Raw genomic sequence first — 55494 nt, 5'->3', positions numbered from 1 at the left:
CAGAAGGTCGGCAGCATGTCGGGCGGCGAGCGGGCGCGGCTGGCGCTGGCGCTCATCACCCGCGACGCGCCGCACCTCCTCATCCTCGACGAACCGACCAACCACCTCGACGTCGACAGCCGCGAAGCGCTGGTGCAGGCGCTCAACGACTATTCGGGCGCTGTGGTGATCGTGTCCCACGACCGGCACATGATCGAACTGGTCGCCGACCGGCTGGTGTTGGTGGACAATGGCACGGCCCAGCCATTCGATGGCAGCCTCGACGATTATACCGACATCATCCTGCGCAAATCCGACGGCAATGGCGCGGACGGGGCAGGGGGCGGCGACGCGCCCAAGGTCGACCGCAAGGCGGAAAAGCGCGAAGCGGCCCAGTGGCGCGAAAAGCAGAAGGCGGCGAAGAACGCGGTCAGCAAGGCGGAAAGGGAAATGGCGGCGCTTGCCGCCGAACGCAGCCGCATCGACCAGGCGCTGTTCGATCCCAAGGCGGCGACCGGCGCGGAAGCGAAGATGACCACCAGCGAACTGATGGTAAAGCGCGCTGCGGTCGAAAAGAAGCTGGAAGCGGCCGAGGAGGTCTGGATGGAAGCGAGCGCAGCGTTGGAGGCGCTTTGACCGCTCAGCGCCCGATCAGGATGAACGGCGCCCAGATATAGGGCTGGGCCGCATCCGGTCGCCCGGATTGCATCAGCTTGAGCATCGCTTTCTGCAACGCCACCGCGCGCGGCAGCCCGCGATCCGCGCCCTTCACCGTCTCCAGCGTGACGAAGGCGCTGGCATCGTCCCGCACCGGCCAGTGCGACACCAGCAGCGCACCCGCACCGGCATAGCGGAACGCCTGCGCCAATCCCGAATAGGCGGGCGCCTGCGCCGTCTCACCCGCTGCCGTGTTGCAGGCGGACAGGATCACCCAGTCCGCGCCGATCCGCATCGTCGCCACTTCCGACGCTGTCAGCAGCCCGTCATCGCCTTCACCGGGGGAAAGCAACAGCGCCGGCTCAGTCAGCCCCTCCATCTCGCCGCTGACCAGCCCGTGCGTCGCGAACAGCATGACGCCATAGGATGTCAGGTCGATTCGTCGCAGCGCACCCTCGCTCGCATCCGCGCCTGTCAGCAGGGTCGCGCGCGCCGGGCCGAACCGGGCGGCCACCGCCTGCAATTCCGCCGATGATCCGGGCAGGGCGGGCAGCGCCGACAGCGTCGCAGCGTTTCCGCTGCGAAAAGGTCCGCCGGCCCTGGTCGCCGGCATCAACGCTGCGTCGGCGAAAGCGGGGGCGCCAATGCCCAGGAAGCGTTGATCCTTCATCGCTGTTTGTCGCGTCGGCGCAGGGGCGGTGAGGAAGCCTGGCTGCACGGTCAGCGCGAAGCGCCGGATCAGCCAAGGCGTGTCGCGCCGCGCCGTCGTTACCGGCTTTTGCGGCAGCATCGCGAATGGCACGGAGGCGAAGGCTCCGGTCGGCACGATCCGCAAGGATCGCGTTTTGGCAAGGATGCTTTTGATCCCTGGCGTCAGTATCTGCTCATGCAGTTGATAGGCCGCCTGTCCGTCAAATCCCTCCGGTGACAGCGTGTCGCGCAGCCGGCCAACCAGCGCGATCAGATCGGCCCGGCTCATGCCAGCCCGCTCGATCCGAAGGGCGGTGTCGCTGATCGCCAGCATGTAGACGCCGCTGAAGGCCGGCATGATCGCCAGATAGGCCTCATTCCTGCCCAGATCGCGGCGCAGCGCGGGCAGGTCGGGATGCTCAACACCGCGCGCCTCCGCCCAGCGGGGAAAATCGCGGGCGATCGCGCTCTGCTCTGCCGCCACGTCAGCGGCGGCGGCCGCGTGGCGATCGCGGGCTTCGGCAACGCCGCTATCGACCGCCAGCGCTTTCAACACATCGCGATCCGCCCGCTCAAGCACTCTGCCGAAATCCTGCAATGTCCGCACCCGGCCGGCCAACGCTGGATCCTCGACCAGTCTTTGCGCGACCAGCCGATTGGCATGGGCGATGCGCGACGCTGCCATGATCGCCATGGCATTGAGCGCCAGCTCGCCATCCTGGATCTCTGCTGCCGTTCCCAACGCGATGTCGAGCGCCAGCCGCTGTTCCTCATTGAGTTCGCCGTCATTGTTGACCGCTGCATCGGCGCGCACCACCGCAACGAGCCGGTGCGCGCTTTCACTGATGTCTCCGCCTCCCGGATTGGTGCGCGCCAGCACCATCGCCGCCAGCGCCAGCGGCAGCGCGGGGGCATTGTCGAGTTGCGCGCTTTCCCTGGCATAGGCGGCGGCGGCGCTGTGCGCCTCATCCATCCGCTTCGCCTCGATCAGTGCGGCGATCAGGTAGGGATAGGCGCGCTGGCCGATATCCCTGTCCTTGTCGGACCCGGCCTGCACCCGGCTGATGGCTTTGCTCAGGCGATCGATCGCGTCGTCGCGGTGACCTTCGGCCAGACTTGCCGCGCCGGCCCAGGCCAGCGCGCGCGCCGACTGTGGGCTGTTCTCGCCTTCCAACGCTCGGAAGCCGCGCTCTGCCTCCATGAACAGCGGCTCGGCGTCGGCATAGCGCTCCATCGCCAACAGCACGGAACCCAGATTTTGCAGGGCGAAATGGAAATACAGGCTGTCGGTTCCCACCGTCTCACGCTTGATGGCGATGGCGCGCTGCAGATAATCCAGGCTCTCGGCGCGCCGTCCGGTGCGCGACAGCAGCAGGCCGAGCGCCTCCAGCGCCCGGGCGTAATTGGGATGCTTGCGGTCGACATGGTCGGTTGCGACATCCACCGCCAGCCGCGCATAATGTTCGGCCTCTTCGACCCGGTCGGCGCGCTGGAGCATCTGGGCATAGGTATAGTAAGCGCCGATCGCATCCGCGCTATTCGGCCCCACCGCCGCGATCCGCGCGTCCATGCACGCTTTCTGCGCCACCACCGCTTCGGCGTTCCGGCCTAGCCGCATCAATGCCTGCGCATGGATGAAGGCGATGTTGGACCGCAGCATATGCACGTCCCGATCGATCCCGTCAGGGGGCAGGCTGGCGACATAGCCGTCCATCGTGCGGCTCGCCTGCGCCAGGGTTTCAGCGCCGCCCGATACATCGCCCAGCGCCATTTGCGCATAGCCCTTGACTGACCGCCCCTGCATCCAGGCGATCGGATAGGCATCCGCAAATGGCGCGAGCAGGACCAGCGCCTCGTCCGATCGACGCAACGCGTCGGTATTTCTGCCGTCCAGCTGGTCCATGGACGCCAGCGTGACGAGCGCGACGCCCGCCAATGGATGCGGGTGTCCATTGGTTCGGATCTTGAGCGCTGCGTCATGCAGCCGCATCCACGCGTCGCGGGTCTGCTGCGACATGGACAGCGCATAATCGTCGCTGTCATAGAGGGCCGATGCGGCCGCCTCCAACCGGTAGAGCCCGGCATGGCGGGGATCGGTCGGCGAAAATGCCGGCATTTTCGCCAGTGACGGCGATGCTGCAAGCAGCAAAACCGGCAATAGCCCAAGCCGCGTTAATCGCTTCACCATCGCCCCCGCTCAGTGATCTGCCCCGCCCGTCCTTTGCGGTGTCGCCATCCCCGCCGTCAAGAGCCGAGCGCAGGCCGCCAGTCCCAGCGCAGCGGATCGCCGTCCATCACCTCGACCCCCTTGGCGATCAATTCGTCCCTGATCGTGTCGGACAGGGCGAAATCCTTGTTCGCGCGCGCAGCTGCGCGGCGTTCCAATTCTGTCTCGACCTGATCAGCCGTCAGCTGCGCGTCCTTGGGACGCATCCTCAAGTCGGCACGCGTCAGGCTCAACAGATTGAAGCCCAGTGCCTGGTCGAACGCGGCGATGAGGCAGAGCTTTTCATCCGCCGGCACCTTTTTCACCGCAATCGCCTCTTCCAGCAACGGCAGCGCGCGAGGCGTCATCAGGTCATCGCTGATCGCGGCGTCGAACTGTTCGAGCAGCGGCGCCAGCTTGGGGTGCAGGTTGGCGCGCAGATAGTCGAGCCGGGGCGACTGCCAGGTCACGCCTTCCGCGCGCGCCTTCAATCCCTCCACGCCCATCACCAGCCGCTTCAGCCGCGTGAGCGCGGCCGCCAGATTGTCGGCGCTGAATTCCAGTTCGCTGCGATAATGCGCGCCCAGGCACAGCAGGCGATAGGCGAGGGGGTGCACGCCCGCGTCGATCAGGCTGAACAGCGTGGTGAAGCCGCCTTTGGACTTGGACATCTTCCCCTGTCTATCGACCAGGAAATTATTGTGCATCCACCAGCGCGCGCCGGTAAAACCCGCGTCGACAGCGCCAACGTCCGGGTCGCAACAGGCGTGGAAGGCCTGATTTTGCGCAATTTCATTGGGGTGATGGATTTCGCGATGGTCGATGCCGCCGGTATGAATGTCGAAGGGCTGGCCCAGACGCGCCTGGGACATGACCGAACATTCCAGATGCCAGCCGGGCGCGCCCTTGCCCCATGGGCTGTCCCATTCCATCTGACGCTGTTCGCCCGGCGGTGATTTGCGCCAGATCGCGAAATCGCTGGGGTTGCGCTTGCCCGCGACAGGGTCGATCCGCGCGTGCGCTGCATCGTCGCGGCCACCGGCCAGCGCGCCATAGTCAGGCACGCTGCGGCTGTCGAAATAGAGGCCGCTGTCCAGCTCATAGCAATGATCCGGCGCGATTTTTTCCGCAAATTCGATCATCTGCGGAACATAGTCGGTCGCGACCGTCCATTCGCTGGGCGCGATGATGTTGAGATCCGCGATATTCTGCTTGAATGCCTGCGTATAATGGGCGGCGATATCCCATATGCTCTTGGCGCTCGCCCGCGCGGCCGCCTCCATCTTGTCGTCGCCAGCGTCAGCGTCGCTGGTCAGATGGCCGACATCGGTGATGTTGATGATGTGCGTGACTGACAGCCCCTTCCACAGGAGCGTGCGGCGCAACGTGTCGGTGAAGACATAGGCGCGTAAATTTCCGATATGGGCATAATTATAGACGGTGGGGCCGCAGCTATAGACGCGCGCGTGCCCGTCCTCGATCGGGGCGAACGGCGCGACCGCCCGCGTCAGGCTGTTGAACAGGCGCAAGGGCGCGGCGATAGGCTGGTCTTGGGACATGCGGCCAGCCATGTCGCGAGACGCGATCGGGGTCAATCCTCAGGCGTAGGCTGCGCATTTGTAATATAATGTTGCGAGACGCGCGACATCTTGCGGCGGCGCATGTCCTGCCCGATATTGATGATGCGGGCCGGGCCCCTCTGGCGACGTGGATGTTTACCCCCTTGCATCCCGTCGCGATGTCGGACCGCATCGGGTGTGCCCGGTGCAGGTTTTGTGGCGTTTGCCCCCTCACGTGCCACAGAAGACCGCGCCGGGCTCACTCGAACCAGATGGATTGGATGGAGTGAGTTTGACACATGAATAATCCCGTTCGCATGCCGGGCTATGGCGCCAGCCGGTCGGTCGACACCGATGCCGGCCTGCGCGCGCATATGCTCGGCGTTTTCCGCAATATGGGCCTTGGCCTGGTCATCACCGGCCTCGTCGCGGCGCTGGTCGGCAACACGCCGGCGCTTGCCGCCGCCATTTACGGCACGCCGCTCAAATGGGTGGCGATCTTTGCGCCCTTGGCGTTCGTGTTCTTTTTCAGCTTCCGCATCGAAAAGATGACGACGGCAGGCGCGCGTACCGCCTTCTACGCCTTCGCGGCGGTGATGGGCGTGTCATTGGGCAGCGTGTTCCTGGTCTTCACCGGCGGCAGCATCGCGCAGGCCTTTTTCTCGGCCGCGGTCATGTTCCTCGCCATGGCGCTGTGGGGCTATACGACCCAGCGCGACCTGACGAAAATGGGCAGCTTCCTGATCATGGGCCTGATCGGCATCATCGTCGCCAGCCTTATCAACCTTTTCATCGGTTCCTCGGCGATGGCGATGGTCATCTCGATCATCGGCGTGGTGGTCTTCACCGGCCTCACCGCCTGGGATGTGCAGCGCATCAAGTCCGAATATTTCTATTATGCCGGTCATGAAGTCGCGCAGAAGATGCAGGTGATGGGCGCGCTGTCGCTCTACCTGAACTTCGTCAACCTGTTCCAGATGCTGCTCAGCCTGACCGGTGAGCGCGAATGACGCGGGACGCAGCGCAGCTGTCCGCCATGCTTTGCCCGGTCTGTCATGTCGGCCTCGCCATGACGGATCGGCAGGGCGTCGAGATCGACTATTGCCCGCAATGCCGGGGCGTGTGGCTTGACCGGGGCGAACTGGACAAGATCATCGAGCGGTCGGCAGGCGGCATGACGCCGGCTCCGCCTGCCGCTCAACCCAGCTACCGCCCCGATCGCGCGCATTATGATCATGGTCCAAGCTTCCAGAAGAAGCGAAAGAAAAGCTTTCTGGAAGAATTGTTCGATTGACCGGACGCAAGGGAGATTTCAGCCCGTCGGGGTGACGCGTCGTAAAACCCCCGCCATCCATCCCAGCGAAGGCGGGCATCTCACTTGCCGTCCCTCAGTGCGCCGCGCCCCAGCTTGGTCCGGTGCCGATTTCCACACCCAGCGGCACGCTCAGCGTCACGATCGGTTCGGCCGCCGTTTCCATCACGCGGCGGACCACCGCGCTGGCCGCGTCCACATCGCCCTCCGGCACTTCGAAAACCAGTTCGTCATGCACCTGAAGCAGCATCCGGACGCCAGATAGCCCAGCCGCCTCCAGCGCCGGTCCCATACGCACCATCGCCCGCTTGATGATGTCGGCGCTGGTGCCCTGGATCGGCGCGTTGATCGCCGCGCGTTCGGCGCCCTGGCGCTCATGCTGGATCGACGCCTTGATGCGTGGAAACCAGGTTTTGCGCCCGAACAGCGTCTCGGTATAGCCCCGCTCCCGCGCCTTTTCGATCGTCTCGTTGATGTAGATGCTGATGCCGGGGAAACGCTCATAATAGCGGCTGATCATGTCCTGCGCCTCATCCGCGCTGATTTCCAGCCGGCCGGCAAGGCCCCAGCGCGAAATGCCATAGAGGATGGCGAAGTTGATCGTCTTCGCCCGCCCGCGCGTCTCACGATTGACCTCCCCGAACAGTTGCTCGGCGGTGGCGGCGTGAATATCCTCGCCGGCCGCGAACGCCTCCTTGAGCGCCGGCACATCGGCCATGTGGGCCGCCAGCCGCAATTCGATCTGGCTATAGTCGGCCGCCAGGATGACATGGCCCGGCTCCGCGACGAAGGCGTGGCGGATCTGCCGGCCGACTTCGGTGCGGATCGGAATATTCTGCAAATTGGGATCGGTGGATGACAGCCGTCCAGTCTGCGCCCCGGTCAGCGAATAGCTGGTATGGACGCGGCCGCTATCCTTGTTGATCTGCGCCTGCAAGGCATCGGTATAGGTGGATTTCAGCTTGGAGAGCTGCCGCCATTCCAGCACCTTGGCGGCGATCGGCGCGCCCTGCGCCTTTAACTGCTCCAATATGGTGACGTCGGTCGAATAAGCGCCCGACTTGCCTTTCTTGCCCCCCTTATACCCCATTTTGTCGAACAGGATCGCGCCCAGTTGCTGGGTGGAGCCGATGGCGAAGGGCTGGCCGGCGATCTCGTGAATTTCGGTTTCCAGCGCGGCGATGCCGGCAGTGAATTCAGCCGAAAGACGGGACAGGGCTTCGCGGTCGACCTTGATCCCCTGATGCTCCATCTTCGCGATCACCCCGACCAGCGGCCGGTCGACCAGTTCATAGACGCGGTTCGTCCCCTCATTCGCGATGCGCGCCTTGAACCGCTTCCACAGGCGCAGGGTCACGTCGGCGTCCTCCGCCGCATATTCGGTCGCGCGGGGGAGGGGCACTTCGGCAAAGCTGATCTGGTTCTTCCCGGTGCCCACCACGTCCTTGAAGCTGATGCATTCATGGCCCAGATGCTGGCGCGCGGCTTCGTCCATGCCATGGCCCGACAGCGACTTGCCCGCTTCCAGGTCGAAACTCATGACGATGGTGTCGTCATAGGGCACCACCTCGATCCCGTGGCGGCGCAGGACCGTCATGTCATATTTGAGGTTCTGGCCCACCTTAAGCACGGCGTCATCTTCCAGCAGCGGCTTGAGCTTTGCGAGGACCAATGCCTTGTCGAGCTGCGCGGGTCGCTCGGCGAACATGTCCGTGCCGCCATGGCCGACCGGGATGTAACAGGCCGCGTTTGGTGCGACTGCCAGGCTGATGCCGACAAGACCGCAGGATACGCAATCGAGCATGTCGGTTTCTGTGTCGACCGCCACCACGCCTTCCGCCTGCGCCGCCGCGATCCACCGGTCGAGCGCGTCCTGCGTCACCACCGTTTCATACAGGCTGCGGTCGATGGCGGGTTCGTCGGCAAAGGCGGGAGGCGGCGGCGCGGCCTCGTCCGTCGCTGCGGCCGCCGCTGCCGCCACTGCAACCGCCGCCGCCGGCGCGCCCAGCCGATTGAGCAAGGTCTTGAAGCCATGATGCTCCAAAAACGTCTGGAGCGGTTCGGGCGGAATGCCCTTGAGCGTCAATTCCTCCAGCGGCTCTGGCAGGTCCATCGCATCATGCAGCGCCACCAGCCTGCGCGACAGTCGCGCCATATCGGCATGGGCGATCAGGTTTTCCTGCATCTTGGACTTCTTCATGGAGGGCGCGGCGTCCAGCGCCGCCTCCAGCCCGCCATATTCGGTGATGAGCTTCGCCGCCGTCTTGGGGCCGATGCCGGGAATGCCGGGCACATTATCCACGCTATCGCCCATCAGCGCCAGCACGTCGCCCAATTGTTCTGGCTGCACGCCAAACTTGCCCATGACATAGTCGGCCCCGCGCCGCTCATTCTTCATCGTGTCGTACATGTCGACGCCGGGCTGGATCAGCTGCATCAGGTCCTTGTCGGAACTGACGATCGTGACATGCCAACCGGCCGCCACGGCCGCCCTGGTATAGCTGGCGATGATGTCGTCGGCCTCATACCCGTCTTCCTCGATACAGGGCAGGGAAAAGGCGCGGGTGGCGTCGCGGATCATCGGAAATTGGGGAACCAGGTCTTCCGGCGCGGGCGGGCGGTTCGCCTTATACTGGTCGTACATGTCGTTGCGGAAGGTGTGCGATCCCTTGTCCAGGATCACGGCCAGATGCGTCGGCCCCTCCGCCTTGCCCAGTTCCTCGGCCAGCTTCCACAACATCGTCGTATAGCCATAGACCGCGCCCACCGGCTGGCCATGCCGGTTGGTCAGCGGCGGAAGCTGGTGATAGGCACGGAAAATATAGCCCGAGCCGTCGACGAGGTAGAGGTGATTCTGGGTCATGGACAGCGGGATAGCCTGTATCCGCGCGACCCTCCAGCCCGCTACCGCGTCTCGTGATTGGCCGCGACCGCCTTCGACACCGCCTGCATCAGCGCCCAGCGTTCGGGGATCGGCACGGTGGTCGATCCGATCATCACCGCAACGGCATAGCTGGTCCCGTCGGGCGCGGTCATGATGCCGACGTCATTATAGCCGGTCGATCGCGGCGCCAGATCTTGGCCCGTGCCGGTCTTGTGCAGATAATGCCATCCGGCGGGCACGCCGCCCTTCACCCGTTGCGGCCCCGTCTTCGCCTCGCTCATGACATTGAGCAGCAGCCTGGTCGATGCAGGTGACAGCATGTCGCCTTGCTTGAGTTTCGCCAGCGCCGCGACGATCGCACTGGGCGCGGCGCCATCGGGCGGACTGGCAAGATAATTGTCGAGCGCCTTCACCCGCACCGACATGGGCAGCCTGGCGCGCGCCGCGTAGAAATTGCGACCCAGCGAATAATCCTGTCTCCAATCGAGGCCGGCCGTCGCCGATTGCAGCAGCCGCTCGCCCGGACCAAAGCGAATATCCTTGATCATCCGCCGCGCCAGGAACCCACGCACCGCGTCCGGCCCGCCCGCCGCGCGCAGCAGCGCATCGTTGCAGGTATTGTCGCTCTGCGTCATCGCCCGGCGCATCAGATCGGAATAGCTGGTGGTCCAGCCGCCCTGCTTGGCGACCAGCGCTGCGCTGGGCTGGTGGAACAGTGTCAAATCGTTGCGGGTCAGCGTGGTCGTGTCGGTCAGGCGCAGCTTGCCCCGGTCGACCGCGTCGAGGAAGGTCATGCTGACCCACAGTTTCGACACGCTCTGCTGCGGGAACAGGGAATTGCCGTTCCAGGCGACGGTCCAGTCGGCCCCTATGCGCCGCACGGCGATGCCGACCTTGCCCTTGAAGCTTTGGCCAAGGCTGCGGATGACGCTGACCAGCGCGGTGGGTGGCGCCTCATTCTGGTCGATATCGCGATAGGGCAGGGGCGGATTGGCGACTTGCCGGATCGGCCAGCTATTGGTGGTGGGCTGCGGCTTTTGCGGGCTGGCGGCGGCGGCCATGGCGCGCGGGCGCTCGGGCGCGCTGACGCAGGCGGACAAGGCCGCGATCAACAAGACAAGGCGCGCCGCTGCCCCCCGCTTTTCTTTGAACGACATGATTTTCCCCGAACTTATGCGCCCATAGGCCTTGGCTGGGGCTCAGCCTTCAAGATGGATGCGACGAATGAGTCCACAAATGCGATAGAGGGAGCAGCGCGGCGGCAACCTCTTGATTCCGGACCGCCAATGCTCAGTTGCGGTTCAGCGGCGACCGGGCAATAGCCGCGTCATGACCATGATCATGAACAGGCGGGCTCTGCTGTCGGGCAGCGCCGCGGCGTCACTGGGGCTTTGGGGCGGGACGGTGCGCGCCGCGCCCTATGCGTCGCGCCGGATCGCCGTGACGGTGCGAGGCGAAGGACGGGATGTGGTGCTGATCCCGGGTCTCGCCAGCGGCCCTGGCATATGGAACGGCTTGTTGAGCGCGCTGCCGGGCTATCGGTTCCACCTCATTCATGTGCGCGGCTTCGCCGGACTTCCCGCGCAGGCCAATCAAAGCGGCCCGCTCATCCAGCCGCTGGCGGATGAGATTGCGCGCTACATCACCGCTGCGGGCCTCAACCGCCCCCCGGTCATCGGCCATTCCATGGGCGGCACATTGGCATTGAAACTGGGACTGAGCGGCCGGGTGGGCCGTGTGATGGTGGTGGACATGCTGCCGGCCGGCGCGGCGATGGTCGGCGGGACCGCAAGCGGGCTGGGCTTTCTTGCCGACCAACTCAGCAGCTACCTCACCGGCACGGCGGCCGGCCGGCGCTATCTGGCCCAGATTGTCGCACAGACGCCCGGTGCAAAGACCAGCGACCCCGACGTGATCGCCAACGCCTTGCGCGATCTCGCCAATGTCGATCTCGGCCCACAATTGTCGCGCCTGACAGTGCCGCTTCATGTCGTCTTCGCTGTCGGGTCCGATGCGCAGCAGGCCGCTGCCATCACCCGCCGCTTCCGCGAGGCCTATGCCGGCGCCAAGGGGGCGGTGCTCATGCCCATCGGGCCCAGCGGTCATATGGTAATGGCCGACCAGCCGGCGCGGTTCCTGGCCCTGTGCAGGATGTTTCTGGCGGGCTGACCCGGAAAGCGCCAGCGCGCTGCGGTCCGAGACTTCCGACCAGGGATGCAGGCCCAATGGAAAAGCGGCCCGGCATCCTCCAAGGAGCCGGACCGCCTTATCTGCCCTCGCGGCATTGGCTACCCGTGTTTGGGCCTGACTTGGAAAGCGTCAGTCGTTCTTCAGATCGCGACCGGCATCCTGCAGCGCGTCGCCGACATCGTCCTTGGCTTCGCCGGTCTCGCGCTTGGCGTCGGCAGCCGCCTCGTCAGCGGCGGCGCCGACGTGGTCCGCACCATGATCAATCGCCTGACCGGCGTCGTCCAGCCCGTTGTCGATGGCATCGCCCGCATCATCGGCGGCGCGGCTGATGTCGTTCCCCATGGAATCGCCCGTCCGCTCCAGATTGTCCTGCGTCTTTTCCGAGCAGGCAGACAGGCCCGCAGCGGCGATCAGGGTCATACCGGCGATAATTGCAGTGCGCATGATGGTTCCTCTCTTCCATTGCGTAGACAGCCACAAGCGCAGCAGCGCCGATAAAGTTGCGTGACCGTCATCATCTGCCACGCAGGCCAAAGACCATCGATCGATCGTCTTCGGGTATCAGGCCTTCCAACACCCGCCAGAATCCGGTGACGGACCCCTGGCCGGCCTGCGCATAGGCCGCCGCCATTTTTTCGCGCAATGCACGAAACAGCTCGGCTTCGAGCGCCGCGCCCTGAGGGCTTAGGCGTAGCAGCTTTTGCCGCCTGTCGCTCGCGCCGACGCGGGTTTCGATATAGCCGCGATCGATCAGGTCGTTCAGCACCCGGCCAAGCGACTGCTTGGTGATGGCAAGCAAACGCAGCAAATCCTTGACCGTCAGGTCGGGCTGGCGCGAGATGAAATAGAGTGCGCGATGATGCGCCCGCCCCAAGCCTTGCGCCGCCAGCCCTTCGTCAATGGATCGCGTCAGTGCGCCATAGCCGAAATACAGCATTTCGATGCCGCGCCGTATCTCATCCTCGCGCAGGAAGAGCGGCGAGGCTGGGCTGATTTGGGAAGCGGAGGAAGGCGGAGCCATGAAAGCGATGTTCCGGATAAAAAAGGTTGGCGCCATATTGGCGTCGCGAAACTGTGATGACTAGGCTTTCCTTTCGCGCAGCACCCGCTATATGGCGGTCCGCGCTGGTGATGCCGGCGCGCTGCTGGGGCGTAGCCAAGCGGTAAGGCAGCGGTTTTTGGTACCGCCATGCGCAGGTTCGAATCCTGCCGCCCCAGCCACACATTCCGAAATGCAAAAGTTTGAGAGCCGCGATCCGGCTATGGCGTGAGAACGCGGCAGTTCGGCGCGGTTTGCGGGCAGCGACAAAAATCGTGGGACACAGAGACGGTGATTCTGTCGTCAAGGCCAAGAAAAAGGCCCCGCGTCTCACGAGGCCCTTTTGAGTGTCCCACGATTTTGATGGCGGCGCTAGAATCCCAGCGCAGCCTTCTGCTCGTTCCAGTGTAGCGGCAGGTTGACCTGCTTGAGCAGGCGGCGCGGCGTTAGCGACGATGGCTGCCGCCCATCGAGAATGGCTGCAACGATGTCGGGCGACAGAAAAGCGAGCCGGGCAAGACGCTCATCTTCACGATCGATCGATGTGTTTGGTTCAGCGTGTTGGCCTGCTGCCGGTTTGGTGGACACCGAGATAAGGTGTTTTCACCTATCGGAGAGCAGGAATTCAGAGAAGGAAGTTCAGCCGCGAGTTCAAGCTTGAGGCGGTAAGATTGGTCCGTGAGCGGGGTATTGCTGTTGCGCAGGCCGCCCGCGATCTGGATGTCCACGAGAATGTGCTGCGTAAATGGGTTCGGGAGTTATCCGCCGATCCGGTGCAGGCCTTTCCCGGCAATGGTCAGATGAAGCCGGAGCAGTTGGAGATAGAGCGGCTACGCCGCGAAGTGGCCAAGCTGAAGGCGGAAAGAGACATATTAAAGAAAGCCGCCGCCTACTTCGCGAGGGACTCGATATGAAGTTCAGCTTTATCGCGAAGCACCGAGGGATCTGGCCGGTGGCATGGATATGCGGGGCGCTCGGTGTTTCGCGAAGTGGCTTTCATGCCTGGCTGACACGCGCCCCGTCGCAGCGGTCGCGGGATGATGAGAAGATTAGCGCCAGGATCAGGGCCAGCCATATCAGCAGCTATCGCACCTATGGTGCGCGTCGGGTCTGGCACGACATCCTTGCCGAAGGCTACCAATGCGGTCTGCACAAGATCGAGAGGCTGATGCGCGAACAGGGCCTGAGGGCACGTCCGCGTCGTCGCGGTCTTCCCAAAGATCAGGGCGAGCGATCCGTCATTGCCGGCAATGTGCTGGATCGTCAGTTCACGGCCGACAGGCCCAACCAGAAATGGGTGGCTGACTTCACCTATATCTAGACCGCAGAAGGATGGCTCTACGTGGCTGCTGTCATCGACCTGTTCTCGCGGCACGTGGTGGGCTGGTCGATGAGTGACAGCATGACGGCGCAACTCGTCACCGATGCCCTGTTGCATCACTCCGATCAGGGCAGTCAATATACCAGCGAGCAGTTCCAGCGGCTCATGGCAGATAATGGCGTCACCTGTTCGATGAGCAGGTCCGGAAACTGCTGCGATAATGCCGCCATGGAAAGCTTCTTCTCATCCCTCAAGACCGAGCGGATCGGAAAGAAGGTCTACCGATCGAGAGCCCAGGCGAAGGCCGATGTGTTCGACTATATCGAATGCTTCTACAATCCGACCCGGAGGCACTCGACCCTTGGCTATCTCAGCCCATAGATTTCGAAAGGGAAGCTGGTGTAGCTTGATTGAGCCTATCGCGGTGTCCACCAAACCCGCAGGGCCGTGTCCCGTTAAGTGGTGTAACAGCGTCACCGTTGGGGCGTGAAGCGGAGGGAGCGTAGCGACCGGAGCTTCATGCCCCAACGGTGGCATGGCTTCTGTCTAGGCGGCCATCGCCAATCTTCGGTAGAGTTCGGGTTGCGAAACCAATGAACCTATCGGAGACGACGATGACCACAGACAGAATGGCCCTTATTGAGCTGGTTGAAAAGGGCGCTGATGCGGATCTCGTTCGCGAGATGTTGGCATTTGCCGCTGAGCGAATGATGGAAGCTGAAGTGCAGGTGCTGACTGGCGCCGCGCATGGCGCTCGCGACCCTGCCGGGCGACAGGTCCAGCGCAACGGCTATCGAGAGCGTTCCTGGGAGACCAGGGCCGGCCACATCGAACTGGAGATCCCGCGGCTACGCAAGGGATCGTATTTCCCATCCTTCCTTGAACCCCGTCGGACTGCCGAGAAGGCGCTGACGGCGGTGATCCAGGAAGCCTATGTCCAGGGCATTTCGACGCGATCGGTCGATAATCTCGTGAAGGCCATGGGCGCTACGGGCATCTCCAAGAGCGCCGTCAGCCGACTGATCCAAGAGATTGACGAACGGGTTAACGCTTTCCTCAACAGGCCAATCGAGGGCGAATTCCCTTATCTGTGGCTCGATGCGACCTACATCAAATCGCGCCAGGGTGGCCGGATTGTGTCGACCGCGACGATAATAGCTGTCGGTGTCAGCAACGATGGCCGCCGCGAGATACTGGGCGTCGACACCGGGCCAACCGAGGCCGAAACCTTCTGGAAGGGCTTCTTGCGCTCTCTTGCCGATCGCGGGCTCCGGGGCGTCAAGCTTGTCATTGCAGACGATCACAAGGGCCTACGCGCCGCTGCCAGCAAGGTTTTCCACGCAACCCAGCAACGCTGTCGGATTCATTGGATGCGCAATGCGCTCGCCCATGTTTCCACTAAGCAGCGTGCTGCCGTCACCGCCATGATCAAGACAATTTTCGCGCAGGAAACTGCTCAGGAGGCTCATAAGCAATGGCAAACAGTCGCCGATGCCCTGCGTGATCGCGCTCCCAAACTTGCTGAGATGATGGATGGCTCCCGCGAAGACGTCCTCGCTTACACAGCCTTCCCGAAAGAACATTGGCCGCAGATTTCCAGCACAAATCCCCTGGAACGTCTCAACGGAGAGATTAAACGAAGGTCCGACGTTGTCGGCATCTTTCCCAATGACGCGGCCATTGTACGCCTCGTCGGAGCCCTCATGCTCGAACAGCAGGACGAATGGGCCGTGGCTCGCCGATATATGACACTTGAAAGTCTCGCCACCGTCAGCGACAATCCCCTCATCAGTTTGCCCGGCGTGGCAGCCTGATCCAGTCCGATCCTCTACCGAGGATACCCGCTGTTACACCATCCCCCGGGACACGATCACCCGCAGCAGGCCAAACCGTTTCGATTACGCATATCATCTAACTTAACAAATGACTGGGTTGGGGACGAGCGAACGGCCGCGAATGGCCGGAATTTGGTTTCTCTAGCATCAGCGGCCAGCTGAAGGATGGTCCGCTTTCCATGCGGGAGTGCCCAATATCCAACAGGTAGAAAGGGGGCCAGTCTTTGTCATTCTCCAATCGACGTCCGATGCAGTTCGTTAGTCTGTGTCAGCCGAAAGCCGACGTTCCGCGCGGGATTCACTAATGACGGCTTTGTCCCACGACGCGGCATTGGCCCCGGGGTGAAATCGACCCTTCTCAGACGATCAGCGTCGATTTTTCCGCTCTCGGGTGCAGACGATCCGCAAACGAAAAACCGGATCACCACTGATTGGACAAGGCGTTGAACGTCGAATATTCTCATTGAGATCGCAACCCCTGCAAGGCGAGCGCCGACCCGCCCAAAGGTCCGGCATTCGCACCCAGACCCGCGAAGCGTATGCGCTTCTGCAACTCGGCCGGTGCGCATTCACGGAGATAACCGTTAAGACGCTGCGCTATTGTCGCATGGATGGTCGGCAGCAGCATCGGTCGTCCCAACGCGACGCCTCCGCCAAGAAGGATGCGCTCGGCAGATGTAACCAGAAGGAGCGTCGTCAGAAATTCGGCGAGATCATGCGCGACATGCGCCCATAGGGGATCGGTCGCAGGGAGTTGATCGACCGGCCCGGCTGCCCGGCTGATAAGGGCCGGGCCGCTGATCAAGCCTTCGAGACAATCGCCATGGAAAGGGCAGATCCCTTGAAAACTGTCGCCCGGTGCTCGACGAAGTCGCACATGGCCCGCTTCGGGATGCAGTGCGCCATGATGGACCCGCCCGTCCACGACCAGACCCAATCCAACGCCCGTTCCGATGGTCAGATAGGCATGGGTGCGGCAGCCCATCGAAGCGCCCCAAAACCCCTCCGCCAGGGCTGCGCCGCCGACATCGGTGTCGAAGCCGATCGGTAGATCGAAACTGTCCCTGATGCGCCGCAACAGGTTGAAGTTGGACCAGCCGGGCTTTGGCGTGTTGAGGATATATCCGAAATCCTCCCGGTCGGCATTGAGCCCGACGGGCCCAAAACTTGCGATGCCGATTGCCGCAAACGGTGTTTCTTTCCTCCATCGTTGGAGCGTTTCGATCAGGAAGCCCAACACCGCCTCGGGTCGGTCGCCCGTGGCGATGCGCTCCTGCTGGAGAATGCGCGCATCCTGCGTCAGAGAAGCGATGGATTTGGTGCCGCCCAGTTCGAGCGACGCGACGACGGGATGGTCGGTCATGCGACGATGCTGCTGCTGTCGCCGTCGAGCGCCAGTCGCAGGACCGGTGCAGGCGTCCCGGCAAACGCGGATCGCGCCTCGACCATATCTCTCGGCGCCTTGGCCAGGCCGACGAGGTCCGCGAAACTCCAGACGCTCAAATCGTCAAGCACGAGCCAGCTATAGGCCTGGAACGGGGCTTCGCCCGGATTGCCGAGTACCAGACCTGTTCCATTGAGCGGCCGCCATGGTCCCAGCAGAGTGTCACTCACGGCCCCGTATAGCCCGTTCGGTCCTCTGGGACCGTCGGATGCAAAGACCTTCGCCTGCGTCGACCAGAAAAGGTAGAAGCGCTCGCCGTGCCGGACCATATGCGGTCGCTCCAGTTCGTTGTTCAGTCCATTGGCATCGACCAGCGGGGGGAGGAACGTGCAGACCCCTCCCTCCCGCCGGGCGACCCCGACCAGCCCGTTCCAGTCAGAAGCAGAGCCTGGCTTGGACGCGCTGAACAGGATATATTCGTCCCCGGTCGTCGGATCGGTGACAGGGAACGGATCGCGGAACGCTTTGATAGTGCCGACGGCCCCGCCCCCTGTCATGTCCGACTTATAGAAGCGATCATCGGGCAGGAACAGGTCCTCGGGCGCCGTCCAGCCTCGCACACTTGCGCCCGTTTTGGACAGACTGAGAGTGCCGCGCGTGAGCAGCATCCGCTGGAGGAAGGTCGGCTCTGCCTCTCCGCGGACCCCAGCCGATGTGTAGTAGAGCGAAAGCGTCTTGCCATCTTCTTCCAGCACGGCTGTACCCGCCCATTCCCTGCTTCCCGGATTGAGATCATCGGGAAGAAGGTGGCCGAAATCCAGCCAGCCCTCCGATCCTTTCTGCATCAGCCGGAGGCGGGCCACGGCGTGTCGCGCCTCCGGGTCCGGCATGACCGGCGCAGACAGGGCAATGACCAGCGGACCATCTGGAAATTCGACCGTCCGCCCCAACCGGTCGATGATGGGCCAATGATCCCACAGGTCGATCCCGGCAAGGATCGGCACGGGATCGCCGATCACAGGCGCCCGGTTCTCATCGCCGATCGCGGCGACATGGTCGGCGGTCCAATGGAAACCATGACTGTCCACCTTGTTCGAGACCCCCTTGTCTGATGTCACCGCGAGCGTCATGGTTCAGAAGGTCAACCGAACGGCGGCGGAGATCGTGCGGCCGTTGATCGAACGGGCACGTACGATGCCATTGGCAGGGATCACCCCTTCTTCCGCTTCGGTGAACCCCTTTGCATTGAAGAGGTTGTTGGCATTCAGTGACAACTGCACACGCTCGATCGGCCGGTATTGCAGGAACGTGTTGACCGTCGTGTAGCCCGGCAGCTTCAACTGATCGCTATCCTGCGCATAGCTGGATGTCGTTCCGATGAAGTTCGCCCCCACTGTGACCGGCCCGATATCGATCTGGGGCGTCGCCTGGAATACGAACTCGGCCTGCCGGCGTGGGACGTTGCCGACCACTGCGGGCGTCAACGCGTCGCTCACGATATTGGACTTGGTCCAAGTGCCACCTGCCGTAAGGCTGAAAATGCCCGATCGATAGGTGCCTTCCAGTTCCAGGCCATAGGCGCGATATTTGCGGTCCACGAACCGCTGGGTGGTAGCTTCGAAATTCTGCTCTTCGGTGCGCGCCCAGAAGGCGGTCGCGTAGAGGGCAAGGCCGCCGGCGCGATATTTGACGCCGCCTTCGGCCTGCTTGACCATATCGACCGCCGCATTGGAATCGACCAGATGCCCGTCGACGGTGCTGACGGCCGGGCCGAACAGCAGGCGATCGGCATTGGCCCGGCCACCCTGGCTGTAGCGGGCGAATATCGCGAGATCCTGCGCGAGACGATAGTTCGCACCCAGCGAATAGGACCAGTAGTTGAAGCTGTAATCCACAGGTGCCGGGCTGGTGAGCGGCACGACCGATACGCGCGTTTCGGCGTTGGAGATCACGCCGTCGCCGTTCATGTCCCGAGACACCGTGCCGACCCGGCCGCCGCCCAGATCCGCGCCGGCGATCGACCCATTAGCATCACCAAAGTCGTATCGGATGCTGCCGTCCAGCGTCAGCTTTTCGGAGGTCCAGGTCAGCGAAGCGAAGGGCGCATTCGTGTTGTAATCGATATTGTAGGTGCGCCGGCAACAGCCGCCGAAATAGCTTGCGCCATAACCATAGATGCCGTCTTGCGTGACGAACTGGCCGGTTGCGGAACGCACGTTGACGAGCGCTGCCTTGCCTCCGCCCACCACGTCGGATAGGAGCGAGGTCCAGAGCCATTCGGTGTCGATTGTCTGGCGCGACTTGTAGAAGCCGGCCGTAAAGCTGAACTTTCCACTGCCTGCCTCGAAATCCCGCGTCAGTCGGATGTCGTTCGTGATGTTGTTCAGGCTGTTGAGCTTGGTATCAAACACCACGATCTGCGCGAGGAGGCCGTTGCCGTTGAGCGCTGCAGGATTGGCGATAGCCTGGCCGGCATTGGGACCGTTGGCGTAGCTAAGCGTCGCGCCCGCGCCACCCATGGCGGCGGCGATGGTCGTCGCGGAATCCACGTTGGCGGGGAAGTTCGAGATAAAGCGCCCGGAAACGTCCGAATAGCGGAAGCGCTCGGTCACTTCCCAGCCGTCCGCGATCTCGAACCGGCTCTCCAGTCCGAAGGACTTGACGACAGGATGCTGGCCATCGCGGATGTCGTTCACGACGGGGTTATTGCTGCCATCCAGCGTCACGTTGCGCGTGATGTAACGCGAATGCAGCGTATCCTGGTTGATGCTGAAGCCGGGGATATTGCGATATTTGGGATCACTGTTGCTGCCCGTCACGCGCACGGGATTGGGCAGGTATCCGATCGCGCGATCGTTCAGATATTTGCCGTAGAAGCGGATGTAGCCGCCCGCAAAATCCTTGGTGACGTTGAATTTGAGCTGCCCGCCCTTGTTGCCGTCATAGCCGGCCTGGCGCGGGCCGGTGCCCTGTCGGTAAAAGCCGCCGATATGGAAGCGCAGGTCGTCCGACAGCTTGCCGCCATAATCAACGTCGAGTCGGTAGTCGCTATAGTCGAGACCGGTCGATGCCTGGATCGCGCCGCCTTCGGTCTCGCCGGTTTTGGAGATGAGGTTGATGACGCCACCGGGGGAGTTGGACGCGAATGTGGATGCCGATCCACCGCGTATCGCTTCCACCCGCTGCACGTTGAAGTCGGCGCGCAGGAAGATGTCGGCGTTGCCGAAGGTGATGTCGCCATATTCAAGCACGGGCAGGCCGTCTTCCTGCAACTGGAGGAATTTGGCGCCGCCCGAAGCGACAGGGAGGCCGCGCACCGCAATGTTGGCATTGCCTTCGCCACCCGAGGATTCGGACCGGATGCCGGGAATGTTGCGGAACACCTCCGCGACGGAGCGGGGTGCGGATTGCTGGATCGCCTCGGCGCTCAAAGAGCTGACAGACACGGAACTGTCCAACCTGTTCTGCCCACGCGCCACGGCGGTCACGATTATCTCCGTTGTGTCGGCCAAGGACGACGGATCTTCCCCAGCGACCGTTTGCGCCAGTGCAGAAACAGGTGCGAACAGCGCCGTCGTCGCCAACAAAATTGCAGATGCTTTCATATCATCACTCCCCAAAAGGTCGGTTAGCCGACTCGATGTTCGTTGCATAAGGCGTGCGCAAACGTTTGCCAAGAAAGATTTACCAAACGTTTGCACAATTCGCTGTGAACAAGACGAAGAGACCGGAGCATGTCGCGAATCCGGCGATTTTTTTGAGAGAGGTGAAAAGCCGTGCTGTATCGTGCAAAGCCGCATTTAAGTGCTCTTCGGATCGCCGAGATGAACCTGGGTTTCTTCGGCTTGCAATTCTCCTTCGGGTTGCAGCAGGCCAATATGAGCCCGATCTACAGCTTCCTGGGCGCCGACGAAGCATCGATGCCGCTTCTCTGGTTGGCGGGGCCCGTCACCGGTCTGCTCGTACAGCCGCTCGTCGGTGCTTTGAGCGACCGAACGAGCAGCCGTTTAGGACGGCGCACGCCCTATTTTCTGATCGGCGCGGCCCTGTGCAGCATCTGCCTGTTCGCCATGCCCTACAGTCCCGCGCTATGGATCGCCGCATCGCTACTCTGGATTCTCGACGCGGCCAACAATGTCGCCATGGAGCCTTACCGTGCCTATGTCAGCGACCGTCTTGATCCACGGCAACATGGCGCCGGCTTTCTCACCCAATCGGCTTTCACCGGCCTGGCGCAGACCCTGGCCTATCTCGCTCCAACCCTGCTAGTCCAGGCTGGGGTCAGCGCCGACCTCATAGACGCTAACGGCATTCCGGAAATTACCCGTATCGCATTTCTGATCGGCGCCGTCCTGTCCATCTCCACAATCCTCTATTCGGTTCTGCGCGTCCCGGAATTGCCTCTGGAATCAGAAGATCGGCAGCGCATGACGATGGAAAGGCTTACCGTCAGGGCCGCGGTCGACGACTTTGTCGCGGCGCTGCGGGACATGCCGCGGCCCATGCGGCAACTGGCGGTCGCGATGCTGTTCCAGTGGTTCGGGATGTTCGCTTATTGGCAATATATCGCCTTCGCCCTCGGCCGGTCCCTTTTTGCCACGGCGGACGCGGGAAGCGCGTCGTTCCGGCAGGCCGTCCTGCTCACCGGGCAGGCGGGCGCGCTCTATAATTTCGTCGCTTTTCTCGCCGCCTTCGCGATGATGCCGATCGTCCGGGGCATCGGTGCCAAGCCGGTTCATGCCGGAGCCATGCTGCTGGCCGGTCTCGCCATGCTCTCGCTCTCCATGGTCACTGGCAAGGCGGGCCTCGTTCCTGCGATGATTGGTATAGGTATCGGCTGGGCGAGCCTGATGGGCAATCCCTATGTCATGTTGGCGGGCACCGTTCCGCCCGAGAGGACCGGCGTCTATATGGGTATATTCAATATGTTCATCGTGGTCCCGATGATGATTGAAACGCTGGTGATGCCGATCATCTACCGGCCGCTGCTGGCCGGCGATCCTCGCAATGTCCTTGTCCTGTCGGGCGCGATGATGCTGATGGCGGCAATCGGGACCCTGCGCGTGCGGGAAGGCGAAACCGGGGCGCGACCGGCAGGCGCGACCTGACCTAGGCCGTACCGCGCAGGATCAGCTCGGGCGTCATCGCAACCGACGTAACCGTTTCCCCAGCCAGGCGGCGAATGAGGAGGTCGACCAGCAATCTTGCGCCCTTGTGCATATCCTGGCGGATGGTGGTGAGTGGCGGAACCGTGTGCGCCGAAATGCTGATGTCGTCATAGCCAATAATCGAGACATCCTGCGGGACGCGCAGACCCTGATCCGCGACAGCGCGCATCGCGCTCATGGCAATCACGTCGGACGCGGCGAAGATACCGTCCGGCGACGGGTGACTTTCCAGATAGCGCGCCATGTCCGCGTAAGCATCCTGGTCCGTCAGGTGCAGTGGCAACAGGATTTCCTCGACCTCCGCCGCCTGACCGATCGCCTGGTGGAAGCCAGCATAGCGATCGGCGAATTCAGGAACGGCGGGATCGCCCAGAAACGCCAGTCTGCGCCGGCCCATGGCGATCAAATGCTGTGCCGCAATGTCTCCGCCCGTCAGATTGTCGGTGCCGACGGTAGTCTGGACCAAGCCTGGACGATGCGCACCCCACACGACCAAGGGCGCAAACTGTTTCGCCACCCCCTCTATGACATCGGTCTGGTCCGATTGACCGATCAGGATGATGCCATCCACACGGCCGGAGCGGACCATATTTTCCAGCCAGCTTTCGTCGCCCGGCACGACCCTGGACAGAAGCAGATCATAGCGTTGTTCGGCCAACGCATCGGCAAGCGGACCGAGCAACCCCATGAAGAAGGGGTCTGACAGGCTTTGCTGCACTTCGTGACCCAAGGGGAAAACCACGCCCACCGCGCCAGTCCGGCGCCTGCGGAAGAAACTCGCGGTCTGGTTCAGCCTGAACCCATGTTCTTCTGCAAGAGCCCTGATGCGTGCTTTCGTCTTTGCCGAAACACGCGGATTGTCGTCAAGCGCGCGCGAGACTGTAGAGACGTGGACACCGGCTATCTTCGCCAGTTCCACCAGGCCTATGGTCTTCATCGGAATAGAAAATCCTCCAGCACCGGCTGACTCCCCCGCAGCCCAGCTTGGGATGTCGTTACCATGTTTCGGTGCTCGATCCTAATGTCGCAGCTCTCGCCCGCTCCCCAAGGACGCGACGACATTATCGACGAACACGCTCGTTGCAATGACGCTACCGAATGTCTGGTTCCCTGAACGATTCAATCGAAACCGGAGCGTCGCGAATGTCCCAACTTTTGCCATTATCAGACGTCTCGACCAGCTCACAATGAACCTCGCCAGACATGCGCACGGTCAGACCGTAGTTCAGGGAGGTTTGGATCTAAAGGGGGAAGACGACCCGGATGTGGAAATGTCAGCGGAGCCTGGAATGAGGGCAGGGGACAACCCGCCCAAGAACGACAAAGCGCTGTTCATCTTATCGACATTCCATTTGCCTGCCGCCCATAGTCGAACATTGTACACCTGCCTTCCGTGAAAGCCGGGAGGCGGGGCGTGAGAACCTCTTTTTACAGAAGTCGGTCACGGCATAATGCTGGGGCCGGGTGGCATGCGCGCATGTCCAGCCGGCAACGGTCAAGGCACATGCGCCTGTCTGTAAGCAGGTTCTCAACATCCGGCTGCTAGCCGTCGCCCCGAGAGGACATAGGCGCGACGAGGAAGCTATCGGCAGTCGGATCGCGCCCAAACAGGGAGGCGTGATCATGACGCTGATATTGATAGATTCCAACGATACCCAAGTGTTGTAGCGTGTGCCACAAGGTGCTGCGCGACGTCATCGCCGACCATCCCGACATATTGCCGGTCCATAAGCTAGACCCGAGCTACGGCCGGCTGATCACGGTCACCAGGGAACTTTCCATCCCTGGAGTTGGGTTCGTCGATGTGCTGCTGATGGATGAGCATGGTCGGCTGGTGGTGGTCGAGTGCAAACTCTGGCGTAACCCGCAGGCGCGTCGCGAGGTGGTGGGACAAATCCTCGACTATGCCTGTGAACTCAGCCGCTTTGCCTATGAGGATCTGCAGCGGCAGGTGTCGATCGCTACCTTAATCTCGGGGTAGCTTCCCCGCGATACCTTCAAATTCGACCGCCGTAAAACCGGTCAAGGTCGGCATTTCCCAGTCGCAGAAGCGTTTGTCAGAGATGGCGTGAAGCACCAAACCCCTGACGCCCAGAAGCTCCAAATGTGACAGGGCCGTGTTCGGAACAACGGCAAGCACGGCTTCCACTATCCGATCCGCCACCGGCTCAATGCTCGGAAAGGTGATCACCAAGTCTCCATCGCACTCCAATTCACCCAGCGCCATCGCTACCGTTTTACTGAGAAGTTTGTCCTGCATGCTGCCTCGCCCGTTCAAGATTCACTGATCGAGGAAGCGGGCCATGCGGCAACCGGGCACGTTCTCGCGGCATCAATTTGTCCACGCCGCCTAGGCAAAAGTTCTACAGTCTTAGGGGCCACCACCTTGCTTTTGGGTGGCATTGGATCGACTGGACGTCGATATTCCTAGCTTTCGTGATCTGAAATCGGCTGCTTTTGCAATCTGTCCGTTGCCGCTACGACATCGGCATGACCAACGCGCATCCTCTGATCGATCTCGATCGCCTTCGTCACATCATCGGCAGCCTGAGTGAAGGCGTCCTGCTGGTCAACGCCCATCAATCCCTGTTGTGGGCAAATGATGCCGCGTTGCGGATGCACGGTGTCGAGGATCTGACGGGGCTGGGGAAGGATGTCGATGACTACCGGCGTCGCTTCCAGCTGCGGTATCGCAACAATCACCGGCTCGGGGAGGGTGATTATCCGCTTGATCGGGTGATTGCCGGTGAATCCTTCAGCCAGGTCATCGTAGAGGTCATCCCCCAGGGCGAGGACGATCCTCGCTGGATTCATCAGATACGCAGCCTCATTCTGACTGATATGAATGGCGATCCGGATCTGCTTGTACTCGTGATTCAGGACGTCTCGCTGCGGTTCGAAGCTGAGCAGCGTTTCGAGCAGACCTTCAACGTCAATCCCGCCCCCGCGGTCATCATGCGCTTGGCCGACCAACGCTATGTAAAGGTCAACCAAGGCTTTCTGGACCTGACCGGCTATCAGAAGGACGAGGTTCTCGGCCGGGCGCTGTATGATATAGACATTCTAAAGGATGCAGCCGCTCTGGATGTCGCGAAGGAGCGCCTGCGCGAAGGGCGAATGGTGCCGCAGATGCAGGCGGACCTGGACTTGCCCGATGGCGGGCGCAAGCTGGTCATCGTTGCGGGGCAACCCGTCGAACTGGATGATGAACCCTGCATGCTGTTCTCCTTCGCCGACCTCGAACCTCGGCGGCAGGCGGAAAATGAACTGCGGCATAGCGAGGAACGTTTTGTCACAACCTTTCGGCTTGCGCCCGTAGCTATGGCGATCACGACCTGGGACGAACGCCTGCTGTGCGATACCAATGACGCCTTTCATCAGCTGACCGGCTGGTCTCCCGACGAGGCGATGGGGAAAGCGATGCCGGCGCTTCGCTTGTGGGAAGAGCCAAAATTTCTTGATGCCGCGTTGGAAGACTTAGCTGAACGCACGGCCTTTCGCGGCCGAGACGCCCGGCTGCGGGCCAAGGATGGCGGGATAACGGACTGCCTGGTGTCCGCGGCATCCATTTCGCTGCGTAAGGATACCTGTATTCTGTGGGTGATACAGGACATTCACGAACGGCGTCACAGCGAACTCGAACTGATCGGTGCGATCGAGGCCGTGATGAAGGATACCAACTGGTTCAGCCGAACGGTGGTGGAAAAACTCGCCAATCTTCGCGCACCTCATGGTGCTGCCCGACCTGTCGAAACCAGCGAATTGACGCGCCGGGAAAAGGAGGTGCTGAGCCTGCTGTGCGGAGGAGGTGACGATGCGGCTATTGCCAAGGAAATGGGCGTATCCCGCAACACGTTGCGCAATCATGTGGCGCGCGTCTACGCTAAGATCGGCGTCAACCGGCGGGCGCAAGCCATATTATGGGCGCGTGAGCGCGGCTACCCCCTCCAGCGCCCCATTCGCTAATATTTTTGATGCATAAATACCATATGATTTAGTAGTTCTGCATCTGCTCGTCGCGACCGGCCGGGCTTATTTCTCCACTATCGGCGCTGCCGTCGGGCACCGCCAGAAAGGAGGAATGCATGGGCAAGGATCGTACAGCAGGCGATGTCCGCCGGGTGAAAGGGTCGATCAAGGAAGCGATCGGAAAAATCACCGGAGACCGGGAAACGCAGGCGGAAGGTGCCGCCGAAAAGCGCGCCGGAAGGCTGGAGGCAGACGCGGCTGATATTGTGGAAGCCGCTATCAAGGCGCTGAAGACATAAGCCGGCGTTTGACCATTTAGATCTAAAGAAAAAAGGAGTTTGCCATGGCTACCACCATGACGGATCCCCATTTTGACGTCCGTGTCACCCCGCGAATGAGTTGGTCCGCACTGGTCGTCGGCACCGTGACCGCGCTGGCGATCGAATTGATGCTGGGCCTGTTGGGAGCAGGCATAGGGCTGTCGGCCATTGACCCCAACGGCAAGGGCGGCGCAAGCGCGGGCGGCCTGGGCATCGGCGCTATCATCTGGTGGACGATCAGCACTATCCTGGCCCTGGCAACTGGCGCCTATGCGGCGACGACGATTGCGCATACGCGGCGGCCGGTGGACGGCGTCCTGCATGGTGTCGCCATATGGGGCCTCACCTTGCTGATCACATTTTATCTGCTGAGTTCCGCGATCGGTGGTCTCGTGGGTGGCGCGTTCCGGACCGTTGGCGGCATCGCTGGCGCGACAACCGCCAGCGCGAGTGCCATAACCCCTGCCGTGGCAAAGGCAGCTGGTATCGACAAGACGGATGTCGAAGCGCAGGTGTCAGCGCTGCTGGACGACACCCCGTCCGACCCGGCAGCCATGACCCCCGAACAAGGTCGCAAGGCGATAATCGCCGAACTGCCCGCCATGGCGCGCGGTGGCGCTGAAGGCCAGGAGGCGGAAAATCGTGTCGCCATGATCGTCGCCGCCCAGCGGAAGATCAGCCAGTCGGACGCGCGGGCAAAGGTGGAAAACGCGCGTCAGGACTTCATCGCCGCCAAGCGCAACGCGGTGGAAATCGCGATCGACGCCGGCAGCAAGGGCGCTGACTATGCCGCGGGCACCGCGTTTACCTTGTTCATCGTCATGCTGCTCGGCGCGGCGGCGGCGTCGGCGGGTGGCGTAGTCGCCGCCCGCCGCAACCCCTGAAAATCCCATTACCATCCAGATTTAGAGGAGATTGTAATGAACAATCACACGATCATAGGCGCGATCAAGGAAAAGGCCGGCGCGCTTGAGGAAGGCCTGGGTAAGGTCACAGGCGACACCGGCACCGAACTGCGCGGCCAAGGCCGTCAGATCGAAGGCAAGGTCGAGACGATGTTGGGCGACGTCCTGGACAGCGCTCGTCGCCTCTATGAAGAACGCCCGCTTGTCAGCCTGCTCGCGCTGGGATCGCTGGCTCTTGCAACCCTGTCGATCCTGACGCGCGGCAACCGCGCCTGATGGGCAATAACAAAAAGGATATGGCCATGAAGGCAATCATTATTTCTCTGACCGCTGTTGTGACGCTTGGCCTTGCTGCCTGCAATACGGTCAACGGCGCTGGCAAGGACCTCCGATCGGCCGGCGGCGCTGTGTCGGACGCATCGGGTCAGGCCAAGTAAGTCAGACTGTTAGAATGGGAAGCGGCTAGAATGGGAAGCGGCGCCTTGACGTGGGCGCCGCTTTTCTTTGCCATCGAGGTCGTTGATTTGCCATGTCGGGCGACGTGAGGGCGCAGTCCGGTTGCGCCTGACCTGCGGCGCAATTACGGACGGGGGCCATGCCGCTCTTTCGCTTGCTTCTCTTGCTCTTCAGCCTCGCGCCCTCGGCGGTGCTCGCGCTTCCCGCAAACAAGCCGACCCCAGGCTATACCCGAGTGGCGGTCGAAACGTCGGTGGGGACGATGGTGATCGCCGTGGATCTGAAGCGAGCGCCGCGCACATCGGCGAATTTTCTCACCTATGTCGATGATGGCCGCTTCGACGGCGTTACCTTCTACCGGGCGGCGCGGCGCAAGAGCAATCCCAAGCTGGGGCTGATTCAGGGCGGGATCGACACGGATTTGCGCCGGTCGCTTCCCCCGATCAGGCATGAACCGACCAGCCAGACCGGGCTTCGCCATCTGGATGCGACCGTATCGATGGCGCGGCCCAATCGACCCAATTCGGCCGCGGGCAACTTCTTCATCACCGTCGGCGCAACGCCCAATATGGACGCGCGCGGCACCTATATCGGTTATGCCGCCTTTGGCCATGTGGTGGCGGGAATGGATGTGGTGAAGAAAATCCTCGCGGTGCCCACCTGCTGCGGCTCGGGGCCAATGCGCGGGCAGATGATCGTCAAGCCGATCAGGATTTTGCGCGCTCGTCGCCTCGATGGCAGGCCGACCCCTTCGCGCGCACCCAAGCCCTGGCTGCTGGGGCTTAAACGGACAGCAAAATAGACAGATTCACGCAAAGCGCGCCTGATCACGCGGCCATCTGCGATCAGATGCTGGTGGCACGCGCATTGTCACGGATTTCCAGGCCTTCTCATGGAAAAAGAAGGCTACTGCATTAATCATCGGTTCGATAAGCGCGATGCCGCCCGCCAAGGCGAGGGACCCGGTCATGACATAAGCGACGGTGAAGCCGACGGTCAGATGGATCGTCAAATACGTGGCAGTCTTGATGAGGTCGAGCGACATGGGTATCTCCTGAGCGGACCTGCAAATAAGAACCATTCGCAAACTTTGCTAATGGCATTTTTTGCTGGTTCTGATCGGCTCTGACGATCACTGTCGCGGGGCAGGAGGTATGGCATGGCAGGACGGATCAGGACAGGGATTGGCGGATGGGTCTATGAGCCGTGGCGCGGCAGCTTCTATCCGCCGGGCCTGCGTCAGAAGGATGAACTGGCTTATGTCGGCGAGCATCTGACCGCCACCGAGGTGAACGCGACCTATTACAGCAGCCAGAAGCCCGCGACCTTTGCCAACTGGGCCAAGGCGGTGCCCGATGGGTTTCAGTTTGCGGTGAAAGCCTCGCGTTACTGCACGAACCGCAAGATCCTGGCCGAGGCAGGCGAATCGATCGCGAAATTTACCGGGCAGGGGATAGCAGAACTGGGCGACAGGCTGGGGCCGATCCTGTGGCAATTCATGCCCACCAAACGGTTCGATCCCGATGATTTTAGCGCATTCCTGAAATTGCTGCCTGATGCTGTGGATGGCGTGCGGCTTCGGCATGCGCTGGAGGTACGGCATGAGAGTTTCGATGATCCAGCCTTTCTCGACATGGCGAAGGCGGCCGGGGCAGCGGTGGTGCTGGCGGATCATGAGGACTATCCCGCAATCGCCGGCCATGACGCCGGCTTTGCGTATCTGCGGCTGATGCAGTCGAGGGCGGACGAGCCAACCGGCTATGCCCCTGCCGATATCGATCGATGGGCCAGACGTGCAGAAAGGCTGGCCGAAACCGGCGATGTCTATGGCTTTTTCATCAGTGGCGCGAAGGAGCGCAACCCGGCCGCCGCACAGGCGATGATCGCGGCGCTCGCCTGACCGACACCATTGCGTTTGTTGCAATCGGAAAGTCAGGCTTTGCGATTGTTACAATGATATGACGGGCCTAATTGCTCCCTACACATGCAGGGACCACCGTCCTTCGCAACAATGGAGTCAATAATGCGTCAGATCTTTCAAGGAGCCGTCCTCGCTGCTGCCGTTGGCGTGCAGATGGTGACATTTTATTCGGTACTTTATGCCTGACAGCGGCGTTGCCGCATCGGCATTTGGGCTCGCCCAGAACCGAAAAAGGCCGCTATCCGATTAATCGGGGCGGCCTTTTTAGTATTTGATCGGTTTCCAGAACTGTGGGCGTCACCCTTCTGCCAGCCATCCGGCCAGCAGATAGGCGGCGACGCCAATCGGTCCCAATGCGCACAGCGTCAATAGCACCAGGGCGACGCGGATGAGCGTGACGTCGATGCCCGTGCGATTGGAAAGCCCAGCGCAAACGCCCATGATCTTGCCATGGCGGCGGTCGAGGGTGAAATTGCTGTTCATGACGTTGGCCTTCTGTTGTCTCAAGTTTGGGGATAGCGGGTGCGGAGATCAGGCGATCGGCGCGACCGGAACCGCTGCGCCGACGAACAGGCTGGCGACGACAACGGCGCCGAAGAAGGCGACGGCGGCGTTCTGGATCTTGGCAATGAACATGATAATAACTCCCTGCTTGGCTGGCCGGATCATCCGGCCTTGATGTCGAACTCATTTGCAGAGGGCGTGCCAATTTCAGTTATGAACGCAAAACCGCCATTTCCGTCGCTGCCATGCGTTGGTTTCGTTGGAAAAGTGGCTGGCCATTGGCGATTTATGCAAAGACTTGGTAAATTTCGCGACCATATGCCGTGACTGCTGCATTTCTGTTCGTCTACGGCACGCTGCGCTCAGATCATGCGGGACCGGTGGCGGATCGCCTGCGTCGTGAGGGGAGGTTGATCGGCCCCGCTACGACCGCCGGCGTCTTGTACCGGATCAGTGACTACTATCCCGGTCTGGTGCCGGGGGGAAATGCCAAGGTCGTTGGCGACCTCTACGCGCTCGGCGATCCTCAATCCACGCTTGCGTGGCTGGACGACTATGAAGAATGCAGCCCCGCTTTTCCCCGGCCCTGGGAATATCGCCGCGCCTTGATCCCGGCTGCCGGGCCCCAGGCGCAGGTCGATGCATGGACCTATATCTATGCGCGCGACGTCACATCCTTGGAACGAATCGAGGGCGGCGATTTCCTGACCCCTCGATAACCGGCCCGGAACCGCCTGTCCCGCCTGCGCTTTCCCCTGGCATCAGGTTGGTTCAAGGAGTTGCCTGCATGGACGGAGCCGCAATCGCGGGATTTTGGGGACTGGTCGGCGGATCGGCATTGCTGATCGGTGCGGCGATCGCCTATTTCGCACGCCTGCCGCAAAGGCTGATCGCTGCGATCATGGCCGCAGGGTCAGGCGTACTGATTTCCGCGGTCGCCTTTGACTTAATGGATGAAGCCTATCGGCGCGGCGGGTTCGATTCGACCGCGATCGGTTTTTTCGGCGGTGCACTGGTCTACACGGGCGCGAACATCCTGGTATCGCGCGCGGGCGCAAAGCATCGCAAACGGTCCGGCTCGAACCCGAAGCAGAGCCAGGCGACAGCGCAGGAAGGATCGGGCCTGTCGATTGCCGTGGGGGCTTTGCTCGATGGTATTCCCGAATCGGTGGTAATCGGCGTCAGCTTGCTGGAAGGGTCAGGCGTCAGCCTGGTGACGGTGGCGGCGGTGTTCCTGTCCAATGTGCCCGAAGGTCTGTCGAGTGCGGCGGGCATGAAGAAAGCAGGCCGCAGCGCAATCTATATCTTTGGCGTGTGGGGCGCGATCGCGATGGCGTCAGGGCTGGCGGCGGCGCTTGGCTATGCCGTCATGGCAGGCGCCAGCCCGGACATCATCGCTGCGACCACGGCCGTCGCAGCCGGCGCGATCCTGGCAATGCTGGTCGATACGATGATCCCGGAAGCGACCGAAGAGGCGCATGAATTTTCCGGGCTTATCGCCGTCGCAGGATTTTTGCTGGCCTTCATCCTCAGCAAGCTGGAGGGATGAACGCCAGCAGTCGCCTTATTTGGCCTGCATGGACCGGACGGCGTCCAGCGTGCTCTTCACATGATTGGCATAGTTCATTTCGCTGTGAACGAACGCGATCCGCCCTGAAGGAGCAATGACGTAGGAGGTCCGGTCGGTCATGCCCGGCCGCATCTTGAGGCCAACATCATAGCCGGAAATGATGGTCGATCCGGCCGATGCGACCGGGAACTTGCCCGCGCATTCCTTGGTCGAAAAGGACACAAGATCGTCGACCGGATCGGCCGACATGCCGATGACAGTGGCGCCCGCCGCCTTGAACTTGTCGATATTCTCGGCGAATTCGCGCGCTTCGGCCGAGCAGCCGGGGGTGAAGGCCTTGGGGAAGAAATAGAGCACTACCGGCCCACGCTTGAGCTGATGCGATAGGGTCAGCGTAAAGGTCTTGCCGGCGAGCGCGCCGCGGGTCGTGAAGTCCGGCGCTTTCGCACCCACTGCAAGCGCCGCCATGGCGTTTCCAGCAGGGAGCAAAGCGGCTGTGGCAGCGAGCATCAGGGACAGGCGCTTCATCGACATATTCCTCGTTCAATTTGGGCTCGGTTTCAGGGACGCGGTTCCCGCAGCAGGACGACAGGTCTTGGGATCGTGCACGCAGCCAAACCGGCCGTCCGCAGCGTCATCGCATCGCGCTTTGGTGATGGTCGCGATTTGGGCCGAGCGCAAGCTGTCCGGGTGAGAAACGAGATCGGCCACGCAAAAATTCCGCAAGAATGCCCGTCGGGCGGGACATGGTTGCTAATCTGCCGGAATGGAAGGCAGGTAACGGGCCTGCTTCCCGCCAACTGTTCCCGCCGACTGGCGCGGGAACAAGGCGCAGGCGATCCGGGTTATTTTGTCCATGCGCGTGACATCGCTCCCCCTGCCCGTCGTCCTGATGCCGATTATCCTTCTGGGCGCCTGTGGGCAGCAGAATGGCAATGAGGCCGGGCAACCGGGGGTCATGACCAATATCATGGACCAGGCCCTGCCCGACACGGATGAGCCCGCCCCGCCCGCCAACGCGATCGTCCCCGTCGAGCCAGCCCCCACCATCGAAACGCCTGAACCGACCGCGTCATCGGCGGGGCCGATCCCCGCCAGCGTTCAGGGGCGCTGGGCGGGCACGCAGGCCCGCTGCGGCGACCGGTCGGATGCGATGGAACTGACGGTCGAGCCGGACCAGCTTATTTTCCATGAAAGCGTTGGCGTCGTGCAGTCGGTCAACCAGCAGGCCGATGGCAGGCTTCAGGTGCAGGCCGCCTTTACAGGTGAGGGCGAAAGCTGGACGCGCACCCTTAGTTTCAGGCCATCGGCCGATGGCGCGCGGCTCACCATCGTCACTGATGGGACGGCAGTGACGCGCAAGCGCTGCTGACGAAGCGCGCTTCCTTCCTACTCCAGTCCTCGCTACAGCGACGCGATGATCGGCCGCCTGACCCTGAGCGACTTTCGCAATCATGCGGACGCGCTGATCCTGCCCGATCACGCCTTCGTGCTGCTGACCGGCGACAATGGCGCGGGCAAGACCAACATATTGGAAGCCGTGTCGATGTTGGCGCCTGGCCGGGGCCTGCGCGGCGCGGCGTTGGGCGCGATGGCGCGGCAGGAGGGGGCGGGGGGCTTTGGCATCGCTGCGGAAGTCGATGGGGTCGTGCTGGGCACTGGCGTCGCGGCAAGCGCGCCGGAACGCCGGCAGGTGCGGATCGGCGGCGTCGGGTCGTCCGCCAATGCGCTGGCCGATCATCTCGCGATCACATGGCTGACACCGGCAATGGACCGGCTGTTCCTGGACAGTCCGGGCGGAAGGCGGCGCTTTCTCGACCGGCTGACACTTGCGCTGCATCCAGGCCATGCCGCGCATAGCGCGCGCTACGACGCGGCAATGCGCGCGCGCAACCGGTTGCTCGGCGATTTGCGCACGGCCGATCCGGCCTGGCTATCCGCGTTGGAGGCGCAGATGGACGACCATGGTCTGGTCCTGAGCGCGGCGCGGGCGGACCTTGTCGCGCGCCTCAATGATATATTGGCGCGGCAGCCGGACGCACCCTTTGCGCGGCCGATGATCGCCATTGAGGAGGCGGAGCCGCAAGGAGAGGAGCCGCTGGCGATGCGCCTGGCGCGACAGCGGCGCCGCGACGCAGCCGCCGGGCGCAGCCTGTCCGGGCCGCATCGCCACGACCTGGCCGTGACGCATGTGGCCAAGGGGCAGGCGGCGGCGTTGTGTTCGACTGGGGAGCAAAAAGCGCTGCTCCTGTCGATTCTGCTCGCCCATGCCGCTTTGGTCGCCGACGAACGCGGACAGCCCCCGGTGCTGTTGCTTGACGAAGTGGCGGCGCATCTCGATCCGCTCCGTCGCGCGGCGCTGTTCGACCGGCTGGCGGAAACCGGTGGGCAGATATGGATGACGGGCACGGAGCCAAGCCTGTTCAGCGACTTGACGGCCGCAACGCGACTGACCGTAACAGCCGGTCATGTCTTTCGTTCCACAACATAACGCATCGACAAAACGATTCGTCGCCAGCGACTTTTCAAGCCCGGCGGCGTCTGCCCTAAAGCGGCCATCGGGGTTCAAGCCTAAGCAAAAAGTCGGGGTCGCAATCACATGTTGGCTGGTTTTCGCGCGTTTTTCGCGGCGTCTATTCTTGCGCTTTCGACATTGGCTTCCGTCCCTGCCGCTGCTGGCACGCTGCAATGCGCGCCCTTCGCCCGCCAGGTTTCCGGTATCGACATTCATGGCAACGCCAATACCTGGTGGGGCCAGGCCGAAGGCCGCTACGCGCGTGGGCACGAACCGCGCGTCGGCGCCGTGCTGGCCTTTTCTTCCAGCCGTTCGATGCCGGTCGGCCATGTCGCAATGGTCAGCAAAGTGGTCGGGGATCGCGAAGTGTTGCTGACCCATGCCAACTGGTCTTATCGCGGTGGCATCGAACGCGATGTGCGCGCCATCGACGTGTCGCCCAATAATGACTGGACCGACGTGCGCGTCTGGTATGGCCCGATCGGCGGCCTTGGCACGCGCTCCAACCCGGCGCGCGGCTTCATCTACGCTCAAGCGCCTGAGACGATCGACCAGCCGGTGCAGATCGCGTCGGCTGATACGACCGGTGGCGCGGCGGTCCGCTCTGCTTTCTGAGCCTTTAACCTTTTGCCAACCGACGTGCGCATAGGGTCGATCCCGGTGGGGCGATTCTAGACGTTTCGGGATCGCAAATGATTCGAAAGATGGTCTGGACAGCCGCGCTGTTGCTGTCCGGGATGACGGGCGCGCAAGCATGGGGCGCGTCGGTGCTGCAATGCGTGCCCTATGCGCGCACGGTATCGGGCGTCGATCTTTATGGCGATGCGCTCAACTGGTGGGATCAGGCCGATGGCCGGTTCAAGCGCGGGCATGCGCCTAAAAAGGGCGCGGTACTGGCGTTCCGGGCGTTCGGCCCAATGGCGCTGGGGCATGTCGCGGTGGTAAGCCGCGTGCTGGACGATCGCCGAATCCTCATTCGCCATGCCAACTGGTCCGTGCCCGGCGCGATCGAGGAGGATGTGCTGGCGATCGACGTTTCGGACCAAGGGGACTGGAGTCAGGTGCGGGTATGGCACAGCCCGACCGGGCAAATGGGCGCGCGCACCAATCCGACCTTCGGTTTCATCTATCCGTCCAAGGCCAAGCTGCACGATTTCACGCCTGATCCTGCATTGGGCGCAAGCATCCGCTTCGCCAGGGTGGACGCCGATCGCTGGGATCGCGAAGGAGCCCCTGTCCGCGCGGTCCGGACTGCGCAGGCTATAGTCGAAGCCAAGGCGGAACGGCGCGGTCGTGCGCCACATCTGCGCACCGATCCGGCGATCCTGCAATTTGCTGACAATGCGCCGGTAGAGCGGAGTCTGAGCGCCATCATCGCGGACGTGAAGCGTGAGACGATGCTGAACTGATCGCAAAAAGGGGCGCCTGATCGCGGCGCCCCTTTGCCCTTATTCGCCGTCCGATGCCTTTTCGTCGGCAGCGCCCTCGGCCGGATTTTCGAACCAGGCCTCGACCTCGCCATTCAGCTTGATCGTCAGCGGATTACCGTGACGATCGCGGGTCTTGCCGGCGGCGACGCGGATCCAGCCTTCCGACACGCAATATTCCTCGACATCTTTGCGCTCACGGCCCTTGAAGCGGATGCCGATGCCGCGCTGGAGCACATCCATGTCGAAATGGGGGCTCTTGGGATTGGTGGACAGATGATCGGGGGGCGTATCGCTCATGATGGAAATCCTTGCAAAGTTGCGCAGCGCCTAGCGCCTGGCCTGCGCGCTCGTCAACCGCCCGCCGGCGCGTCCACATTGCAGAAGATGCGGCGGATGACGCCCTGATCCAGCCAGGCGACAAAACGACGGCTGGCGTCGGCGACATTCTCGATCGGATAGGCGACGGGCCGTTCGTCGATCAGCCGACTGGCGACAGCGAGCCGGACGACTGCATCGGGGGCTGTCGTCAATATCCGGCCGCGCCGATCGGTGGCGGCGCTGTTGACGCCGATGACATGGCCATCTTCGGACAGGACAGGGCCGCCGCTGATGCCCGAAAGCGTGCCATCGCCAGCGGGCAGGCGAGTGCGTTCGGCCCAGGCGAGGATCGGCTGCGCGGTTTCGCTAAGGCCGCGCCGGGCGCTGGCCGATCCGATCAGTTCAGATACGACCAGGGTAGGTTCGCCGGCCGGAAAGCCCATATGATAGCCCGGAGTCCCCGGCTGCGGCACATGATCGGACAGGGGGAGTGCGTCGGGGCTGGTGAGATTGGCCTGCACTACGGCCGCATCGCCCTCCCGGCTTTCCAGCACGCGAGCGACGGGCCGGGCGAAGCGGCCATCCTCCAGTCCGACGCGGGTGCAGCCATGGGTAACATGCTCGGCGGTCAACCACGCGCCATCCCGATCGACCGCAAAGGCGGTGCCCATGGAATCGGCGGGTCCGCCAGGGCGATCCTCGATCACAAACTGTTCGTCGCCCCATTGCGGCATGGGTCGGCGCGGGCTGCGCGGATCGAATTGCTCGACTTGGAGCGGCGGGATGACGGCTTGCTGCGCGCCCCAGGCTACGATCAGAAGCACCGCACCCAGAGCGAAGGGCAGGCAGCCACAACCCTGCTTGCCCGCCATACGCTCTTAGCCCGCCACCGCAGCAGCGGTCAGACAGGCCACCGCCGCCTTCATCATCGCCAGGAAGATCGCCGCCGACCGCTCATTCGCCTCGATCCGAGCGGATAAGGTGCCGATGAGAAAGTCGACGAGTCGAAAGGCGATCAGTTGCAGAACCAGCGTCACACTGCCCCAGATTATTACGTCCCAGACATTGACCGATCCGGCCAGGCAGAAACCCAGTGGCACGGCAAGGCCAATCGCCGCGCCGCCTAATGAAATGGCAGCCGATTCATTGCCGGCGCGGATCAGCGCGAATTCGTCATGCGGCGTGATCCACAGATATAAAGCAAGCGCGGCCAGCCACACCAGGGTCGCGCTGCCCAGATGCAGCAACAGGATCGGCAGGCCCGCTAGCAGGCTCTGGATGACGGGCATGGGATCGCTCATGCCCCAGCCATGCCGCAACCTGCCCGTTCGATCAACCGGGCAGGGCGCGGCGCAGCCTTATCGGATCAGCGACAGATGCGCACCCTTACGTCGCGGTGCCGCCAGCGATCATAACGCCATTGCGTCCAGCAGCGCGGGCGATAGCGATAATGGGACCGATAATATCCGCCATGGCGCCGCCAGTCACGGCGGTTGCCGCGCCAATGCCGACGGTCGCTCCAACGCCGATTATCCCAGCGATGATCGCGCCCGTCGCGCCAGCCTGCATTGTGATATTGTGCCTGCGCGGGCGTTGCAGCCGCACCCACGCCAGCGACGGCAAGGCTGAATGCTGCGGCCGCTTTCCAGATCAGGGTCATATAGTCTCTCCTCTCTCCGGTCGCCTGTCGGGGCGAGCCATGAGAGGCACATTGGCGAACGCCAACTGAACCGAGCGGGAATAATGCTGTCAGCGAAGGTTCAGCGTCCGCGCAGGGCGCTTTCGGCCTCCTGCATATAATCGCGCGTGATCGGCAGCGCACGGCGGTCGCGGACATATTGGACCTGATAATTGACCATGCCGCCATGTTCGAACACGGTCGCCGCGCCGGCCAGATAGAAAGTCCACAGGCGAAAGAAGCGTTCGTCATACAGTGCGACGATGTCCGCCTTGTGCGCCATGGTGCGCTTGTACCATTCGCGGATGGTAAGGCCGTAATGCATCCGCAGCACCTCCACATCCGTCACCATCAGCCGGGTGCCTTCGCTGCCCTGGATCATTTCCGACAAGGCGGGGATATAGCCGCCGGGGAAGATATATTTCTGCGTGAATGCATCAGTGATGCCGGGTCCATCGACCCGCCCGATCGTGTGGATCAGCATGACGCCGTCGGGCGCGAGCAACTCCCGGCATTTGTTATAAAAGGTGCGGAAATGCGCGGTGCCGACATGCTCGAACATGCCGACTGACACGATGCGGTCGAACGGGCCGGTCATGTCGCGATAGTCGATCAATTCGAAGCGGACATGATCGGCGACGCCCGCATTCTGCGCTCGCTGACGCGCGACCTTGAGCTGCTCCTCCGACAGGGTGATGCCCGTCACGTCCACGCCGCAGGTGCGATGCAGATAGAGCGCCATGCCGCCCCAGCCGCAACCGATGTCGAGCACTTTCATCCCGGGTTTGAGGTGCAGCTTTGCAGCGATATGCGCCTTCTTGTCCTCCTGCGCCTGTTCCAGGCTGATCCCGGTTTCGTTGTCGGCATCGGGAAAATAGGCGCAGCTATATTGCCGGTCGCGGTCGAGAAACAGCGCGTAGAGCGCGCCGGACAGGTCATAATGATGGGCGACATTCGCCTTTGACCGCGATTTATGATTGGCGCGCCACAGTTTTTGCCGCACGGTCTTAAAGCTGCGGCTGATCCGGCTTTTCGCGTCGATCGATCGCCCGGCTTCCCATGGGTTATTGGCGCGGATCATGGATATGAACTCCATGATGCCGCCGCCTTCTATCCCGACACGGCCGTCGATCCAGGCTTCCGCCATGCCCAGGCGCGGATCTTTGACGATGTCGAAGGGGACACGGCTATCGTGAAAGCGCAGGGCCAGGTTGGGGAATTCCGGGTCGGCACGCCCCGCAGTGAAGCTGCCGCCCTTGGCATAATGAACCGTCAGTTGCCCACGCGTGACCAACCGTTTGAGAACGCGCTCGAATATCTTCATATTGTTCCATGTGTCATGTCGTTACGCAGGCGTCAAATACCGGCATACCAGTCATAGCCGGCATAGTCTTCCCAGAAGCCGCCCTTGCCGTGGCCGATGTTCGCGATGCTGTCCACCGCTTCGATCCGCATCAGATATTTTGCCTGCTTATAGCCCAGTTGCCGCTCCACCCGCAGGCGCAAAGGCGCACCATTGGCGACCGAAAGCGGCCGGTCGTTGAGCGCGAAGGCAAGGATGGTCTGCGGATGAAAAGCGTCGATGAGGTCGATGCTTTCATAATAGGATCGGCCGCCCCCCATATCGTCGGCGCAGTGAAAGACGATATAGCGCGCATCCTGCCGCAATCCGGCCGCATCGAGGATCGTGCGCAGCGGCACGCCGCGCCATTTGCCGATCGCGCTCCACCCTTCCACGCAATCGTGGCGGGTAATTTGTTCGCGGTGGGGCAGGGTGCGCAGTTGCGACAGTGAAAGCGATAGCGGTCGGGCGACCTTCCCATCGACGCGCAATCGCCAGTCGGCAAAGCCCGTGCGCCAGATCGCCTTGTATTCGGGCGTGTTCGGATTGGCGGTGCCATTGGCGCGAAAGACGGGCGAAATCTGGTCGGGGCGAAATTCCTGCGCCAGGGCATCGCGCGCCATCAAGCTGCGCTGTGCCCATTTGTGGAAACTCTCGGCGGAAAAGAGGGCATTTCGGACAGTCTCGTTCCGGGCGAGGCGATCGCAGCCCGTCAGCGCGGCGGTCGCACCCAGCAGCAGCGCGCGGCGGGCGATGATCATGGGCGTTCCTCCGGCACCTTGTAGCGCCCGGTGATCATGGATCGCACTTCGTTCACCGGCCCGGCCAGGAGGACCATCAGGATATGGACCAGAAAGAAGGCGACCAGCGCGAAGGCGGCGATGAAATGGATTGAGCGCGCCGATTGCCGCCCGCCGAACAGGTCCGCCAGCCAGGGCAAGGCGGCATTCATGCCTGGCGACATGGTTAGGCCGGTCAGGATGACAAGCGGCAGCGCCACGAAAATCACGCCGATATAGCTCGCTTTTTGCAGGACATTGTAGCGCAGCGCCGCCGTTCCCGTCGGGAAGCGCAGACGAGCATGATCCTTGATGTCCTGCCAGATATGGCGGGGCGCCAGTTCGTGGCGGCGAAAGGCAAGGTCGCGGCCGACATGCCTGTTGGTCAGGCTCCAGAGCATATAGGCGAGCAGCGCAAAGGCAAAAATCGGCGCGGCGGTCAGATGCCAATGGCGTGATAGCGCCAGATTATAGGTGGCCGGCAATGTCCACCAGCTGCCGAATCGGTCCAGCTCCAGCCAGGCCGGATCGAAATTCGCGCCATAAGCCCCCCAATAGAGGCGCGGGTGAGCATTGAAGATGCCAAGGCCGCTGGTGAACAGGATGTAGAGCAGCAGCGCGTTTAGCCAGTGCCACAGGCGGGTGGACAGGCGGTGGCGCTTGACGATTGGGTCGGCGCTGTCTGGCATCATATTCATGGCGGTCATTCTAGCGCACTTTCATGACAGGTCGACAGGGGTCGCACAGGGTTGGGTCCGGAAGGATGTCACCGTTTTGCAACACAGGGCCTGAAATTGATTGAAATAAATTCAGACCCTCTTTGCAACTGATTTCTGCGATCCTAGATGGGCGGTGCGCGATGATGATGCACAACGCGCTCCATTCTCTCTTTAGATGGAGAGAATAGAAGCAGGAGTGACCATAGGTAAAATGCCATGATCTCTTTGCATCGAACCTGAACGCCGGATGAATATCTAAGTCGCGGCGCTAAGAACAAAAACGAGGACTTTATGAAGACTGTGATTTTCGCAGCGATTGCTGCTGCCACCGCTGTTTCTGCGCCTGCTTTCGCTCAGGACGCTGCGCCCTTCACTGGGCCGCGCGCCGGCGTCACCATGGGTTATGACAAGATCGGCGGCGAAGATGGCTTCGCCTATGGCGTGACCGCCGGCTATGATCTGGCGCTTGCCCCCCGCATCGTCGGCGGCGTGGAGGTCAGCCTGGGCGACACCACGGTCGACGACAGCGGCCTTGACGTCAGCCGTGACATCGCCGCGTCGCTGCGCGCCGGCTATGTCGTGACCCCGCGCGTCCTCGCCTTCGGCAAGGTCGGCTATGCCTCGACCCGCTTCGAATTCGATGGCGACGGCGCAGGCCTGGAAGGCGTGCGCTATGGCGGCGGCCTGGAGTTCGCCGCGACGCCGAACACCTATATCTCGGCCGAATATCAGCGCACCGAATATGAACAGAATGTCGGTGGCCGCGACGCCGCCATGGTCGGGGTGGGCTTCCGCTTCTGATCCACGTCGTTCTGATCGCTCTCTCACGATCAGATCAAGCGAAGGGCGGTCCCCAAGGGGGCCGCCCTTTTTCGTCAGTGATTCAGGCGGGCAGGGGCTTGATGTCCGGTTCCAGCCAGTCGCGCCGCGCCGCCGGCGTCATCAAAGCGCTGCGCGACCAATAGGCGAACAGCCAATCCTTGTCGCTTAGCGGCGACGCCTTGAGCGCGGCAAAAGCCACCGAAGGGGCGACATCGTCAGGCAGATTCGCCAGCAGCCGCCGCGCCAGGCGCAAGGATGCCTGCGTGATCGTCTCATGATAGCCGCTATTGTCATCGTTCACCCCGCCAACGCTTTCATTATAGCGTCGGATCATGGCGGCCATGTCGCGTTCGGGCCGCAGGTCCGGTCGTTTCAGCATGAGCCAGAGCGCGGTCGCGAAATGCGCGTCATGCGTCCAATCGGCCTTGGGCAAGGTGCGGGCGATGAAGGCGTCCGCGATTGCCCTTATGTCCTCGTCCGTCATCCTCATCCCTCCTAAACTGAAAAACCCCGCCGGGTGAGGGCGGGGTTCTGATTGCGCTTTGACGCGCAGCCTGTCAGCCCCGGGTCATCCCAGCGCGGCTTGCTTCTCTTCGGCGAGGCGGCGCATCTCTGCCTTGCTCTTTTTCTCGCTGGCGCTTTTCAACTGGCCGCATGCCGCCATGATGTCGCGCCCGCGCGGGGTGCGGACCGGCGCGCTGATGCCGCCTTCGAAGACGATGTCGGAAAAGCGCCTGATCCGTTCGGGCGTGGAACATTCATAATCGGTGCCTGGCCAGGGATTGAACGGGATCAGGTTGACCTTCGCCGGCAGCTTATAGTGCCGCAGCAGCCGCACCAGTTCGCGGGCGTCCGCGTCGCTGTCATTCTTGTCCTTGATCATCACATATTCAAAAGTGATCCGGCGGGCATTATTCGCGCCGGGATAGGCGGCGCAGGCGGCCAGCAGCTCCTCAATCCCGAATTTCCGGTTGAGCGGCACCAGTTCGTCACGCACATCCTTGGTCACGCCATGGAGCGAGACGGCAAGGTTGACGCCGATTTCCTCACCCGCGCGCGCCATCATCGGGATGACGCCGCTGGTCGACAGGGTGATGCGCCGCTTGCTGAGGGCAAGGCCATCGCCATCCATCACGACCTTCAGCGCATCGCGGACATGGTCGAAATTATAGAGCGGTTCGCCCATGCCCATCATCACGATGTTGGTCAGCATCCGCCCATCGGACGTATAGTGTGACGCCTCGTCGCCTTCATCGTCATCATTCGCCGATGCCATGCTGCCCTTGGGCCATTCACCCAGTGCGTCGCGGGCCAGCATGACCTGCCCGACGATCTCGCCCGGCGTCAGGTTGCGCACCAGCCGCATCGTGCCGGTGTGGCAGAAGGAACAGTTCAAGGTGCAGCCGACCTGACTCGAGACGCACAGCGTGCCCCGGTCTGCATCAGGGATGAAGACCATTTCATAATCCTGACCGTCATCGGATCGCAGCAGCCATTTACGGGTACCGTCGCTCGACACCTGCGCTTCGACCACCTGGGGGCGCCCAACCACGAATCGCTCCGCCATCCAGCCGCGCATCGGCTTGGCAAGGTCCGTCATGGCGTCGAAATCGGTTTCGCCACGATGATAGAGCCAATGGAAAATCTGCTTGGAGCGCAGCTTTGCCGCCTTGGCGTCCAGCCCCGCTTCCTCGAACACGCTTTTGATCTGCGCGCGGGACAGGCCCATCAGGTCGACGCGCCCATCCTCTCGCGGCGTCACGGCGCGCGGCACGGGCACAGGATCAATAGCGCCGGGAATCGGCATCAGGGGGCTGGCGGATGTCTGCATGGCCGCGCCATAGCGGAATTTTCGGGCAAATGTAAGGCGGAGCCGGGCTTAGCGCAGGCGCGCGCAGCCCAGCGCGGCGGCGTCGATCGCCGTGGCCGCGCCGCGCAGGGCGTAGCTGTCGGCAAAGGCGCGGCCGTCCGCGCCAACGCTGGACACGCTCATGCTGGTGGCCGAACGCATGGCGGCGATGATCTGCGCATCGGCGCGGGCGTCCGTGGCCCAGGCGTCGACCTGCCCCGCCACCAATGTGAAGCGGCGCTCGCCCACGCTCAGACGAACCGGGGCGTCGGGTGAGCGGGCGCGGCTGAGGCGAAAATGGATCTGTCCGCGCACATGGTCGCGCGGCCAGTTGCCTACGGCGGCAAAGCCCCGCGGCGCGCGGCCGCGCCGGACCTGCGGCTGGGCAATGGCATAGCAGCGCGGCGCTGATTGTCCTGCCGCAGGATCGCGAAATGCCCCCCAGCTTTCGAAAATGCCCAGTGAATCGCGCGCGATGGCGGGCGGCGGCGCGAGCAGCAGCGGGACAAGGCAGGCGAGGGCACGGCGCATTGCCAGGGCAAAGCGCAAGCCGCCCTCATTTGCAACCCCATCCGTAATGAAAGGGCGATGCCACGCTTGCAGGGACGACAACAGTGGTTATGAAGAAGCATCCATCAGTGTCGCCGGGATTCGACCGAACCCCCGGCTCTCGGCTTAAAAAGAACGGACAGAACAGGGACATGAAGGCCACCATCGAACGCGCAACGCTCCTCAAGAGCCTGAGCCACGTCCAGTCGGTGGTCGAGCGGCGCAATACCATTCCCATCCTGTCCAACGTGCTGATCGAGGCATCGGCCGACGGCGCGATCAAGCTAATGGCGACCGACCTTGACCTTCAGGTGGTCGAAAGCATCTCCGCACAGGTGGAGCAGCCCGGCGCGACGACCATTTCCGCCCACACCTTGTTCGATATCGCGCGCAAGCTGCCCGAAGGCAGCCAGGTGTCGTTGCAGGCCGCCGACGGCAAGATGCTGATCCAGGCGGGGCGCGCGCGCTTCAACCTGTCGACGCTGCCGCGCGACGATTTTCCCGTGATTGCCGAGGGCGACCTGCCGACGCAGTTCGAACTGCCGGCCGAAACATTGAAGCAGATCATCGACAAGACGCGCTTTGCAATTTCGACCGAGGAAACACGCTATTATCTGAACGGCATCTATTTTCATGTGTCGGAGGAGGGGCAGCCCGTGCTGAAAGCCGCGGCGACCGACGGCCATCGTCTGGCCCGCGTCACCGTGCCGCGGCCCGATGGCGCTGACGGCATGCCCGGCATCATCGTTCCGCGCAAATGCATCGGCGAATTGCGCAAGCTGCTCGATGAAGTGGAAGGATCGGTCCAGATCAGCCTGTCGGCCAGCAAGATCCGCTTTGGCCTGGGCAGTGCGATCCTGACCAGCAAGCTGATCGACGGCACATTCCCCGATTACAGCCGCGTCATCCCGACCGGTAACGACAAGCTGCTCAAGATCGACCCGCGCAGTTTCGAGGATGGCGTCGACCGCGTTGCGACCATCGCGACGGAAAAGACCCGCGCGGTCAAGATGACCCTGGACAAGGACCGTATCACCCTGTCGGTCACAAGTCCGGAAAATGGCACCGCGGCCGAAGAAGTGCCCGGCGCGTTCCAGGGCGAAGGCTTTGATATCGGATTCAACGCCCGCTATCTGCTCGACATCCTCGGCCAGATCGACAGCGACCTTGTTGAACTGCACCTGGCCGATGCCGCCGCGCCGACCTTGATCCGGGAAAATGACGCCAGCCCGGCGCTCTATGTGCTGATGCCCATGCGGGTGTGACAGGCAGGGGCGGAAAAGGGATGCCGCCCCATTGATTTACGGTCTGTAAGTAAGTCTCTGTCAATAGATCGCGATTAGAAGGCGCCTCATGTCTCTTAAGCGCGCGTCTTCTTCAGAGTTGTCACGACCTGCCACGTTGTTGATGGCGCTTGGCCTGACGCGAAGCGGCACAGATGTCGGTGCGACCTGGATTTGCGGCAGCTTTTTCCACATCGCGCGACTGTGGCCGCTGATCCTGCTGTCGAAAATGTGCGTCATTCTAATATTGGGGCTGCTCGTCTTCCGGCAGCAGGGCTGGTCGCAGTTCCTGTTGCTGGGGCTGATGTTCCTGGTGGATGGCATGTTGATGATCCTGCCGCGACAGGATCGGTTCCGCAGTTTGCTGCCCCATATCCAGACCTGGGCCATGTTGCCCATGCTGTTTCTGTCTGGCCTCAGTTACAGTGCCTGGATCGCCGGCGCGTTGGGATGGACCCAAACCGCTTCGCCGGCGCTGACGGCCCTGTCCCAACTGGTGGTGGCCTTGCTGGTGGCCTGTATCGTCGGGGACCGGCGCTTGCTGGGGATGAGCTATTTTCTAGGCCTGCTGATCGCGGCCTTCATTGGGAGCGCTGGGCTGATCCCGATCGGTCTGCTGTCCAGCGGTTTGCTTGTCATGGCGGTCGCCACCGTCAGGCAGGCTTCGGTCGATCGCGATCGCGCCATGGCGATGCATCGTCAGGACTTGCGCGCCCAGCGATCGGACCGACTGTTGCAGGAACATGAACGCAGCGGACGCGGCTGGTTCTGGGAAACCGACCGGCAGGGGAGCCTGACCTATATATCCGATACGCTGTGCGAGACGATGAACCTGCCGTGCGGCAGCCTCATCGGCCGGGTCTTTACCGACATATTGCGTCCGGGCGACCGGCAGGCGGGCGATGGCGAACGCACGCTGGGCTTCCACCTGTCCGCCCGCACCGGTTTTTCCGAAATCCCCGTCTGCGCGGCCTTGTCGAAGGAAGAGCGTTGGTGGTCGATCTCCGGCCAGCCGGTGTTCAACGAATATGGCCAGTTTCACGGTTTTCGTGGGTCGGGCACGGATCTCACCGAAATGCGACGCAGCCAGGCGGAAGTGACGCGACTGGCGCAATATGATTCGCTGACCGGCCTGGCCAACCGCATCCAGATGCTGCGTTCGCTGGAGCAGGCGGTGGCCGCACGCCATGGCCGACCGGGTGAATGCACGCTGATGATGCTCGACCTGGATCGGTTCAAGAGTGTCAATGATTCGCTGGGGCACCCGGCTGGCGATACGCTCTTGCGCCAGGTCAGCCAGCGGTTGCAGCGCGTTGTGGGGGAAAAGGGGCTGGTCGGGCGACAGGGCGGCGACGAGTTCAAGATATTGCTGCCGCGTCATCATGACAAAAGCAGCCTGGAACTCCTGGCCAAAGCCATTATCGCGACGGTCGCCGAACCCTATACTATCGAAGGGACATCGGTGGTCATTGGCGTTTCCATCGGCGTGTCCATGTCTCCCCAGGATGGCGTGACCGCCGAAGCGCTGATTCGCAACGCCGACCTGGCGCTATACGCTGCCAAGGGCGACGGGCGCGGCGTGCACCGTTTCTATGCGCCCGAAATGCATGCCGATGCCGAAGACCGGCGCAAGCTGGAGGAGGATTTGCGCCATGCGCTGGCCGCCGACGGCCTGCATCTGGTCTATCAGCCGGTCGTGTCGTCGCGTACCGAACAGATCACCGGTTACGAAGCGCTGCTGCGCTGGAACCACGCGACGCGAGGGCCGATTTCGCCGGCGCTCTTCATCCCGATCGCGGAGGATACCGGCCTGATCGGGCCGCTTGGCGAATGGGTGTTGCGCACCGCCTGCCTGGATGCGGCACAATGGCCTGAAGGCATCCGCGTCGCGGTAAATGTCTCCCCGACGCAGTTCGCCAATCCAGGTTTCCCCTCGACCGTGATGAACGCGCTGGCGGCCGCGCAGCTGGCGCCGGAACGACTGGAACTGGAAATCACCGAAAGCGTGTTCCTGAACGACGATTCGGACACAGATTCGATGTTCGCGCGCCTGAAATCGCTCGGCGTGCGGCTGGCGCTCGATGATTTCGGCACCGGCTATTCGTCACTGGGCTATTTGAAGAAAGCGCCGTTCGACAAGATCAAGATCGACCAAAGTTTCGTGCGCGGCGCCGCGATCAAGGGCAGCCGCAACAGTGCGATCATCAAGGCGATCGTCAGCCTGGCCGAGGCGCTGGACATGGACACGACGGCAGAGGGTGCGGAAACACAGGACGAACTGGCGCTGATCCGGCAATTGGGGTGCAGCCATATCCAAGGCTATATCTATGGCCGACCAATGCCGATGGAGGACGTGCTGATCGCCCATCGCGGCGGCGTCACGAATGCGGCCACGCCCAAGGGGTATCGGTCGAGCCGGCCCGAGCGCAAGACGATGCTGCGGACCGTGGCCGTGCGTCACGACGGGCATGTCTATACCGGCCGGGTGCGCAACATCTCCGAAACGGGAGCCCTGATCGAAGGGCTGTGGAATGTGCCAGTCGGCACCAGTTTTTCGGTCGAATTGTCCGATCGGCTGGTGGTGCAGGCGACCGCGCGCTGGTCCAAGGATGACCGGATGGGCGTCGTTTTCGATCGTTCGATCGACCTTGCATCCCTCCGGGCCCAGCCGCGCGCGCTGGCGTCCTGATCCTTTAGCTAGGCTTGAGTGGGGCGAGTGTGACGCCCTGCCAATCACCACCGGGGTGAGCCTCCCGGCCCATCGTCCAGTTGGTCTGCAAGCGAACCATGGGGTTGGGCGCGCACCAGATTTCGCCCGAATCGCTCAGGCCCGTCACCCAGATGAGATTATGCTCCTGGCCATAGTCGATGACGGCGAAGGCAAAGCCCTTCCCCTTGCCCTGGATATCGACGGGAAGGGGCGGGTCGAGTTGCGTGAAGGACATGGCGGACTCCGGCTGGGGGTGCGGCAATCAATGCCGGGCCAGGGCGCGAGTTCCTGCGATTAACAAGGATCAGTCACTTCCTTGCTCCCCACGCTCAGCGCGGGAAGCAAGGGCAGGATCATGCCTGTTCCAGCAACCCTTCGCGTTTGATCTTCTCCTGCCATACCAGCGGGGCGAGGCGGTGGACATTCTGCCCCTCGCTGTCGACCGCGACGGTGACGGGCATATCCTCGACCGTGAACTCGTAAATGGCTTCCATGCCAAGGTCTTCAAAGCCCACGACCTTCGCCTCCTTGATCGCGCGGGCGACCAGATAGGCCGCGCCGCCGACCGCCATCAGATAGGCGCTCTTGTGCGTCTTGATGCTCTCCGTCGCCGCCGGGCCGCGCTCGGCTTTGCCGACACAGGCGGCCAGGCCCTGTTCCAGCATCATGTCCATGAACTTGTCCATGCGCGTGGCGGTGGTGGGGCCGGCGGGGCCGACCACTTCGTCGCGCACCGGATCGACCGGGCCGACATAATAGATAACGCGGCCCTTGAAATCGACCGGCAGGCTCTCGCCCTTTTCCAGCATGTCGGCGATCCGCTTATGCGCCGCATCGCGGCCGGTCAGCATCTTGCCATTGAGCAGCAGCCGGTCGCCATGCTTCCAGCTCTGCACGATCTCCGGCGTCAGCGTGTCGAGGTCGACGCGGATCGCTTCCTTGCTCGGCTTCCAGTCCACCTGCGGCCATTCGCTCAGCTTGGGCGCTTCCAGATAGGCAGGGCCCGAGCCGTCGAGCGTGAAATGCGCGTGGCGCGTCGCGGCGCAATTGGGGATCATCGCGACCGGCTTGCCCGCCGCGTGGCAGGGGTAATCGTGGATCTTGACGTCGAGCACGGTGGACAGTCCGCCCAGCCCCTGCGCTCCGATGCCGAGCGCATTGACCTTGTCATACAGTTCGATCCGCAGCTCTTCGATCTTGTTCTGGGGCCCGCGCGCCTTGAGTTCTCCCATGTCGATCGGGTCCATCAGGCTTTCCTTGGCCAGCGCCACCGCTTTTTCTGCGGTGCCGCCAATGCCGATGCCCAGCATGCCGGGCGGGCACCAGCCCGCGCCCATCTGCGGGAGCATCTCCAGCACCCAATCGACGATGGAATCGCTGGGGTTCATCATCTTGAACTTGGTCTTGTTCTCCGACCCGCCACCCTTGGCCGCGACATCGACGATCACCTTGTTGCCCGGCACCATCTCGACATTGAGGACGCAGGGCGTGTTATCCTTCGTGTTCTGGCGCGAGAAAGCGGGGTCGCGCAGGATCGACGCGCGCAGGCGGTTTTCGGGGTTGAGGTAGGCACGGCGCACGCCTTCATCGACCACGTCCTGCATCGACCGGCTATTGTCGTCTAGGCGGCAGTCCATGCCCCATTTGATGAAGACATTGACGATGCCGGTGTCCTGGCAGATCGGTCGGTGGCCTTCGGCGCACATGCGGCTGTTTGTCAGGATCTGTGCGATCGCATCCTTCGCTGCCGGATTGGCTTCCGCTTCATAGGCGGTGCCCAGCGCGCGGATATAATCCATCGGATGATAATAGCTGATGAACTGGAGCGCGTCGGCGACGCTTTCGATGAGGTCGGCGGTCTTGATGAGCGTCATCTTACCCAAATCCCTATATCTGCCGCCCGCCCTGCACGGCGGGTCTTCGCATCGGCGGCTATACGCATTGGGAAGGGCAAGTCCAGCCAGCGCATCTTTGGCCGATCGCGGCGACTGGCGCGATAAGGGTGACGCGGCGATGCCAAGGTCATTTTTCCGTCATCAAAAAGTCATGGCATCAGCGGCGCGCGGCATTGCGTGGCAAGCCAAATTTATTTTCTTTTTTGCCATCGCCCCCTTGTCTTTTCGCGGGGCGTGGGAGGAGCGCGCGTCGCGGCCAGGGGCGGGGCGATGCAGGCGGTGGATCGACGCAGGGCCGATCCGCGCTGAGTCCCGGAACCGTCATTTACCCTCTTGCGCCTGAGAACGGCTGTGGCACTATCCCTTGTATCGGGTTAACGGGGGTTACCCAACAGATTGTGATCGCCCTCCTGGATGCCTATCTGGGAGGTGGGCCGTTTGAAGGCCTGGCGATCCGATAAGTTGGCCCATTTCCGTGCCCCTGTGGACCGGTCGATGCCGAGACGCGCTTTGCCGCAATCGCGCTTGACCGAATCGAACGAAACAGGAACATCGGGGACTCGCAGATGGATTTTCGCGATAGTGGACAGGCAGGGACAGGCGACGTGGCGACGGTAATGGACGAAGTTTTGGAGAAGAAGAGCGAAGCGGTGGCGACGTCAAATGAGGCGTCCGAGCCGCTGTCGTCTTCGACCGTATTGGCGCGCCGTTTTCCCGTCGTGACCGACGCATCGCGCGACGCGTTGCTGACGGAATTTGGCAAGGAGACGCTGAACGACCGCTATCTGCTGCCCGGCGAATCCTATCAGGATCTGTTCGCGCGCGTCGCCGCCGCTTATTCCGACGATGCGGACCACGCCCAGCGCGTCTATGATTATATCTCCAAGCTCTGGTTCATGCCCGCGACTCCCGTTCTGTCCAATGGCGGCACCGGGCGCGGCCTGCCGATCAGCTGCTATCTGAACTCGGTGGACGACAGCCTGGAGGGCATCGTCAACACCTGGAACGAGAATGTCTGGCTCGCTTCGCGTGGCGGCGGCATCGGCACCTATTGGGGCAATGTGCGCGGCATCGGCGAGCCGGTCGGTTTGAACGGCAAGACCAGCGGCATCATCCCGTTCGTGCGCGTCATGGACAGCCTGACGCTGGCGATCAGCCAAGGGTCGCTGCGCCGTGGGTCGGCCGCCTGCTATCTCGACATTTCGCACCCGGAGATCGAGGAGTTCCTCGAAATCCGCAAGACGAGCGGTGACTTCAACCGCAAGGCGCTCAATCTCCATCATGGCGTATTGCTGACCGATGAGTTCATGGAGGCGGTGCGCGATGGCGCCGACTTCAACCTGCGCAGCCCCAAGGACCAGTCGGTGCGCGGCACGGTGAATGCCCGCGCCCTGTTCCAGAAGCTGGTCGAAGTGCGCCTCGCCACCGGCGAGCCCTATATCGTTTTCAACGATACCGTGAACCGGATGATGCCCAAGCATCACCGCGAACTGGGGCTGAAGGTCTCGACCTCCAACCTCTGTTCGGAAATCACCCTGCCGACGGGTCGCGACCATCTCGGCAATGATCGCACGGCGGTCTGCTGCCTGTCCTCGATGAATCTGGAAACCTGGGACGAGTGGAAGGATCATCCGACCTTTGCCGAGGATATCATGCGTTTCCTCGACAATGTGTTGCAGGACTATATCGACCGTGCGCCGCCGGAAATGGCGCGCGCCAAATATAGTGCGATGCGTGAACGCTCGGTCGGGCTGGGGGTCATGGGTTTCCACAGCTTCCTCCAGGCGCGCAACATTCCGTTCGAAGGGGCGATGGCCAAGTCGTGGAACCTGCGCATCTTCAAGCAAATCAATGCCAAGGTGAACGAGGCGTCGATGCTGCTGGCGCAGGAGCGTGGGCCGTGCCCCGATGCAGCCGACCAAGGCGTGATGGAGCGTTTTTCCTGCAAGATGGCGATCGCGCCGACCGCGTCGATCAGCATCATCTGCGGCGGCGCGTCGGCCTGCATCGAGCCGATCCCGGCCAACATCTACACGCACAAGACGCTGTCGGGCAGCTTTGCCGTCAAGAATCCCTATCTCGAAAAGCTGCTCGTCGCCAAGGCGAAGGACAGCACGGCGGTCTGGAACTCCATCCTCGAACGCGGCGGCTCGGTCCAGCATCTCGACTTCCTGACTCAGGAAGAAAAGGACGTGTTCAAGACCAGTTTCGAGATCGACCAGCGCTGGCTGCTCGAACTCGCGGCCGACCGCACGCCCTATATCGATCAGGCGCAGTCACTCAATCTGTTCATCCCGGCGGATGTGGAAAAATGGGATCTGCTGATGCTCCATTTCCGCGCCTGGGAACTGGGCATCAAGTCGCTTTATTATCTACGGTCGAAGTCGGTGCAGCGCGCAGGCTTTGCCGGCGGCGTGGAAGCGGACAATACGATCGATGCGCCCCGGTTCGAAATCGCCGAGACGACGAATTATGACGAATGTCTCGCCTGTCAGTGATAGGGGAGCAAGCGGCGCAGCGGAGCGATCCGCCGCGCCGGCTGCCTCATTTTTCTTCTTCGAACGTCACCGCGACGTCGGCATTGGCGGACAGGCGCACCCGTCCGTCGCTCTCGACCTCCGCGATCAGGCCCTTTGAAATATAATGATGATGCCCTTCATGGCTTCCGGTAGCACCCTCGACCTGCGCCCCGCTGTCCTTCTTGGTCAGCTTGATGCGGTCGCCCTCGACATGGTCGACGGTGCCCACATGGACGCCGTCGGCGCCGATGACTTCTGCATGTTCCTTGATCTGGCTCAAATCGACCATCATTGCTCTCCTGTTGTTGAGGGGACGGCGCATCAACGTTCGTCGCTTGGCCCGGTTGCAATGATCCTCCCCTGATAACATATTCGCTCCGGAGTTACCCGAAATGCCCCTTCTCCAAGCCTCCAAGGTCTACAAGCCCTTCGAATATCCCTGGGCCTATGAATATTGGAAGCGCCAGCAGCAGCTGCACTGGCTACCCGAGGAAGTGCCTCTGGGTGAGGATTGCCGCGACTGGGCGCAGAAGCTCTCCGACCATGAGCGCAACCTGTTGACGCAGATCTTCCGCTTCTTCACCCAGGCCGATGTCGAGGTGCAGGATTGCTACCACGAAAAATATGGCCGCGTGTTCAAGCCGACCGAAGTAAAGATGATGCTGACCGCGTTCAGCAACATGGAAACGGTCCACATCGCCGCCTATTCGCACCTGCTCGACACGATCGGCATGCCCGAAAGCGAATATAGTGCCTTCATGCAATATAAGGAGATGAAGGACAAACACGACTATCTGCAACAGTTCGGCGTCGATACGGATGAAGACATTGCCAAGACGCTGGCGATGTTCGGCGGTTTTACCGAAGGCTTGCAGCTGTTCGCGTCTTTCGCGATGCTGATGAACTTCCCGCGCTTCAACAAGATGAAGGGCATGGGTCAGATCGTCAGCTGGTCGGTCCGCGATGAGACGCTCCATTGCGAAGGGATCGTGCGCCTGTTCCACGCTTTTGTGAAGGAACGCGATTGCCTGACCGCCAGCGTCAAGGACGACATCATGGACATGTGCCAGAAGACGGTCCGCATCGAGGACGCCTTCGTCGACCTGGTGTTCGAAATGGGGCCGGTGCCCGGCATGACGCCCAAGGACATCAAGAAATATGTCCGCTATATCGCCGACTGGCGGCTGGGGCAGTTGGGATTGAAGCCCATCTACATGATCGACGAGCACCCGCTGCCCTGGCTCACGCCGCTACTGAACGGCGTGGAGCATGCCAATTTCTTCGAAACCCGCTCGACCGAATATTCCAAGGCGGCAACGCGCGGCCAGTGGAACGATGTATGGGATGCGTTTGACCGTCGCCAGAAGGTCAAGGGCAGTGCTGCCGCCAACGCCGATGAGGAAGGCCCCGACATGTTCAAGGCCGCGGGCATCGCGGCCGAATAGGACGGCCCACGGCGACGGCGCGCGCGCCAGGCGCGCCCATGGCTAAAAGACAGGCGCGGGCCGCTATCCCTTTTCGGATGGCGGCCCATTCTTTTGTCGGGAAACAGGCGATCGTCCATCGCGTCCATCGCGTCCATGGGGCGGGGGCCAGGATGGCGCTATCCGCCTAGACCTGGTCGGCCTCTATCAGATGAAATCCTCCAATATGCTGGTCCCCAGCAAGATAAGGTTCAGCGCCGCCAGCATCGCGACATTCGATGGACGGTTCCTGACAAAAAATAGTGCGATCAGCAGCATGAAAAGCGCCATCGCGCCCAGGCCATAGATCAGAAAGCCGACCTCGCCCGCCGGCCCCGGCGGTGCTTGGGGCACCGGCCGCAATGCGTCCAGAATACTTGTGGCGATCATCGTGACGATATTGATGCTGAGCAGGCCGCCGATCACCATGTGCTTCTGGCGTTCGTACCACAGGTCGAAGTCCGGCCAGTCTTCCGGGTCGTCGGGAAAGATCAGCGACGCCACCAGATAATAGCCGCCGGTGATCGCCAGCACGATGGCGAGCGTCAGATAGCTCGCGTCCATCTGGTCGCGCGCCATGAAGGCCAAGCCCCAGAAGCTGGTGAGGTCCAGCATGACGAACAGGCCCAGCAGCGGCGTGAGCCAGCCGATCCGCGCTGGCCGCGCGCCCCGCTTCAACTTCAGAACACGCGCAAATCCGGCCAGCACTTCGCACAGGGCCAGACCCAGCAAGAGTCCGAATACCGCGAATACCAGATCGAAAGCCGACATCTGCCCCTTGCCCCTCCGTCCGTCGCACGTCCGCCAAGGACCGTCGTTTCTGCACATCGGATTGGAACCGGGCTGCGGTCAACAGGTTATTGGGTCAAACGCCTCTCGAACGGCGTTGCGAAGGAGAACATCATGATCCGTACCCTGATTTTCGGCGCCATTGCCGGCTATGTTGGCAAGAAGCTCTATGACGAAGGCAAGCTGACCGAGTTCAAGAATGATCTCAGCACCCGCTTTAGCGAAGCCAAGGTGAAGCTGGACGAACAGCGCGCGCAGAATGGCGCTGTCACGGACACTGCTCCCATGGTCAGCCCCACGACCAGCGCTGCGCGGCCGCTGCCTAACTAAGCGCCGCGTCATTTCCTTTCAAAGTTTCGTCTGCGTCCCTGCCCCCGAGGACGCAGACGGTCGCCGCCCGTCCGCTGCCGCACTCCCCCTCTCACGGCAGTGACGGGCGGCTTATTTTTTATTGAAATCCAGCCTAGTAGCGTCAAGCAACCATATCGTTTCTGCGGGGTTGGTCCGCCATAGGTTTAGGTAGAAGGAGACCAATATGCGCAAACCCATTCTTGCTATGGCGATGTTCGCCATGCTGCCGCTCGGTGCATGCGCCTCGGACAATTACGGTCGCGGCTACGGCTATGATCGACCCGGCAATTATAATGGCGGGCCGCGCCATCACCGCCGTCGTCTGGGTAACAATGACCAGATTTATCGCGATCGCGACGGCCGTTACTACTGCAAGCGGGATGACGGCACCACCGGCACCATCGTTGGCGCGCTCGCCGGCGGCGTGCTGGGCAATGTCATCGCTCCGGGCGGATCGAAGACATTGGGCACAATCCTGGGTGCTGGCGGCGGCGCGCTGGCTGGCCGCGCCATCGACAAGAACGACATCAACTGCGAATAATTAGATTATTCGCAAATGTCGTGAAAAGGGGCGCGGAGATCACGCGCGGCGCAGCCAGCCCCCAGGATTGTGC

56 protein-coding genes, 1 tRNA gene and 1 pseudogene (1 of these 58 only partly in view) are annotated in these 55494 nt (G+C 62.3%); 29 read left to right on the top strand and 29 right to left on the bottom strand.

The window, feature by feature from the left end:
* Nucleotides 1-615 carry the 3' portion of an ABC-F family ATP-binding cassette domain-containing protein gene (locus tag SKA58_RS11915; protein WP_009822690.1) on the top strand. The gene continues 1266 nt to the left of window position 1, outside the view, so the window shows 615 of its 1881 coding nt (coding positions 1267-1881); the start codon falls outside the window, past its left edge; it ends in the stop codon at nucleotides 613-615.
* A gap of 4 nt (nucleotides 616-619) precedes the next feature.
* Here the strand turns inward: SKA58_RS11915 and SKA58_RS11910 are convergent, their stop codons facing one another.
* Nucleotides 620-3442, bottom strand: a complete 2823-nt coding sequence (locus SKA58_RS11910; RefSeq protein WP_009822689.1) for a CHAT domain-containing protein — start codon at nucleotides 3440-3442, stop codon at nucleotides 620-622.
* A gap of 128 nt (nucleotides 3443-3570) precedes the next feature.
* On the bottom strand, nucleotides 3571-5091 hold the full coding sequence (gene cysS / locus SKA58_RS11905) for a cysteine--tRNA ligase (protein ID WP_232209417.1): 1521 nt from the start codon (nucleotides 5089-5091) through the stop codon (nucleotides 3571-3573).
* Between the two features lie 299 nt (nucleotides 5092-5390).
* Between cysS and SKA58_RS11900 the strand changes: the two genes are divergently transcribed.
* A complete protein-coding gene (locus SKA58_RS11900; RefSeq protein WP_009822687.1) occupies nucleotides 5391-6101 on the top strand; it encodes a Bax inhibitor-1/YccA family protein in 711 nt (236 codons plus the stop codon).
* A complete protein-coding gene (locus tag SKA58_RS11895) occupies nucleotides 6098-6385 on the top strand; it encodes a TFIIB-type zinc ribbon-containing protein (RefSeq protein WP_009822686.1) in 288 nt (95 codons plus the stop codon). The genes SKA58_RS11900 and SKA58_RS11895 overlap by 4 nt, the downstream gene beginning before the upstream one ends.
* A gap of 94 nt (nucleotides 6386-6479) precedes the next feature.
* On the opposite strand, the gene polA is transcribed toward SKA58_RS11895, so the two are convergent.
* On the bottom strand, nucleotides 6480-9266 hold the full coding sequence (gene polA / locus SKA58_RS11890; protein WP_009822685.1) for a DNA polymerase I: 2787 nt from the start codon (nucleotides 9264-9266) through the stop codon (nucleotides 6480-6482).
* Nucleotides 9267-9307: 41 nt separating this feature from the next.
* Nucleotides 9308-10444 (bottom strand): serine hydrolase, encoded by a 1137-nt coding sequence (locus SKA58_RS11885; protein WP_037543075.1) that lies wholly within the window; start codon nucleotides 10442-10444, stop codon nucleotides 9308-9310.
* Between the two features lie 184 nt (nucleotides 10445-10628).
* On the opposite strand from SKA58_RS11885, the gene SKA58_RS11880 reads away from it, so the two are divergent.
* The gene (locus SKA58_RS11880) at nucleotides 10629-11456 is read left to right on the top strand and encodes an alpha/beta fold hydrolase (RefSeq protein ID WP_156784199.1); all 828 of its coding nucleotides are present in this window, start codon (nucleotides 10629-10631) and stop codon (nucleotides 11454-11456) included.
* 150 nt (nucleotides 11457-11606) lie between these two features.
* Here the strand turns inward: SKA58_RS11880 and SKA58_RS11875 are convergent, their stop codons facing one another.
* Complete coding sequence (locus SKA58_RS11875) at nucleotides 11607-11921, bottom strand: hypothetical protein (RefSeq protein ID WP_037543073.1); 315 nt, start codon at nucleotides 11919-11921, stop codon at nucleotides 11607-11609.
* Between the two features lie 70 nt (nucleotides 11922-11991).
* Nucleotides 11992-12498: a MarR family winged helix-turn-helix transcriptional regulator gene (locus SKA58_RS11870; RefSeq protein ID WP_037543518.1), complete on the bottom strand. Its 507-nt coding sequence runs from the start codon at nucleotides 12496-12498 to the stop codon at nucleotides 11992-11994.
* Nucleotides 12499-12623: 125 nt separating this feature from the next.
* Here SKA58_RS11870 and SKA58_RS11865 point away from each other — a divergent pair.
* Nucleotides 12624-12698 (top strand) — tRNA-Gln (locus SKA58_RS11865).
* A 190-nt stretch (nucleotides 12699-12888) separates the two neighbouring features.
* Here SKA58_RS11865 and SKA58_RS11860 read toward each other — a convergent pair.
* Complete coding sequence (locus tag SKA58_RS11860; RefSeq protein ID WP_009822679.1) at nucleotides 12889-13104, bottom strand: hypothetical protein; 216 nt, start codon at nucleotides 13102-13104, stop codon at nucleotides 12889-12891.
* Between the two features lie 35 nt (nucleotides 13105-13139).
* On the opposite strand from SKA58_RS11860, the pseudogene SKA58_RS11850 reads away from it, so the two are divergent.
* A pseudogene (locus tag SKA58_RS11850) lies at nucleotides 13140-14247 on the top strand (IS3 family transposase).
* Between the two features lie 204 nt (nucleotides 14248-14451).
* A complete protein-coding gene (locus SKA58_RS11845; protein WP_037542386.1) occupies nucleotides 14452-15651 on the top strand; it encodes an IS256 family transposase in 1200 nt (399 codons plus the stop codon).
* Nucleotides 15652-16132: 481 nt separating this feature from the next.
* Here SKA58_RS11845 and SKA58_RS11840 read toward each other — a convergent pair whose 3' ends face one another.
* Genes SKA58_RS11840 through SKA58_RS11830 form a run of 3 tightly spaced genes read right to left on the bottom strand, consistent with a single transcriptional unit; the run spans nucleotide 16133 to nucleotide 20661 of the window.
* Nucleotides 16133-17035 carry an ROK family protein gene (locus tag SKA58_RS11840; protein WP_009822675.1) on the bottom strand — a complete coding sequence of 301 codons (903 nt, stop codon included), beginning with the start codon at nucleotides 17033-17035 and terminating at the stop codon, nucleotides 16133-16135.
* A complete protein-coding gene (locus SKA58_RS11835; RefSeq protein ID WP_009822674.1) occupies nucleotides 17032-18186 on the bottom strand; it encodes a glycoside hydrolase family 68 protein in 1155 nt (384 codons plus the stop codon). The genes SKA58_RS11840 and SKA58_RS11835 overlap by 4 nt, the downstream gene beginning before the upstream one ends.
* Before the next feature lie 3 nt (nucleotides 18187-18189).
* A complete protein-coding gene (locus SKA58_RS11830) occupies nucleotides 18190-20661 on the bottom strand; it encodes a TonB-dependent receptor domain-containing protein (RefSeq protein ID WP_009822673.1) in 2472 nt (823 codons plus the stop codon).
* Nucleotides 20662-20880: 219 nt separating this feature from the next.
* Between SKA58_RS11830 and SKA58_RS11825 the strand changes: the two genes are divergently transcribed.
* The gene (locus tag SKA58_RS11825) at nucleotides 20881-22164 is read left to right on the top strand and encodes an MFS transporter (RefSeq protein ID WP_009822672.1); all 1284 of its coding nucleotides are present in this window, start codon (nucleotides 20881-20883) and stop codon (nucleotides 22162-22164) included.
* Nucleotide 22165: 1 nt separating this feature from the next.
* Here the strand turns inward: SKA58_RS11825 and SKA58_RS11820 are convergent, their stop codons facing one another.
* A complete protein-coding gene (locus tag SKA58_RS11820; RefSeq protein ID WP_009822671.1) occupies nucleotides 22166-23161 on the bottom strand; it encodes a LacI family DNA-binding transcriptional regulator in 996 nt (331 codons plus the stop codon).
* A gap of 744 nt (nucleotides 23162-23905) precedes the next feature.
* Here SKA58_RS11820 and SKA58_RS11805 point away from each other — a divergent pair.
* On the top strand, nucleotides 23906-24205 hold the full coding sequence (locus tag SKA58_RS11805) for a hypothetical protein (protein WP_156784198.1): 300 nt from the start codon (nucleotides 23906-23908) through the stop codon (nucleotides 24203-24205).
* On the opposite strand, the gene SKA58_RS11800 is transcribed toward SKA58_RS11805, so the two are convergent.
* Nucleotides 24191-24484 (bottom strand): hypothetical protein, encoded by a 294-nt coding sequence (locus tag SKA58_RS11800; RefSeq protein WP_009822668.1) that lies wholly within the window; start codon nucleotides 24482-24484, stop codon nucleotides 24191-24193. The two genes, SKA58_RS11805 and SKA58_RS11800, sit on opposite strands and share 15 nt — an antisense overlap.
* A gap of 230 nt (nucleotides 24485-24714) precedes the next feature.
* Between SKA58_RS11800 and SKA58_RS11795 the strand changes: the two genes are divergently transcribed.
* The 6 genes from SKA58_RS11795 to SKA58_RS11770 all read left to right on the top strand — a co-directional run bounded on the left by SKA58_RS11795 (nucleotide 24715) and on the right by SKA58_RS11770 (nucleotide 28676).
* Nucleotides 24715-26190 carry a PAS domain S-box protein gene (locus tag SKA58_RS11795; protein ID WP_009822667.1) on the top strand — a complete coding sequence of 492 codons (1476 nt, stop codon included), beginning with the start codon at nucleotides 24715-24717 and terminating at the stop codon, nucleotides 26188-26190.
* Between the two features lie 119 nt (nucleotides 26191-26309).
* Nucleotides 26310-26492 carry a CsbD family protein gene (locus tag SKA58_RS11790; RefSeq protein ID WP_009822665.1) on the top strand — a complete coding sequence of 61 codons (183 nt, stop codon included), beginning with the start codon at nucleotides 26310-26312 and terminating at the stop codon, nucleotides 26490-26492.
* A 44-nt stretch (nucleotides 26493-26536) separates the two neighbouring features.
* Nucleotides 26537-27397: a hypothetical protein gene (locus tag SKA58_RS11785; protein ID WP_037543063.1), complete on the top strand. Its 861-nt coding sequence runs from the start codon at nucleotides 26537-26539 to the stop codon at nucleotides 27395-27397.
* A 36-nt stretch (nucleotides 27398-27433) separates the two neighbouring features.
* The gene (locus SKA58_RS11780) at nucleotides 27434-27694 is read left to right on the top strand and encodes a CsbD family protein (RefSeq protein WP_009822663.1); all 261 of its coding nucleotides are present in this window, start codon (nucleotides 27434-27436) and stop codon (nucleotides 27692-27694) included.
* Between the two features lie 26 nt (nucleotides 27695-27720).
* Entirely contained in the window at nucleotides 27721-27855 is a 135-nt protein-coding gene (locus tag SKA58_RS11775; protein ID WP_228226043.1) for an entericidin A/B family lipoprotein, read from the top strand.
* Between the two features lie 158 nt (nucleotides 27856-28013).
* Nucleotides 28014-28676 carry a peptidylprolyl isomerase gene (locus tag SKA58_RS11770; RefSeq protein ID WP_009822661.1) on the top strand — a complete coding sequence of 221 codons (663 nt, stop codon included), beginning with the start codon at nucleotides 28014-28016 and terminating at the stop codon, nucleotides 28674-28676.
* Between the two features lie 6 nt (nucleotides 28677-28682).
* On the opposite strand, the gene SKA58_RS11765 is transcribed toward SKA58_RS11770, so the two are convergent.
* Nucleotides 28683-28919, bottom strand: a complete 237-nt coding sequence (locus SKA58_RS11765) for a DUF2061 domain-containing protein (RefSeq protein WP_009822660.1) — start codon at nucleotides 28917-28919, stop codon at nucleotides 28683-28685.
* Between the two features lie 114 nt (nucleotides 28920-29033).
* Here SKA58_RS11765 and SKA58_RS11760 point away from each other — a divergent pair, with 114 nt between their 5' ends.
* Entirely contained in the window at nucleotides 29034-29774 is a 741-nt protein-coding gene (locus SKA58_RS11760) for a DUF72 domain-containing protein (RefSeq protein ID WP_009822659.1), read from the top strand.
* Between the two features lie 318 nt (nucleotides 29775-30092).
* On the opposite strand, the gene SKA58_RS11755 is transcribed toward SKA58_RS11760, so the two are convergent.
* Nucleotides 30093-30278, bottom strand: coding sequence for a PspC domain-containing protein (locus tag SKA58_RS11755; protein ID WP_009822658.1), 186 nt, complete (start codon nucleotides 30276-30278; stop codon nucleotides 30093-30095).
* Between the two features lie 344 nt (nucleotides 30279-30622).
* Between SKA58_RS11755 and SKA58_RS11750 the strand changes: the two genes are divergently transcribed.
* Both SKA58_RS11750 and SKA58_RS11745 read left to right on the top strand, forming a co-directional pair.
* Complete coding sequence (locus tag SKA58_RS11750; protein ID WP_009822656.1) at nucleotides 30623-31018, top strand: gamma-glutamylcyclotransferase family protein; 396 nt, start codon at nucleotides 30623-30625, stop codon at nucleotides 31016-31018.
* Between the two features lie 68 nt (nucleotides 31019-31086).
* On the top strand, nucleotides 31087-31848 hold the full coding sequence (locus tag SKA58_RS11745; RefSeq protein WP_009822655.1) for a ZIP family metal transporter: 762 nt from the start codon (nucleotides 31087-31089) through the stop codon (nucleotides 31846-31848).
* Between the two features lie 15 nt (nucleotides 31849-31863).
* Here SKA58_RS11745 and SKA58_RS11740 read toward each other — a convergent pair whose 3' ends face one another.
* Nucleotides 31864-32397: a peroxiredoxin gene (locus tag SKA58_RS11740; RefSeq protein ID WP_037543514.1), complete on the bottom strand. Its 534-nt coding sequence runs from the start codon at nucleotides 32395-32397 to the stop codon at nucleotides 31864-31866.
* A 364-nt stretch (nucleotides 32398-32761) separates the two neighbouring features.
* Here SKA58_RS11740 and SKA58_RS11735 point away from each other — a divergent pair, with 364 nt between their 5' ends.
* The 4 genes from SKA58_RS11735 to SKA58_RS11720 all read left to right on the top strand — a co-directional run bounded on the left by SKA58_RS11735 (nucleotide 32762) and on the right by SKA58_RS11720 (nucleotide 35793).
* Entirely contained in the window at nucleotides 32762-33241 is a 480-nt protein-coding gene (locus tag SKA58_RS11735) for a hypothetical protein (protein ID WP_232209416.1), read from the top strand.
* Nucleotides 33242-33286: 45 nt separating this feature from the next.
* Entirely contained in the window at nucleotides 33287-34360 is a 1074-nt protein-coding gene (recF, locus tag SKA58_RS11730) for a DNA replication/repair protein RecF (protein WP_009822651.1), read from the top strand.
* Between the two features lie 108 nt (nucleotides 34361-34468).
* The gene (locus SKA58_RS11725) at nucleotides 34469-34999 is read left to right on the top strand and encodes a CHAP domain-containing protein (protein WP_009822650.1); all 531 of its coding nucleotides are present in this window, start codon (nucleotides 34469-34471) and stop codon (nucleotides 34997-34999) included.
* Nucleotides 35000-35076: 77 nt separating this feature from the next.
* On the top strand, nucleotides 35077-35793 hold the full coding sequence (locus SKA58_RS11720; RefSeq protein ID WP_009822649.1) for a CHAP domain-containing protein: 717 nt from the start codon (nucleotides 35077-35079) through the stop codon (nucleotides 35791-35793).
* Nucleotides 35794-35832: 39 nt separating this feature from the next.
* On the opposite strand, the gene SKA58_RS11715 is transcribed toward SKA58_RS11720, so the two are convergent.
* From SKA58_RS11715 to SKA58_RS11685, 7 genes are all read right to left on the bottom strand, one after another.
* A complete protein-coding gene (locus SKA58_RS11715; protein ID WP_009822648.1) occupies nucleotides 35833-36111 on the bottom strand; it encodes a DUF3297 family protein in 279 nt (92 codons plus the stop codon).
* Nucleotides 36112-36164: 53 nt separating this feature from the next.
* Entirely contained in the window at nucleotides 36165-37004 is an 840-nt protein-coding gene (locus SKA58_RS11710; RefSeq protein WP_009822647.1) for a S1 family peptidase, read from the bottom strand.
* 6 nt (nucleotides 37005-37010) lie between these two features.
* Complete coding sequence (locus SKA58_RS11705; RefSeq protein ID WP_009822646.1) at nucleotides 37011-37433, bottom strand: DUF350 domain-containing protein; 423 nt, start codon at nucleotides 37431-37433, stop codon at nucleotides 37011-37013.
* A gap of 65 nt (nucleotides 37434-37498) precedes the next feature.
* Nucleotides 37499-37792 (bottom strand): hypothetical protein, encoded by a 294-nt coding sequence (locus SKA58_RS11700; RefSeq protein ID WP_083784892.1) that lies wholly within the window; start codon nucleotides 37790-37792, stop codon nucleotides 37499-37501.
* Between the two features lie 100 nt (nucleotides 37793-37892).
* Nucleotides 37893-39134, bottom strand: coding sequence for an SAM-dependent methyltransferase (locus tag SKA58_RS11695; protein WP_009822644.1), 1242 nt, complete (start codon nucleotides 39132-39134; stop codon nucleotides 37893-37895).
* A 32-nt stretch (nucleotides 39135-39166) separates the two neighbouring features.
* Nucleotides 39167-39913, bottom strand: coding sequence for a molybdopterin-binding protein (locus tag SKA58_RS11690; RefSeq protein ID WP_009822643.1), 747 nt, complete (start codon nucleotides 39911-39913; stop codon nucleotides 39167-39169).
* Complete coding sequence (locus SKA58_RS11685) at nucleotides 39910-40638, bottom strand: cytochrome b/b6 domain-containing protein (RefSeq protein ID WP_009822642.1); 729 nt, start codon at nucleotides 40636-40638, stop codon at nucleotides 39910-39912. Before SKA58_RS11685 ends, SKA58_RS11690 begins: the two co-directional genes overlap by 4 nt.
* Before the next feature lie 303 nt (nucleotides 40639-40941).
* Between SKA58_RS11685 and SKA58_RS11680 the strand changes: the two genes are divergently transcribed.
* Nucleotides 40942-41451 (top strand): outer membrane protein, encoded by a 510-nt coding sequence (locus tag SKA58_RS11680; RefSeq protein WP_009822641.1) that lies wholly within the window; start codon nucleotides 40942-40944, stop codon nucleotides 41449-41451.
* Nucleotides 41452-41533: 82 nt separating this feature from the next.
* On the opposite strand, the gene SKA58_RS11675 is transcribed toward SKA58_RS11680, so the two are convergent.
* The 3 genes from SKA58_RS11675 to SKA58_RS11665 form a co-directional block, all read right to left on the bottom strand.
* On the bottom strand, nucleotides 41534-41956 hold the full coding sequence (locus SKA58_RS11675; protein ID WP_009822640.1) for a hypothetical protein: 423 nt from the start codon (nucleotides 41954-41956) through the stop codon (nucleotides 41534-41536).
* An 84-nt stretch (nucleotides 41957-42040) separates the two neighbouring features.
* The gene (gene rlmN, locus SKA58_RS11670; RefSeq protein ID WP_009822639.1) at nucleotides 42041-43303 is read right to left on the bottom strand and encodes a 23S rRNA (adenine(2503)-C(2))-methyltransferase RlmN; all 1263 of its coding nucleotides are present in this window, start codon (nucleotides 43301-43303) and stop codon (nucleotides 42041-42043) included.
* A gap of 48 nt (nucleotides 43304-43351) precedes the next feature.
* A complete protein-coding gene (locus SKA58_RS11665) occupies nucleotides 43352-43852 on the bottom strand; it encodes a hypothetical protein (protein WP_009822638.1) in 501 nt (166 codons plus the stop codon).
* Nucleotides 43853-44022: 170 nt separating this feature from the next.
* Here SKA58_RS11665 and dnaN point away from each other — a divergent pair, with 170 nt between their 5' ends.
* On the top strand, nucleotides 44023-45135 hold the full coding sequence (dnaN, locus tag SKA58_RS11655) for a DNA polymerase III subunit beta (protein ID WP_009822637.1): 1113 nt from the start codon (nucleotides 44023-44025) through the stop codon (nucleotides 45133-45135).
* 88 nt (nucleotides 45136-45223) lie between these two features.
* The gene (locus SKA58_RS11650) at nucleotides 45224-47842 is read left to right on the top strand and encodes an EAL domain-containing protein (RefSeq protein ID WP_037543051.1); all 2619 of its coding nucleotides are present in this window, start codon (nucleotides 45224-45226) and stop codon (nucleotides 47840-47842) included.
* 4 nt (nucleotides 47843-47846) lie between these two features.
* Here the strand turns inward: SKA58_RS11650 and SKA58_RS11645 are convergent, their stop codons facing one another.
* Both SKA58_RS11645 and SKA58_RS11640 read right to left on the bottom strand, forming a co-directional pair.
* A complete protein-coding gene (locus tag SKA58_RS11645; protein ID WP_009822635.1) occupies nucleotides 47847-48098 on the bottom strand; it encodes a hypothetical protein in 252 nt (83 codons plus the stop codon).
* Between the two features lie 118 nt (nucleotides 48099-48216).
* Complete coding sequence (locus SKA58_RS11640) at nucleotides 48217-49737, bottom strand: fumarate hydratase (protein ID WP_009822634.1); 1521 nt, start codon at nucleotides 49735-49737, stop codon at nucleotides 48217-48219.
* A gap of 587 nt (nucleotides 49738-50324) precedes the next feature.
* Between SKA58_RS11640 and SKA58_RS11635 the strand changes: the two genes are divergently transcribed.
* On the top strand, nucleotides 50325-52256 hold the full coding sequence (locus SKA58_RS11635) for a ribonucleoside-diphosphate reductase subunit alpha (protein WP_442852453.1): 1932 nt from the start codon (nucleotides 50325-50327) through the stop codon (nucleotides 52254-52256).
* Between the two features lie 46 nt (nucleotides 52257-52302).
* On the opposite strand, the gene SKA58_RS11630 is transcribed toward SKA58_RS11635, so the two are convergent.
* Nucleotides 52303-52566 (bottom strand): DUF2171 domain-containing protein, encoded by a 264-nt coding sequence (locus SKA58_RS11630; protein ID WP_037543510.1) that lies wholly within the window; start codon nucleotides 52564-52566, stop codon nucleotides 52303-52305.
* 103 nt (nucleotides 52567-52669) lie between these two features.
* Between SKA58_RS11630 and SKA58_RS11625 the strand changes: the two genes are divergently transcribed.
* A complete protein-coding gene (locus SKA58_RS11625) occupies nucleotides 52670-53722 on the top strand; it encodes a ribonucleotide-diphosphate reductase subunit beta (RefSeq protein WP_009822631.1) in 1053 nt (350 codons plus the stop codon).
* 186 nt (nucleotides 53723-53908) lie between these two features.
* On the opposite strand, the gene SKA58_RS11620 is transcribed toward SKA58_RS11625, so the two are convergent.
* Nucleotides 53909-54511: a hypothetical protein gene (locus SKA58_RS11620; protein ID WP_009822630.1), complete on the bottom strand. Its 603-nt coding sequence runs from the start codon at nucleotides 54509-54511 to the stop codon at nucleotides 53909-53911.
* 132 nt (nucleotides 54512-54643) lie between these two features.
* Here SKA58_RS11620 and SKA58_RS11615 point away from each other — a divergent pair, with 132 nt between their 5' ends.
* Both SKA58_RS11615 and SKA58_RS11610 read left to right on the top strand, forming a co-directional pair.
* Nucleotides 54644-54859, top strand: a complete 216-nt coding sequence (locus tag SKA58_RS11615) for a hypothetical protein (RefSeq protein ID WP_009822629.1) — start codon at nucleotides 54644-54646, stop codon at nucleotides 54857-54859.
* Between the two features lie 205 nt (nucleotides 54860-55064).
* A complete protein-coding gene (locus SKA58_RS11610) occupies nucleotides 55065-55421 on the top strand; it encodes a glycine zipper 2TM domain-containing protein (RefSeq protein WP_037543048.1) in 357 nt (118 codons plus the stop codon).
* Nucleotides 55422-55494 lie beyond the last annotated feature (73 nt).

Origin of the sequence: Sphingomonas sp. SKA58 (assembly GCF_000153545.1) — a bacterium.
Lineage (GTDB): Bacteria > Pseudomonadota > Alphaproteobacteria > Sphingomonadales > Sphingomonadaceae > Sphingobium > Sphingobium soli.
This window is presented reverse-complemented; position numbering and strand designations above follow the sequence as displayed.

Bases quoted from the DNA above. Each gene is read 5' to 3' on its own strand.
- SKA58_RS11610 (WP_037543048.1), top strand. From the start codon at position 55,065: ATGCGCAAACCCATTCTTGCTATGGCGATGTTCGCCATGCTGCCGCTC.
- SKA58_RS11705 (WP_009822646.1), bottom strand. From the start codon at position 37,433: ATGAGCGATCCCATGCCCGTCATCCAGAGCCTGCTAGCGGGCCTGCCG.
- SKA58_RS11785 (WP_037543063.1), top strand. From the start codon at position 26,537: ATGGCTACCACCATGACGGATCCCCATTTTGACGTCCGTGTCACCCCG.
- SKA58_RS11720 (WP_009822649.1), top strand. From the start codon at position 35,077: ATGATTCGAAAGATGGTCTGGACAGCCGCGCTGTTGCTGTCCGGGATG.
- SKA58_RS11790 (WP_009822665.1), top strand. From the start codon at position 26,310: ATGGGCAAGGATCGTACAGCAGGCGATGTCCGCCGGGTGAAAGGGTCG.
- SKA58_RS11840 (WP_009822675.1), bottom strand. From the start codon at position 17,035: ATGACCGACCATCCCGTCGTCGCGTCGCTCGAACTGGGCGGCACCAAA.
- SKA58_RS11770 (WP_009822661.1), top strand. From the start codon at position 28,014: ATGCCGCTCTTTCGCTTGCTTCTCTTGCTCTTCAGCCTCGCGCCCTCG.
- SKA58_RS11870 (WP_037543518.1), bottom strand. From the start codon at position 12,498: ATGGCTCCGCCTTCCTCCGCTTCCCAAATCAGCCCAGCCTCGCCGCTC.
- recF (WP_009822651.1), top strand. From the start codon at position 33,287: ATGATCGGCCGCCTGACCCTGAGCGACTTTCGCAATCATGCGGACGCG.
- SKA58_RS11885 (WP_037543075.1), bottom strand. From the start codon at position 10,444: ATGTCGTTCAAAGAAAAGCGGGGGGCAGCGGCGCGCCTTGTCTTGTTG.
- SKA58_RS11895 (WP_009822686.1), top strand. From the start codon at position 6,098: ATGACGCGGGACGCAGCGCAGCTGTCCGCCATGCTTTGCCCGGTCTGT.
- SKA58_RS11620 (WP_009822630.1), bottom strand. From the start codon at position 54,511: ATGTCGGCTTTCGATCTGGTATTCGCGGTATTCGGACTCTTGCTGGGT.
- SKA58_RS11640 (WP_009822634.1), bottom strand. From the start codon at position 49,737: ATGACGCTCATCAAGACCGCCGACCTCATCGAAAGCGTCGCCGACGCG.
- SKA58_RS11695 (WP_009822644.1), bottom strand. From the start codon at position 39,134: ATGAAGATATTCGAGCGCGTTCTCAAACGGTTGGTCACGCGTGGGCAA.
- SKA58_RS11715 (WP_009822648.1), bottom strand. From the start codon at position 36,111: ATGAGCGATACGCCCCCCGATCATCTGTCCACCAATCCCAAGAGCCCC.
- SKA58_RS11760 (WP_009822659.1), top strand. From the start codon at position 29,034: ATGGCAGGACGGATCAGGACAGGGATTGGCGGATGGGTCTATGAGCCG.
- SKA58_RS11800 (WP_009822668.1), bottom strand. From the start codon at position 24,484: ATGCAGGACAAACTTCTCAGTAAAACGGTAGCGATGGCGCTGGGTGAA.
- SKA58_RS11845 (WP_037542386.1), top strand. From the start codon at position 14,452: ATGACCACAGACAGAATGGCCCTTATTGAGCTGGTTGAAAAGGGCGCT.
- SKA58_RS11775 (WP_228226043.1), top strand. From the start codon at position 27,721: ATGAAGGCAATCATTATTTCTCTGACCGCTGTTGTGACGCTTGGCCTT.
- SKA58_RS11710 (WP_009822647.1), bottom strand. From the start codon at position 37,004: ATGGCGGGCAAGCAGGGTTGTGGCTGCCTGCCCTTCGCTCTGGGTGCG.
- SKA58_RS11835 (WP_009822674.1), bottom strand. From the start codon at position 18,186: ATGACGCTCGCGGTGACATCAGACAAGGGGGTCTCGAACAAGGTGGAC.
- SKA58_RS11830 (WP_009822673.1), bottom strand. From the start codon at position 20,661: ATGAAAGCATCTGCAATTTTGTTGGCGACGACGGCGCTGTTCGCACCT.
- SKA58_RS11755 (WP_009822658.1), bottom strand. From the start codon at position 30,278: ATGAACAGCAATTTCACCCTCGACCGCCGCCATGGCAAGATCATGGGC.
- SKA58_RS11665 (WP_009822638.1), bottom strand. From the start codon at position 43,852: ATGCGCCGTGCCCTCGCCTGCCTTGTCCCGCTGCTGCTCGCGCCGCCG.
- SKA58_RS11700 (WP_083784892.1), bottom strand. From the start codon at position 37,792: ATGACCCTGATCTGGAAAGCGGCCGCAGCATTCAGCCTTGCCGTCGCT.
- SKA58_RS11900 (WP_009822687.1), top strand. From the start codon at position 5,391: ATGAATAATCCCGTTCGCATGCCGGGCTATGGCGCCAGCCGGTCGGTC.
- SKA58_RS11740 (WP_037543514.1), bottom strand. From the start codon at position 32,397: ATGAAGCGCCTGTCCCTGATGCTCGCTGCCACAGCCGCTTTGCTCCCT.
- SKA58_RS11880 (WP_156784199.1), top strand. From the start codon at position 10,629: ATGAACAGGCGGGCTCTGCTGTCGGGCAGCGCCGCGGCGTCACTGGGG.
- cysS (WP_232209417.1), bottom strand. From the start codon at position 5,091: ATGTCCCAAGACCAGCCTATCGCCGCGCCCTTGCGCCTGTTCAACAGC.
- SKA58_RS11680 (WP_009822641.1), top strand. From the start codon at position 40,942: ATGAAGACTGTGATTTTCGCAGCGATTGCTGCTGCCACCGCTGTTTCT.
- SKA58_RS11875 (WP_037543073.1), bottom strand. From the start codon at position 11,921: ATGCGCACTGCAATTATCGCCGGTATGACCCTGATCGCCGCTGCGGGC.
- SKA58_RS11650 (WP_037543051.1), top strand. From the start codon at position 45,224: ATGTCTCTTAAGCGCGCGTCTTCTTCAGAGTTGTCACGACCTGCCACG.
- SKA58_RS11625 (WP_009822631.1), top strand. From the start codon at position 52,670: ATGCCCCTTCTCCAAGCCTCCAAGGTCTACAAGCCCTTCGAATATCCC.
- SKA58_RS11745 (WP_009822655.1), top strand. From the start codon at position 31,087: ATGGACGGAGCCGCAATCGCGGGATTTTGGGGACTGGTCGGCGGATCG.
- SKA58_RS11630 (WP_037543510.1), bottom strand. From the start codon at position 52,566: ATGGTCGATTTGAGCCAGATCAAGGAACATGCAGAAGTCATCGGCGCC.
- SKA58_RS11615 (WP_009822629.1), top strand. From the start codon at position 54,644: ATGATCCGTACCCTGATTTTCGGCGCCATTGCCGGCTATGTTGGCAAG.
- SKA58_RS11820 (WP_009822671.1), bottom strand. From the start codon at position 23,161: ATGAAGACCATAGGCCTGGTGGAACTGGCGAAGATAGCCGGTGTCCAC.
- SKA58_RS11685 (WP_009822642.1), bottom strand. From the start codon at position 40,638: ATGACCGCCATGAATATGATGCCAGACAGCGCCGACCCAATCGTCAAG.
- SKA58_RS11735 (WP_232209416.1), top strand. From the start codon at position 32,762: ATGCCGATTATCCTTCTGGGCGCCTGTGGGCAGCAGAATGGCAATGAG.
- rlmN (WP_009822639.1), bottom strand. From the start codon at position 43,303: ATGCAGACATCCGCCAGCCCCCTGATGCCGATTCCCGGCGCTATTGAT.
- SKA58_RS11765 (WP_009822660.1), bottom strand. From the start codon at position 28,919: ATGTCGCTCGACCTCATCAAGACTGCCACGTATTTGACGATCCATCTG.
- SKA58_RS11780 (WP_009822663.1), top strand. From the start codon at position 27,434: ATGAACAATCACACGATCATAGGCGCGATCAAGGAAAAGGCCGGCGCG.
- polA (WP_009822685.1), bottom strand. From the start codon at position 9,266: ATGACCCAGAATCACCTCTACCTCGTCGACGGCTCGGGCTATATTTTC.
- SKA58_RS11910 (WP_009822689.1), bottom strand. From the start codon at position 3,442: ATGCCGGCATTTTCGCCGACCGATCCCCGCCATGCCGGGCTCTACCGG.
- SKA58_RS11795 (WP_009822667.1), top strand. From the start codon at position 24,715: ATGACCAACGCGCATCCTCTGATCGATCTCGATCGCCTTCGTCACATC.
- SKA58_RS11825 (WP_009822672.1), top strand. From the start codon at position 20,881: ATGAACCTGGGTTTCTTCGGCTTGCAATTCTCCTTCGGGTTGCAGCAG.
- SKA58_RS11690 (WP_009822643.1), bottom strand. From the start codon at position 39,913: ATGATCATCGCCCGCCGCGCGCTGCTGCTGGGTGCGACCGCCGCGCTG.
- dnaN (WP_009822637.1), top strand. From the start codon at position 44,023: ATGAAGGCCACCATCGAACGCGCAACGCTCCTCAAGAGCCTGAGCCAC.
- SKA58_RS11635 (WP_442852453.1), top strand. From the start codon at position 50,325: ATGGATTTTCGCGATAGTGGACAGGCAGGGACAGGCGACGTGGCGACG.
- SKA58_RS11675 (WP_009822640.1), bottom strand. From the start codon at position 41,956: ATGACGGACGAGGACATAAGGGCAATCGCGGACGCCTTCATCGCCCGC.
- SKA58_RS11645 (WP_009822635.1), bottom strand. From the start codon at position 48,098: ATGTCCTTCACGCAACTCGACCCGCCCCTTCCCGTCGATATCCAGGGC.
- SKA58_RS11725 (WP_009822650.1), top strand. From the start codon at position 34,469: ATGTTGGCTGGTTTTCGCGCGTTTTTCGCGGCGTCTATTCTTGCGCTT.